Raw genomic sequence first — 56,067 nt, 5'->3', positions numbered from 1 at the left:
CAGCGTGATGGCCCAGAAGAAGTCGTTGTAGATCCAGGTCGTCAGGAGCGTGGCGAGCGCGGCGAGCGCCGGGCGGCACAGCGGCACGGTGAGCCGCCAGAAGCGGGTCCACAGGCCCGCCCCGTCCACGAGGGCCGCCTCGTACATCTCGCCGGGCACCGACTTCATGTAGTTGCTCAGCACGAAGACGCAGAAGCCCAGCTGGAAGGCCACGTTGATGACGACGAGGCCGAACGCCGAGTTGTACATGAGGCCGCTGTCCGCGAGGAAGTGGGGCAGCGGGATCTTCAGGTACATCCGGAACAGCGGCGTGATGATCACCTGCTGCGGCAACAGGTTCCCCGCCGTGAACACGATGAGCAGCGCCACGTTGATCTTCACGTTGACACGGGTGAGCACGAAGGCGGCGCCCGAGGCGAGGAGCAGCACGATGACGACGGCGGGGACCGTGATCAGTACCGAGTTCCAGAAGAAGCGGCCCATGTTCGCCTGGGTCCAGGCGTCGGAGAAGTTGCCCAGGGTCAGGCTGTGCGGCAGGGACACGTAACCGTGCTTGCGCGTGTCCGAGTACGGGCGGATCGCGACGTAGAGCGCGAAGAGGATCGGCAGCAGCCACAGCACGGACGCGCAGACGAGGAAGACCTGCGAGAGGACCTGGCCCCTGGGGCGCGGCCTGCGGTCGCCGCCGTCCCGCACGGCGGGCGCGGTCGGCGTCTGCGTACTCACGGTGTTTCCTCCTTGCGGAAGGACTGGCGAAGGAAGAGACAGATCGGTACGAGGGAGATCAGCAGGAGGACGACGCCGAGCGCGGAGCCGAAACCGACCCGCTGGGTCTCGCCGACGATGTTCGACGTCACGAGGACCGAGAGGAGTTCCAGGCCGTTGATGCCCTTGTTCGTGATGTAGACGAGGTCGAAGGCACGCAGGGACTCGATGACCGTGATCACCATGACGACGATGTTGATCGGCCGCATCGCGGGGAACACGACCCGCCAGAAGGTCTGCCAGGCGTTGGCCCCGTCGATGCGGGCGGCCTCGCGCAGGCTGGGATCGACCGCTTTCAGGCCGGCCAGGTACAGGACCATCACGTAGCCCGCCTGGCGCCATGTGGCCTCCAGGAGGACGGCCCACAGGTTGAGGTGCGGGTTGCCGAGCCAGTCGATGGCGTTGCTGTCACCCGACCGCCCGATGAGCGTGTTGATCACACCGTAGTTCTGCGAGAACACGAACTCCCAGATGATGCCGATGAGCGCGAGCGAGAGCATGACGGGCAGGAACAGGATGCTCTGGTACATGCGGCTGCCCGCGATGCCCCGGTCGATCACGACGGCGAACAGCATCCCGAGGGGTGTCGCGATCACGACGAAGACCGCGAGCCAGATCAGGTTGTGCTGGACGGCGGGCCAGAACTCGGGGTAATTGGTCGCCGCCTGGTGGTAGTTCTGAAACCCCGTGACACAGCCGTTGTTGAGGACCGTCGGCAGCGCGGGGTCGCACGCCTTCGTGTGCAGATCGCCCACGCCGTTCCAGCGGAAGAAGGACAGCGCGATGGTCCCGAGGGCGGGGAACCACACGAAGGCGAGGCTGAGCAGGAGCGGAATGCCGAGCAGCAGCCCTGCCACGACGCGGTCGCGGGTGCTCAGGTGCCTCAGGCGCCGCCGCCTGCGCCGGGCGGCCGGGGCGCCGGGCGCGGAGGCCGCCCGGCGCGTACGCGTGACCGTGCTCATCCCGTGTAGATCGCCTTCGCCTGCGACTCGGCGCTCTTCTGAAGCGCCGCTATGTTGCCGTTGCCCGGGTCGTCGATGAACTTCTGGATGACGGAGATCATCGCGGTCGCCATCGCCGGGTCCGCGTCCCGGTCCATGAACTGGCCGACCGCCTTGCACTTGGCGATCTCCTCGACGGACTTCTTCTGGATGGCGTTGTACGAGGGCACCTTGAGGCCGTTCGCGAGACCGACGTCCCACTGGTCGCTCTTGAGGTACTCGGCCTCCGCCTCACCCGTCCCGATGTACTCCAGGACGGCCTTCGCCGCCGCCGGGTTCTTCGCCTTCTTGCTGAGCATGAAGCCGTCCGCGGGGGCGTCCATGAACTGCTGGCCCCACTTCGCGTTGATCGCGGGGAAGGGGAAGAAGTCCAGGTCGTCCAGGTCCTCCTTGTCGCTGACCCACTGGGCGGCGACCTGGTTGGTGCCCTGGAACATCATCCCGGCCTTGCGGCCCTCCAGGGCCTTGGCCGCGTCCTGCCAGATCCGCCCGTTGGCGCCGCTCTGCACGTACGGCAGCATCTCGGCCCAGTGCTGGAAGACCGTGTGCACGCCCTGATCCGTCCACGGGATCTCGTGCTTCATCAGCTTGCTGTGGTAGTCGTGCCCGTTGATGCGCATGTTGAGGATGTCGAAGGTGCCGAGTGCCGGCCAGCCGTCCTTGTCCCCGAAGGCGACCGGGATGAGCCCGTCCCGCTTCATCTTCTTGCACAGCGCCAGGTAGGCGTCCCACGTGGTGGGCACGGAGTAGCCGTTCTTCTTGAACAGGCTCTTCCGGTAGAAGACGACCCACGGGTACTGGTAGATCGGCACCAAGTACTGGTGACCGTCGAGCCCGGTCGAGAGCTGCTTGGCGACGGGGCTGAAGTTGCCGCCGATCTTCTCCCACACGTCGTCGAGCTGGGCGGCGAGACCCTGGGCCGCGAAGTACTGCATGCGGTACCCGGCGAACCACGTGAAGAGATCGTCCGGAGTGCCTTGCAGGTAACTGGTGATGTTCTGCTGGAAGGAGTTGTGGTCGACGGTGTTGATCTTGACCTTCACCTTGGTCGACGTCGTCGCCGACGCCGTCAGCGCGGCGAACGCCTTCTTCGTCGCCGGGTCGGAGTAGTTCGACCCGAAGGTGACCGTACTGCCCGCCACGGGGCCCGACGACTGCTTCCCGCCGCCGGAATCGTCGTCGTCCCCACAGGCCGCCAGAAGCCCTCCCGCGGCCACTGTCAGCCCTGTGGCACCCACACCCTTGAGCAGACCTCTGCGGGAGTGGGCGAAACCCGTGACGCCGTTGGACGGGTCGACAGGCGACATGGTGCCTCCATCGCGTAAGTGATTGTGCAGGGCGGCGAGTTGGGAGCGGCGAAGCGAAGCCCGCTCGGCCGACTTTTCCAACATAAGCCACCAATTAACAACGCAATCGATCGTCTGCGTAGTTCTAACGTCGACCTTGTGCGCGCGTCTATGTTTCGGGGCACAAACAACTTTGGACGGTGGTACAGTCCGCCGGGCCGCCCGGGGGGCGGCCGCGCGGTCGCCGGTGTGCGCCCCAACGCCCCCCGGCGCACACCTTGTTGAGGAGGCCGCCGCCATCGAAGCCGAGACGCCCGCCGAGACGCCCGCCGAGACGCCCGCCGAGACGCCCGCCGAGACGCACACGGAGACGCCCGCCGAGACGCACACGGAGACGCACACCGAGACGCACACGGAGACGTCCGCCGGGATACGCGCCGAGACGCCCGCAGGGACGCGCGCCGGGAGGGGGGCCGAGACCCGTGCGGGGGCAGCCGCCGGAGGGGCCGCCGTCCGGCCCGGGCGCGGGCTGCCCGGCCCCGCAGACCTCGATCCCCCGGCCCGCGCCGCGGTGGCCGCCGCCGTCGACCGCTTGCGGGGGCTCAGGGAGGTCTTCGCCGACCGCGTGCTCGTGCTGCTGCGCCGCCACGTCCCCGGTTACGCGGTGCTCACGTCCGAGGAAATCCGTTCCTCCGCACGCCGGTTCATGGATGTCGTCCTCGCGGAACTGTCCGTGCCGCGGTCGCCCGAAGCGGCGCTGCGCGCGGTACTCGCCGACCTCGCGGGCGAGCGCGCGGCGCGCGGGATGCCGCCCGACGTGCTCGCCCGCGGGTACCAGTGGGGCACCAGGGCGATGCTCGTCCTGGTGGACGAGGTCGGGGCCGCCGCGGGCGTCCCGCCCGCGCTGCTGATCGCCGCGCACGACAGTGCCTGGGAATTCACCCACGAGGCGGCCGCGATCTTCACGCGTGTCCAGCGTGATCTGACCCTGGAACGCGCTCAGTTCGACGCCGAGCGCCGCGAGGCCTTCGCCGCGGGCCTGCTCGGCGGGACCCTCGCCGCCGAACGCATCGGCCACGAGGCGCGCCTCTTCGGGCTCGTGCCCCAGGCGCGCCACGTCGCCCTCGCCGCGCGGGCCACCGCCGCGAGCGACGTCGATGCCCTGCGGTCCGCGGTCGCGGCGGCCCTCCGGCTTCCCGCGGAGCGCCTGCTGTTCGCCCAGGTCGGCACGGTCCTCGGCTTCATCGCCCCGAGGGCGCCGGACTCCGTCGCGGGCCACCTGGTGGCGGCGGGGCCGCCGCTCCCGCTCGACCGGCTCGGCACCGGCTTCGGCGAGGCGGTGCTCGCCCTGGAGACGGCGCGGCAGTTCGCCATGTCGGGCCTCGTGCGCCTCTCGGGCCTCGGCCCCCGGCCCCTCGTGCTCTCGGACCCGCACACCGCGGAGAGCCTTTCCGCCAGACACCTGGCGGCGCTGGACGGCGCGGGACGCTCCAGTACCGAGATCGAGCGCACCACGCGGGTCTACCTCGCGTGCGACCAGGACGTACGCGAGGTGGCGCGGCGGCTCGCCGTGCACCCGAACACGGTGCGGTACCGGGTCAGCCGCTTCCAGGAGCTGACGGGCCTCAACCTGCGGCGCACCGAGGACCTGGTGACGTCGTGGTGGCTGCTGAACCGGCGGCGTGCGTGAGGACACGGGCGCGGGTGCGCGGGTGCGCGGGTGGCGGTGCGGACGCGGGGGCGGGGGCGGCGGGCGCCTGTGTGGTGGTGGCGCGGGGGAGCGGGGCGGGCGCTGAGGCCCCGGCATTGCTTCTCGGCTCATCACTGGTCAAAATGGTGAGGTGAACCATGCCTTTCCCTGCGGGACGCTCCCCCTGGACTTCGTCGGTACGCTGCGCGCGCGGCGCAATGCCGCGCCGACGGAGAAGCTCGCGACCCCGGGGCTTCTCGACGACTGGTTCGTCGAGTCGGGGATGTTCGACACGGCTCCCGGGGCCGACGATGCCGACCTCGACACGGCCGTCGAACTGCGCGAGGTGATCTACGACCTCGTCGCCGCGCTGCTCGCCGGCGAGCGGCTGCCCCCCGCCGCCGTCGCCGAGATCAACCGGCACGCGGCGGGGCTGCCGGTGAAGGTCCAGCTCGGGCCCGAAGGCGTGCGCCACTCCGGCTCCGTCTCGCAGGGTCTGGCCGCACTCGCCCGTGAGACCGTCGAGATCGTCGGCGGCGCGGACGGCGCGCTCCTGCGCGAGTGCGCCCGCCCCGAGTGCACGCAGGTCTACCTGGACCGCTCCCGGGGCCACCGCCGTGAGTGGTGCGCCATGCGGACCTGCGGCAACCGGGTCAAGGCCGCCGCCTACCGCGCCCGCCGCCAGGAGGCCGTCCGCGGCTGAGCCCCCAGGCCCCCGCCCGTACCTTCAGATCTCCTTGAACCGTTCGAACGGTTCCCCGCAGGCGCGGCAGCGGTGCAGCGCGCGGCAGGACGTGGCGGAGAAGCGGGACAGCTCCTCGGCGTCGTTCGCCCCGCACTGCGGGCAGCGCACGCCCTCGGCCTCGCCCAGGTGACGCGTGGGGGAGAGGGAGAGGGGGACGGGACCGCCGCGGCGGGGGCCCCGGGCGGGGCCCGGCGGGACGATGCGGTGGGCGGCGAGGGCCGCGCGGCCCTCCTCCGTCATCCAGTCCGTCGTCCACGGCGGGTCGAGGACCGTACGGACCCTGACCGCGCCGAAACCGGCCTCGTTCAGGGCCCGCACCGTCGCCGCGCGCATCTCGGCCATCGCCGGGCACCCCGAGTACGTCGGAGTGAGCGACACGACGAGCGTGCCGTCCTCCTCGTACGCGAGATCGCGCAGTACCCCGAGGTCGTGCAGGCTCAGCATCGGCAGCTCCGGGTCGGGCACCCGCCCGGCCGCCTCCCAGGCGGCCCGCAGGCGGGGGTCGGACACCGGGGCCGCGGCGCTCACCACGTCGCCCCGGGGTGTGCGCGTGCCACCACCTGGAGTTCCGCCAGGAGCGGGACCAGGTGCGCGGTGTGCTCGCCCTTGCGCCCGTCGGCGGTCTCCGCGACGGCCTCGGGGATCTCCAGCGTCGCTGCGCCCAGGACCTGCTCCCAGACCTCGCGCGCCTCGGCCGCCACCTCGGCCGCGTCGACGCCGAGGAAGGCGGCGCTCTCGTCGCGCCGGAACTCCGCGAGCAGCGGCGCGAGCGCCCGCGCCGCCTCCGCCGTCCTGCGGTGCGACTCCTCGGTGCCGTCACCGAGCCTGATCACCCAGTCGGTGGCGAACTGCCGGTGATACGCCAGCTCCTTGACGCCCTTCGCCGCGATGGCCGCGAGGACCGGGTCGGGCGCCGACGTGAGGCGGCGCAGGAGCGCGAGCCGCCACGCCGAGTGCGCGAGGAGCCGCAGCACGGTGTACGCGAAGTCGCCGTTGGGCAGCTCCGTGATCCGCAGGTTGCGGAACTCACCGGCGTCGCGGAAGTACGCGTACGCGTCCTCGTCGCGCCCCGTGCCGTCGAGCAGCCCGGCCCGCGCGTACAGCAGCCGCGTCTGGCCGAGCAGGTCCAGGCCGATGTTGGCGAGAGCCAGCTCGATCTCCAGCTCGGGTGCCGCGGTGACCCACTCGCCGAGCCGCTGCGCGCTCACCAGCGCGTCGTCGCCGAGGGCGAGGCACAGCTGCGCGAGCGCCGCCGTGTCGACCCCGTCGGGGACGGTCGTGTCCACGCCGTGCAGCGGGTCCTCGAACCCGGTGCCGAAGGCCCAGTGACCGTCGCCCTCGGCCGCGTCGGCGGCCAGCGACAGGTGATCGTCGCTCATTGCGACCACTACTCCTTGAAAATCCTCTGGGAAGCGGGGGCACCTCGCGGGGAGACCGCGGGGCACCTCGGGCGGCTGACGCCTCGGGCGGCAGGCACCTCAGATGTGCGGGACGTCCGCGGGGATGTCGTAGAACGTCGGGTGCCGGTAGACCTTGTCGCCGCTCGGCGCGAAGAAGGGGTCCTTCTCGTCGGGCGCCGACGCCGCGATGTCCTCGCTGCGCACCGCCCAGATCGAGACGCCCTCGTTGCGCCGCGTGTACAGGTCACGCGCGTTCGTCAGCGCCATCCGGTCGTCGGCCGCGTGCAGCGAGCCGACGTGCACGTGGTTCAGGCCCCGCTTGCCCCGTACGAAGATCTCGTACAGCGGCCAGGAGTCCTTCGGCGCGAGGGCGCCTGCCGGGTCCTTCTCGTGCGTCCCGCTCATGCCGCGACCTCCGTCTTCCCGCGGTCGCCCGCGTGCCTTGCCGCGTGTGCCGCGGCCGCCTCGCGCACCCAGGCGCCCTGCTCGTGCGCGGACCTGCGCCGCGCGACCCGCTCCGCGTTGCACGGGCCGTTGCCCGCGATGACCTGCTTCAGCTCCTCGAAGTCCGGGGTGCCGAAGTCGTGCTTGCCCCGCTCCTCGTTCCAGCGCAGCTCCGGGTCGGGGAGCGTGACGCCGAGGTGCTCCGCCTGCGGCACCGTCATGTCGACGAAACGCTGGCGCAGTTCGTCGTTGGAGTGCCGCTTGATGCGCCAGGCCATCGACTTCGCCGAGTGCGGCGAGTCGCCGTCGGGCGGCCCGAACATCATGAGCGAGGGCCACCACCAGCGGTCCACGGCCTCCTGCACCATGCGGCGCTGCGCCTCGGTGCCGCGCATCATCGTCATGAGCAGTTCGTAGCCCTGCCGCTGGTGGAAGGACTCCTCCTTGCACACGCGGATCATCGCGCGGGCGTACGGGCCGTAGCTGCACCGGCACAGCGGCACCTGGTTGCAGATCGCGGCGCCGTCCACGAACCAGCCGATGACACCGACGTCGGCGAAGGTCGGGGTCGGGTAGTTGAAGATCGAGGAGTACTTCTGACGACCCTCGATCAGCATCTCGGTCAGCTCGGCGCGGTCGGCGCCCAGCGTCTCGGCGGCGCTGTAGAGGTAGAGGCCGTGGCCCGCCTCGTCCTGCACCTTCGCGAAGAGGATCGACTTGCGGCGCAGCGAAGGCGCCTTCGTGATCCACTCGCCCTCCGGCTGCATCCCGATGATCTCGGAGTGCGCGTGCTGCGCGATCTGGCGCACGAGGGTCTTGCGGTACGCCTCCGGCATCCAGTCGCGCGGCTCCACGCGCTGGTCGCGCGCGATCGTCGCGTCGAAGTGGGCGCTCAGCGCTTCCTCGTCCCCGAGCGGTGCCGTGGTGGTCTCAGTCATCGTCCGCCCCTCCTTCCGATAGCTGTCGTCCGTGTCGCGGTTGTCGTCCGTGTCGCGGCCCGCGAGGCCGCGGCGTTCAGTCGTTCCACGTGTAGAAGCCCTGCCCGGTCGAGCGCCCCAGCTCGCCGCGCGCGACCTTCTCGCGCAGCAGCGCGGGCGGCGCGAACCGCTCGCCGAGCGTGCTGTGCAGGTACTCGGCGATCGCGAGCCGCACGTCGAGCCCGACGAGGTCGGTCAGGCGCAGCGGGCCCATCGGGTGCTTGTAGCCGAGCGTCATGGCGTCGTCGATGGCCTGCGGCGCGGCGACCCCCTCCTCGACCATGCGGATCGCCTCCAGGCCGAGCGCGACGCCGAGGCGGCTGCTCGCGAACCCCGGCGAGTCCTTGACGACGACGTCCTTCTTGCCGAGCCCGGCGGTCCAGCCGAGCGCGAGGTCGACGACGGCCCGCTCGGTCGCCTCGGGGACGACCAGCTCGACGAGCGCCGACGCGGGGACCGGGTTGAAGAAGTGCATCCCGAGGAAACGCCCGGGACGGGTGAGCGAGGCCGACAGCTCGGTGACGGACAGCGAGCTGGTGTTGGTGGCGAGGACCGTGTCCGCGCCGACGACCTGCTCGGCCGCCGCGAGGAGCTTCGCCTTGAGAGCCGCGTTCTCCGGTACGGCCTCGACGACGACGTCCGCGTCGGCAGGGAGCCCGCTCACGTCGCCCACGAAGGCGAGCCGCCCGAGGATCTCCTCGGGCGTGGCCGGCAGCAGCCCGCGCTTCGCGGCCCGCTCCAGGGAGCCGCCGATGCGCTCGCGCACCTTCGCTGCCGCCGCCTCGTCCTGCTCGACGACCGTCACGGCCGCGCCCGCCGTGGCGAAGGACTGCGCGATGCCCGCGCCCATCCGCCCGCCGCCGATGACCCCGGCCTGCTTCGGCACTGCCGCGCTCATGCCCGGCCCTCCGTCCGCTCGCTGTCGGTCCCCGGCACGCCGGAGCCCTTGTTCCCGTTCTTCCCGCCGCTCGCTCCCCGGTCCCGCCTGCGGTCCAGGAATCTCGTCATGCGGTCCCTCTTGTCCTGCCCCTCGAACAGCACGGCCTGCGCGAGGTCGTCGGCGACCGGGTGCGCCCCGGGCGCGTCCACGACGAGCTTCGTCAGGCGCAGCGCCGTCGCGGACGACCTCGCCATCCGGTCGAGCACCGCGTGCGCCTCGTCGAGCAGCTTCTCCGCCGGTACGACGTCCATGACGAGCCCGCACGCGAGCGCCGCCCGCGCGTCCAGGGTGCGCCCGGCGAGCAGCACCTGCTTGGCGACGGACTCGCCGACCAGCTCGGGCAGCCGCCAGGCCGCGCCCGCCGCCGCGAGGATGCCGAGGCCCGGCTCCGGGTTCCCGAAGGCGGCCTCCGGGCCCGCGATCCTGAGGTCGCAGGCGTAGCTCAGCTCGGCGCCGCCGCCGAGCGCCCAGCCGTCCACGGCGGCGAGCGTCGGCATCGGCAGCCTGCGCACCCGCTCGAAGAGCCGGCTGTTGACGCCCTGGAGTGCCTGGTCCCTGCCCCGTTCGAGCAGTTCGGCGATATCGGCGCCACCCGCGAAGGAGCCACCGGCCCCGGTCAGCAGGAGCATCCGGGGATGCTCCTCCAGCCACGCGCACACCGTGTGCAGCTCGCGGATCATGAGCCCGCTGATGGCGTTGCGCGCCTCGGGCCGGTTCAGCGTCACGAGCGCGCGGTCCTCGCGCACCTCGACGGAGAGGGTCGCGAAGGAACGCGCGGCGAGGTCGTCGTACGGGTCGCCGTGAAGACTCCGCACGCCGTTCGAAATTTCCGCGCCGTTCGCACTTTCCATGCCGCTCACACCCGCTCCACGAGCATCGCGACGCCCTGGCCCACACCCACGCACAGCGTCGCGAGGCCCTTCGCCGCGTCCTCGCGCTCCATGCGCCCCAGGAGGGTCAGCAGGATGCGCGAGCCCGAGCAGCCGAGCGGGTGGCCGAGCGCGATCGCGCCGCCGTCCGCGTTGACGAGCGCGTCGTCGAGCCCGAGCCGGTTGATGACGCCGATCGCCTGCGCGGCGAACGCCTCGTTCAGCTCGACGGCCCCGAGGTCACCGGCCGACCAGCCCGCCCGGTCGAGCGCCTTGCGCGTCGCGGGCACCGGGCCGAGGCCCATGAGGTGCGGTTCGACCCCGGCGGACGCCGAGCCGGCGATACGCGCGCGCGGCGTGAGCCCGTACCGCTCCACGGCCGCCGCGCTCGCCACGACGAGCGCCGACGCGCCATCGGAGAGCGGCGAGGAGGAGCCCGCGGTCACGATGCCGGCGGCGCGGAAGACGGTACGGAGCTTGCCGAGCTTCTCCATCGACGAGCCCGGGCGCGGGCCCTCGTCGCGCGTGACCTCGCCGTCCTTGACGGGCACGGCGACGATCTCGCGGTCGAAGTGCCCGGCCTCCTGGGCCGCGACGGCCCGCTGGTGGCTGCGCAGCGCGAAGGCGTCGGACTGCTCGCGGGTCGTCCCGTCGATGGCCGCGACCTCTTCGGCCGTCTCGCCCATGCTGAGCGTCGTGCGGATCTCGCCCGGGCCCGCCGCGCGGTCGGCGGCGGTGAAGCGCGGATTGGTGAAGCGCCAGCCGAGCGAGGTGTCGAAGACCTCGCCGGGCTTCGCCCACGGCGTCCCCGGCTTCGCCATGACCCACGGGGCGCGAGTCATCGACTCGACGCCGCCCGCGACGGCGACCTCGGCCTCGCCCGCGCGGATCGCCTGCGCGGCCGCCGCGACCGCGGTGAGCCCGGAGGCGCACAGCCGGTTGACGGTGTAGCCGGGCACGGTGTGCGGCAGGCCCGCGAGGAGCACCGCCATGCGGGCCACGTCGCGGTTGTCCTCACCCGCCTGGTTGGCGGCGCCGAGGATCACCTCGTCGATCGCGTCCGCAGGCACCCCGGCCCGCCGTACCGCCTCGCCGACGACGAGCGCGGCGAGGTCGTCGGGACGGACCGAGGCGAGCGCGCCGCCGTAGCGGCCCTGCGGGGTACGGGCCCCGTCGATCAGGTAGACGTCCTCAGGCATGCGTGGCCTCCTCGGTCGCGACCGCGGGGCGGCGGGACTGGAGCACGGCGAACCGCCCGGTGACGAAGGCCCAGTCGCTGAGGGTCGCGGACGCGGCGGGGTTTGCCTGCGAGCCGTGGTAGTCGCTGAACGCGGCCGTCTGGTTGACGAAGACCTGCCCGGTGAAGTTCTCGGCGAGGTGGACACCCGCGTCGAGCGCGGCCTCGCGGGTCGCCTCCAGGACCTCTTCGTCGGTCGAGTGGACGCTCGCGGTGAGCGCGCCGTGCGCCGAGATCGTCTCGCGCAGCAGCGCGATGCCCTGCGCGGTCGAGTCCGTCGCGATGACGAAGGAGATCGGCCCGAACCACTCGCTGCGGTACGTCCCGGCGTCCCGCTCCGCGTCGAGCACCGTCACGAGTGGCGTGCGCAGCACGGCCTCGGGGTACTCCGGGTGGGTCAGCGGCTCGCCGCCGAACTGCGTGCCCCCGAGGGCACGCGCCTTCTCGATCCGCTCGCGCACGGCGTCCCCGGTGAGCGCGCCGAGCGTCCCCGCGGCCCGCTGCGGGTCGCCGAGCAGCTTCCCGAGCGCCTCGGCGAGGTCGGCGGCGAAGACCTCGGGTGTCTTGACGCCCTGGTCGGTCGCGAAGCCCTCGCGGGGCACGTACAGGTTCTGCGGGGTCGTGCACATCTGGCCGCTGTACAGCGACAGCGAGAACGCCAGGTTGCGCAGCAGGCCCTTGTAGTCGGCGGTCGAGTCGAGCACGACCGTGTTGAGCCCGGCCTTCTCGGTGTGCACGGCCGCCTGGCGGGCGTTCTGCTCCAGCCAGTCGCCGAAGCCCGTGGACCCCGTGAAGTCGACGATCCGTACGTCGGGGTCGGTCGCGAGCGTCGCGGCGACGCGGTCCTCGGGGGCCTCGGCGGCGAGCAGCACCGTGTCAGGGTCGAACCCGGCCTCGGCGAGCACGTCGCGGGCGACGCGGACGCTCAGCGCGAGCGGCAGCACGGCGGCGGGGTGCGGCTTGACGACGACCGGGTTGCCCGTGACGAGGCTCGCGAAGAAGCCCGGGTAGCCGTTCCACGTCGGGAAGGTGTTGCAGGCGATGAGCAGCGAGACGCCGCGCCCGACGGGCGTGAACGTCTTCTCCAGGGTCAGCGGCTCGCCCTTGCGCATCGGCTTCGCCCACGTCGCGGCGGCCGGTGCCTGCCGCTGCGCGACCCAGGCGTAGGCAACGGCTTCGAGGCCGCGGTCCTGCGCGTTCGCGCCACCGGCCTGGAAGGCCATGACGAAGGGCTGCCCGGTCGTGTGGTGCACCGCGTGCGCCATCTGGAAGCTCGCCGCGTTGAGCCTGGCAAGGATCTCGGCGGCGACCCCGGCCCGGGTGTCCGGGCTCGTACGGCGCCAGGCGCGGCCCGCCGCCTTCGCGGTCGCCACAGCCTCGCGCGGGTCGAGCCTCGGGTACGTGATGCCGAGCCGCGGCCCGTACGGGGAGACCTCGCCGCCCACGGCCCCCGGCTCGCCCGGGTGACCCGGCAGGTCGAAGGGCTGGTCGAGCAGGGCGCGGAAGGCACGCTCGCCGGCCTCGGGGGCCTCCTCGCCGTAGACGGACTTGCTCGGTGACTCGGGGTAGGCCGAGTGGAAACCGCGCGTGGCGATCGCCTCGGCGGCCGCGCGCAGCAGACCCTCGTGACGTGCGAAGAAATCGGTCCTGGCAGTGGCGGGTGAAGACATGGGACCCCTTGACAGGCGAATCGGATGCTGAATTACTGACCCGGTCGAAAGCTAACCGAATGTTCGGTCGGGCAGCAAGGGTGGTGAGCGCCACATGGGACGTGGCAGTGACACAAAGCCGGTCGAAGCGCACAATGCAGGAGCGGCCGAGCCGACCGCTCCCGCCGGGGACGGAACGAGCCCGGCGCACGCCATGTGGGCGAGGGACAGGGCTTCTCAGGGACTCGGAATGGAGCTGCTCTCCTCGGGGGACGGCACCGCCAGGCTCCGGATGAGGGTCACGGGCGACATGGTCAACGGCCACGGCTTCGCCCACGGCGGCTTTCTCTTCACTCTCGCCGACACGGCCTTCGCCGTCGCCTGCAACTCCTACGGTCCCGTGACCGTCGGTGCGGGCGCCGACGTCGACTTCGTGGCACCGGCGTTCGAAGGCGACGTCCTCGTCGCCGAGGCGCGAGAACGCACCCGGTTCGGCCGCAGCGGTCTGTACGACGTGCGCATCGAGCGCGACGACCCCCAGCACACCGTCGTCCTGGAGTTCCGCGGTCGCAGCCGCGTGATCCGAGGCGTGGAGGAACGAGCATGACAACCACTGAGGCCGGAACGACGGAGTCCTGGCCCGAAGAGCGGCGGCAGACCACCCCGGGCACCCGCCCGGCGCGTTTCGGGGAGCCCCTGCCCGACGAGCTGCGCGACCCGGCCGAGAAGCTCGGCCGCGAGGAGATCCGCGCCCTCCAGCTGGAACGGCTGCGCGCCACCCTCGCGCACGCCTACACGAACGTGCCGCTGTACCGCCGCAAGTTCGACGAGGCGGGGGTGCGCCCCGAGGACCTGCGCACCCTGGAGGACATCGCGCGCTTCCCGTACACGACGAAGGCGGACCTGCGCGAGACGTACCCCTTCGGGATGTTCGCCGTGCCGCGCGAGAAGGTCCGCAGGCTCCACGCGTCGAGCGGCACCACGGGGCGCCCCACCGTCGTCGGCTACACCGACAACGACCTCAGCAACTGGGCCGACCTCGTCGCGCGCTCGCTGCGCGCCGCGGGGGCCCGACCCGGGGACCGCGTCCACGTCAGCTACGGCTACGGGCTCTTCACCGGCGGCCTGGGGGCGCACTACGGCGTCGAGCGGGCCGGCTGCACGGTCATCCCCGCGTCGGGCGGCCAGACCGCCCGTCAGGTCCAGCTCATCCAGGACTTCGAGCCCGACCTCATCATGGTCACGCCCTCCTACATGCTCACGCTGCTCGACGAGTTCGAGCGCCAGGGCGTCGACCCGCGCTCCACGAAGCTGCGCGCGGGCGTCTTCGGGGCCGAGCCGTGGACCGAGGAGATGCGCCGCGAGATCGAGGACCGCATGGGCATCGACGCGGTCGACATCTACGGGCTCTCCGAGGTGATGGGGCCGGGCGTCGCGAGCGAGTGCGTCGAGGCGAAGGACGGCCTGCACATCTGGGAGGACCAGTTCCTGCCCGAGGTCGTCGACCCGATCACCGACGAGGTGCTGCCCGACGGCACCTCGGGCGAGCTGGTCTTCACCTCGCTCACCAAGGAAGCCCTTCCGATCATCCGCTACCGCACCCGCGACCTCACCCGCCTCCTGCCCGGCACCGCCAGGCCCGGTATGCGGCGCATGGAGAAGGTCACCGGGCGCTGCGACGACATGATCATCCTGCGCGGTGTGAACCTCTTCCCGAGCCAGATCGAGGAGATCCTGCTCCGCGTCCCCGCGCTCGCCCCGCACTTCCAGATCCACCTGGGCCGCCGCGGCCGCATGGACCACCTCACGGTCCGCGTCGAGGCACGCCAGGACTCGGGTCCCGAGGCCCGCGAGGCGGCAGCCGCCGTCGTCCTCAAGCAGATCAAGGACACGATCGGCGTCAGCGTCGGCATCGAGGTGGTCGACCCGGACACCCTGGAGCGCTCGGTCGGCAAGATCAAGCGGATCATGGACGAGCGCAAGAAGTAGGCGGGAGCCCCGCCCCGCTTCTCCGGTTCCCCCGCCCCTCCGGCGTCCGAGGGGCGGGTGGGGTGCCGGGGTGGAGCCGGGGGAGGCCCGCCCCGGCGCCTCCCGAGGTGTGACGTACGCCTCACCCGTACAACCCTCAGGGCGCTCACGTGTCTGACTCCCGGACACCTGTGCACGACCAAGGGGGAGGCCCGCGCATGCGCATTGCGTTCCTGATCCACAACGCCTACGGGATCGGCGCGACCATCCGCGGCACCGCCCACCTCTCCGCCGCCCTCGCCGAGCGCCACGACGTCGAGGTCATGAGCGTGCACCGCGTCGCCGACACGCCCGCGCTCCCCTTCGACCCCCGCGTACGGCTCAGCTCCCTCATCGACATGCGCGAGGGCACCCCCGGCTACGAGGGCGACCACGTCCTCAACACCGGCACTCACCGCATGTTCCCCGACCCCGCCGTCGAGACCGGCCGCCTGCGCTACCGCACCCTGCACGACCTGCGGCTCACCGAGTGGCTCGCCTGGACCGACGCCGACGCGGTCATCGCCACCCGCCCCCTGCTCAACGGCTACCTCGCCCGCCACGGCAGCGACCGCTACCTGCGCATCGGCCAGGAACACCTCACCCTCGACTCGCACGAGCCGGGGCTGCGCGCCGACCAGAACAGCTGCCTGCCCCACCTCGACGCCTTCGTCACCCTCACCGAGGCCGACGCGGCCGCCTACCGTGCCGCGGTCCCCGAGGCGGCGGAGCGCGTCCACGCCGTCCCGCCCGGCAGCCCCGACCTCGGCCTGACCCCCTCGACGCGCACCTCGCGCACGATCGTCGCCGCCGGACGCCTTGTCCCCGGCAAGCGCTACGACAGGCTCGTCGACGCCTTCGCCAAGCTGCTCCCCGAGCACCCCGGCTGGACCCTGCGCATCTACGGGCGCGGCCCCGAGCACGCCGCGCTGCGCCGCCGCGTCGACCGCCTCGGCCTCTACGACCACGTCCTGCTCATGGGGGCCGTCACGCCGATGGAGACGGAGTGGGCCAAGGCGGCCATCGCCGCGGTCAGCTCCGACATCGAGCCCTACGGCCACGGCATTCTCGAAGCGATGCGCGCCGGCGTGCCCGTCGTCGCCACCGACGCCCCGCACGGCCCCGCGCAGCTCGTCGACCACGGCGTCACAGGACTGCTCGTCCCCCTCGCGGGCGGCACCGACGCCTTCGCCGCCGCGCTCGGCCGCCTCATGGCCGACCAGGAGACCCGCGACCGCTTCGGCCGCACCGCGCGCGTCCACGCCGCCGCGCACCCGGTCGACGCCGCGGCGAAGGCCTACGAGCGCATCCTCGACGACATCCGCGCGCGCAAGGACCGCGACCGCGCCGAACTCGACGCGCTCACCCCCCGCCCCCGCAAGGCCGCCCGCGCCGCCGCCCGCCTCACCCCGCCCCACCGCGCCGTGACCCCGCGCCGTGCCCGCTCCCCGCGCAGGGCCCCGCGTCCCCGCACCGTCGCCCGGGCACTCGTGACTCCGGCGGGCGCGATCGAGATACGCCCCACGGCGCCCTTCCCCGGCCCGTACGAACTCCTCCTCGCGCTGCGCGACGACCCCGCGGCGCGCGAAGTGCGCCTCCCGGTCCCCGAGCCGGGCCCGGCCGTCGTCGACCGCGCCACGCACCGCCTCGACGAGGGCCGCTGGGACACGTACCTCCTCGCGGGCGGCACCCGCCGCAGACTGCGCGCCGGGCTCGTCGAGCAGGGCGCGCTGCCCGGGCTGCCGCCGCTGGAGGACGGAACGGGCTTCGCCCACTGGATTCCGTACCGCACGAAGGACGGCTATCTCGCGGTACGGGCCTGGCGGCGTCCCGCGCACGCCGAGATACTCGCCCTGGAGACCGGCGAGTCCGGGCTCCTCGTCACCGCGCAGCTCCACGGCATCGTCCGCTCCCTGCCGCGCGGCGCGATGGTACGGGTCAAGGCCCGCGAGGAGGGCAGCGAGAGCTTCCTGCTCGCGGCGCGCGACCAGGGCCGCGGCCGCTTCGGCTTCCGGCTCCCCTACGTCATGCCGCTCGCCGGGCACGCGGCCCCGCAGGACGTGTGGGACTTCGCGCTGCTCCCCGAACCCGGCGTCGCCCCCGTCCCCGTGGGCCGCGTACTCGGCGACCTCGTCGACCGCAAGAGGACCGCCGTGCTGCCGTACACCGCCCTGGAGCACCCGGCGGGCGGCACCACCCGCGTGCGGCCCTTCGTGAACGTACGGGGCGACCTCTCGCTCCTCATGCGGGACACGGGGGAAAGGGCCGCGAGGCAACCCGCCGAATGAGTCGGCGCCGAGGACGTCGTGCCTGGTCACAGCGGGCGGAGGAGGGAAGACGCCGCGCCCCCGTGGACAGCCGGGGGGCAGTCGGTGAGACGGTGGGAGCAGTCGGCACCGCACCGTATCCCCGTACCGCACGAAGGGACACCATGACCGCGTACAAGGTCGTCAACCCCGCCACCGGGCAGACCGAGAGCGAATTCCCCGAGGCCACCGACGTCCAGATCCAGGACGCCCTGGACCGCTCCGCCGGGGCCTACCGCACCTGGCGCGCGAGCGATGTCCAGGACCGCGTCGCCGTCCTGGAGCGGGTCGCCGCCCTCTACGCCGAGCGCAAGGACGCACTCGCCTCGCTCATCACGCGCGAGATGGGCAAGCCCGTCGCACAGGCGCGCGGCGAGATCGACCTCACCATCTCCATCTACCGCTACTACGCCGAGAACGGCCCCGGCTTCCTCGCCGACGAGGAACTCGACGTCGTCGCGGGCGGCAGCGCCGTGGTGCGCAAGGAGGGCATGGGCCCGCTCCTCGGGATCATGCCGTGGAACTTCCCGTACTACCAGGTCGCCCGCTTCGCCGCGCCGAACCTCATGCTCGGCAACACGATCCTGCTCAAGCACGCCCCGCAGTGCCCCGAGTCCGCGCTCGCGATGGAGAGGATCTTCCAGGACGCGGGCCTGCCCGACGGCGCCTACCTCAACCTCTTCGCGAGCAACGAGCAGGTCTCGACGATCATCGCCGACCCGCGCGTGCAGGGCGTCTCGCTCACCGGGTCCGAGCGCGCGGGCGCGGCGGTCGCCGAGCAGGCGGGCCGGCACCTCAAGAAGGTCGTCCTGGAGCTGGGCGGCTCCGACCCCTTCCTCGTCCTCGAACCCGCCGACCTCGACCGCACCGTCAAGAACGCCTTCTTCGGCAGGTACGGCAACGCGGGCCAGGCGTGCAACGCCGCCAAGCGCATCATCGTCCTCGCCGACCAGTACGAGGAGTTCACGCGCAAGTTCACCGAGACCGTGAAGGGCGTGACCCCCGGCGACCCCACCGAGGAGTCGACCTTCATGGGCCCGCTCTCCTCGCGCCAGGCCGTCGCGAACCTCGCCGCGCAGATCGAGGACGCCGTCGCGAACGGCGCGACCCTCCTCGCGGGCGGCAAGCCGCTCGACCGCGAGGGCGCCTGGTTCGAGCCGACCGTCCTCACGAACGTCGGCCCCGGCATGCGCGCCTTCCAGGAGGAGCTGTTCGGCCCGGCCGCCGTCATCTACAAGGTCGACACCGAGGAGGAGGCCGTCGCGCTCGCCAACAACACGCCCTACGGCCTCGGCGCCGCCATCGCCACCGACGACCCCGAGCGCGCGCTGCGCGTCGCCGCGCAGCTCGACACCGGCATGGTCTACATCAACGAGGCGGGCGGCTCGGCGGCCGAGCTGCCCTTCGGCGGCGTGAAGCGCTCCGGCGTCGGGCGCGAGCTGGGCAAGTACGGCATGGAGGAGTTCGCCAACAAGAAGCTCGTGCGCGTGCGGCGCTGAGCACCGGCGTCCCCGGTACTCCGGTCGCACGTCCCGGAGTGCGTGCCTCGGGAAGCGGGGGTAGGGACGAGGGAGCGGCAGTGATCCGCCGCCCTTCGTCCCCGCCCGTGAGGATGCCGCCCCATGCCGAGTCCTTCGCCCGCCCCGCCGCCCTCCGACCCCGGCGCGGACGAGGACGACGCCGGGGCCGCGCTCCTCGACGGGCTGACGATCGACGACAGCCGCCCCGAGCGCCCCCTCCTGCGCGACAGCTCGGGCGCGCCCGTCGACACGTGGCGCGAGAACTACCCGTACCACCACAAGGTGGGACGCCGCGAGTACGAGAAGCGCAAGCGCGTCCTCCAGATCGAGATGCTGAAGATGCAGCGCTGGGTCAAGGACACCGGGCAGCGCCTCGTCGTGCTGTGCGAGGGCCGCGACGCGGCGGGCAAGGGCGGCACGATCCAGCGCTTCATGGAGCGGCTCAACCCGCGTGGCGCGCGCGTCGTCGCGCTGGAGAAGCCGACCGAGCGCGAGGCGGGGCAGTGGTACTTCCAGCGGTACGTGAGCCAGCTGCCCTCCGCGGGCGAGATCGTCTTCTTCGACCGTTCCTGGTACAACCGCGCGGGCGTCGAGCGCGTCATGGGCTTCTGCACGCCCGCCGAGTACTACCACTTCCTGCGCCAGACCCCGGTCTTCGAGCGGATGCTCACGGACGACGGCGTCCTGCTCGTGAAGTTCTGGTTCTCCGTCTCGCGCGCCGAGCAGCGCACACGCTTCGCCATCCGGCAGATCGACCCCGTACGGCAGTGGAAGCTCTCGCCGATCGACCTCGCCTCGCTCGACCTGTGGGACGCGTACACGGAGGCGAAGGTCGACATGTTCCGCGCCACGGACACCGACGCGGCGCCGTGGACGGTCGTCAAGAACAACGACAAGCGGCGCGGGCGTCTGGAGGCGATGCGCAGCCTGCTCGCGCGGCTCGACTATCCCGCGAAGAACCCCACCGCCGTCGGCATCCCCGATCCGCTCATCGTCGGCCCGGCCGACACCCTGCTGGAACCGGGCGAGGAGAGCGCGAGCCTGTCCCCGACGCCGCTCGCCGGGAGCAGGCACGGGCGGGGGCTGCACCCGCAGGACGGGGTACGGGGACCGGGCGGCGAGTGAGGGGTGGTCGGGGCACCCGGCGGCGACTGGCATGATCGAGGGATGTCAGATCGCATCATCGCCGCCTGCGACGGCGCCTCCAAGGGCAACCCCGGCCGGGCCGCCTGGGCGTGGGTCGCCGCCGACGCCGAGGGGACACCGGAGCGCTGGGAGGCGGGCCCGCTCGGCACCGCCACCAACAACGTCGCCGAACTCACCGCGCTGCTCCAGCTCCTGGAGGCCACGGACCCGCTCCGCCCGCTGGAGGTCCGTATGGACTCCCAGTACGCCATGAAGGCCGTCACGGAGTGGCTGCCGGGCTGGAAGCGGCGTGGCTGGAAGACGGCGGGCGGCAAGCCGGTCGCCAACCAGGAGCTGGTCGAGGCCATCGACGCGCTGCTCCAGGGCCGCGAGGTCGCGTTCCGCTACGTACCCGCCCACCAGGTCGGCGGCGACCCGCTCAACGCGATCGCCGACCAGGCGGCGAGCGAGTGCGCGATCAGCCAGGAGGCCGCAGGGACCGCGTACGGGGCCCCCGCGCCCCCCGTCCCGAGCGCCTCGCGCACCGAGCCCGCGCGCACGAGCGGCGCGACCCGCGCGAAGACCGGTGCCAGGACGGGCGGGAAGTCCGGCGGCAAGGCCCCCACACTGAAGGCCAAGTACCCGGGCCGTTGCGGCGCCTGCGGGCAGTCCTACGCGGCGGGCGAGGACATCACGAAGGTGGGCAAGGGCTGGGGACACGTGGGGTGCAAGGGGGAGTGACGGCGCGGCCGACGACGGGCTAGCCGAGGACGCGGCCGACGACGGGCTAGCCGAGGACGCGGCCGACGACGGCGCGGCCGACGACGGGCTAGCCGAGGACGGGGTGGCCGAGGACGGGGCACGGGCCTGTCAACACGCCCCTGCCCCGTTTCCCGGTGTTCCCGGTGTTTGCCGGGCTTGCCGGATCAGACAGCGGCCCAGCCGTTGTCGACCGGCAGGAGGGCGCCGTTGATGTTGCTCGCGGCATCCGATGCCAGGAAGAGGATCGCCGCCGCCTGCTCGTCGGCCTGCGAGGGCTTGCCCACGTTCGCCATGTACTTGCCGATCGTCGCCGGGCCCCGCGCGCCGTCCGCCACGTTCACCGAGATGTTCGTGGCCGTGCCGCCGGGGGCTATCGCGTTGGTGCGCAGGCCCTGCTCCCGGTACATGACGGCGAGGGACTTCATGAGGCCCACGACGCCGTGCTTGGACGTCGTGTAGGCCGCGCCCGCCGCACTGCCGCGCAGCCCGGCCTCCGACGCGGTGAAGACGATCGCGCCGTGCTCCGTCTTCAGCAGGTGCGGGAGCGCGGCGCGCGTCAGCAGGAACGGCGCGGTGAGGTTGATACGGAGCACGCGCTCCCACTCCGCGTCGTCGGTCTCGCCCGCCGCCGACATGCGGTCCATGATCCCGGCGTTGTTCACGAGCACGTCGATCCCGCCGAAGCGCTCGACCGCCTGTGCCACGACCTCGTCGACCACCGCCTGCTCGCTCAGGTCCCCGACGACGGCGAAGGCGCTGCCACCGCCCCGCTCGATCTCGGCGGCGACGGACTTCGCGCGCTCGGCGTCGAGGTCGGCGACGACGACCCGCGCGCCCTCGGCGGCGAACTTCAGCGCCGCCGCGCGCCCGATACCGGAACCGGCGCCGGTGATGACGACGCGGCGACCCGAAAGACCTGTGGTGCTCATTGCGACTCCCTGTGCAGAGGCGGTACGGCCGCCGCGGAATGAGGTGTTCCGCATCCGGCGCTGCCGAGCGTACCTCTTTATGTCGCTTGATGACATAAAGGCGTCGAGCGACAAAAAGTCGCTCCCGGGGGACAATGGACTCCGACGCGCAGGCGAGGACGAGGAGCGGAAGGAGCGGAATGGCGGATACAGGGGCGGGCGCGGAGACGGGCACGCGGCCGGGCGCGGACGCGGGCAGGGGCGCGGCGGCTCGCACAGGGCGGCCCCCGCTGACCGAGCGGCGCAAGGCGGCGACGCGGCGGGAGATCGCGCTGGAGGCCGTACGCCTCTTCAGCGCCCAGGGCGTCGCGGCGACCTCGGGCGACGACATCGCCCGCGCCGCCGGCATCTCGACCCGTACCCTCTGGCGCTACTTCCCCTCCAAGGAACACTGCGTGAAGCCGCTTCTCGCGCTCGGCCTGGAGCGGGCCATCGCCCAGCTGCGCGACTGGCCTGCCGACCGGCCGCTCACGGAGGCGATGGCCGAGCAGGGCCCCGGCGGCGGGGCCGAGGAGGCCGGGCTCACGAAGACGCTCATCGCGATGGCCGTCGAGGAACCAGCGCTGCACGCCGTGTGGCTGGAGATGCACTACGAGGCGGAGGAGGCCTTCGCCGCGTTCGTCGCGGCCAGGACCGGGCGGCCCGCCGACGACCTCGCCGTCCGCGTCCAGGCGGTCATCATGAACGGCGCGATGCGCGTCGGCGCCGAGCACTGGGCCCGCAGCCGCGACGACCGCAGGACCCATGAGGAAGCCCTCCGCGCGGCGCTGCGCTCCGCGCTGGAGGGGCTGAGCTGCTGAGCGGGCCCCGGAGCGGACCCCGGGACCCCGGCGCGGGGCGCCCCGCCCGCGGGACGCCCCCGGCCGCGGGGCGCCTTCGCGGTGCGTGCGCCCCGGCCGCGAGGGCGCCCGGCTACGCGAACGCCGGTACGGGTGCGCTCCGGGGCGCGGGCGCGGTCAGGGACTTCGCGCCCGGCGGAACCGGTACGGCGGCGAAGAGGGCGTCCTGTTCCCGCTGGAGTTCGCGCTTGCGCGCGGGGCTCGTGGAGGGGAGGCGCTGCTCCTCGTAGAGCGTGTGCGTCGCCTCCTGGGCGTGCTTGCTCGCCGCGGTGTGGAACTGGACCTCGAAGAGCTGACCCGAACGCGACGCGCGCCAACCGGTGTTGAGCCCCTTGTAGCCGTTCGCGCGACCCCACGTGTTGGACCACTTGGTGCTCTCGTTGCGCCAGTCGGCGAGAGCGCCGGAAGCCCGGGTGACGCCGGAGGCGTAGGAGTCGTCGTCCCACTGGAGGGTGTAGCGCACGGCGTCGGTGATGCCGTCGAGGACCGCGTCCACGTCGTTGCCCGGCTCCTCGGCGAGCTTCCCCGCCACCTTCCGCTTCAGCGAGTCGGGGCTCTTGAGCCGCTTGTCGAAGCCGACGACTTCCGCGCCCGTCATGGCCGCGGCGGCGCGGACCTGCACGCTGATCGTGCGCTCCGCCCGCTGGGCGCCCGCCAGGTAGGCGTCGACCGTGTTGTTCTGCTCACTCGTCAGCGTGAGGCCGCCCTCGCCCTTCCAGCCGCCGGACTGTTCGTCAGCGGCGAGTGCGGTGGTGGCGGGGCCGAGCGAGACGACGGCGGCGACCGCCGTGCAGACGGCCGTACGGAGGGTGGAGGGGAGGATCTGGGTGGTCATGCGGCGATTACCGGTCCTTCTCGTGCGGAAAGGTGCGTGAGGCACCCGGTCAACGCCGTGCCGACCCCGCGGGTGGCGGGGCGGCCGCCGCCACCACCCGGACGGACGGACCCTCCGCCCCTGGGGCTCTGTCAGTGCCTCCCGTTAGCGTCGAAGGCATGACCGAACGATTCGCCCCGCCCCGTGGTCAGGCGGCGGCCGAGCCCGTGGTCCACGTGCGGCACGCGACCGACCTGGACCTCGACGGGCTGCTCGCCTCGATGACCGCGCTCTTCGCCGAGGACGCCGGGCCCCGCGACGCCGCCGCCGATCCCGCCTGGTTCAGGGAGCACGGACGCGCCGCGCTCGCCGCCGGGCTCGACGACCCGGCGCGGCTCCTGCTCGTCGCGGAGTGCGCGGGCAAGGTGCTCGGCCACCTCACCGCGATGCTGCGCCCGCCCGAACCGCTGCTCCCTGTCCGCACGGTGACGCTCGCGAGCCTGTACGTCCGCCCCGCGATGCGCGGCGCCGGCACGGGCTCGCGCCTCCTCGCCGACTGCCTCGACTGGGCCCGCGCCCAGGGCGCCTTCCGTACCGAGGTCTCCGCCTACGCGAGCAACAGGGCGGCGCTGCGCTTCTACCACCGTCACGGCTTCACCGACCACGAGGTGACCCTCACGGCCCCGGGCGGGGCGCTCCGCGACGGCTGAGGCCCCGTCGCGTTCAGGCGGCGGGCGGGCGGGCCTCCGAGGAGGCGGGCTTCCGGGGCTCCGTGGCCGCCCAGGCCGCCTCGATCATCCGGAAGACCTCATCCACCGTGCCTTCGGGATCGGCGGATTCGCGCGCCAGCGCGAAGGCGTCGATCACGAACCGCGCGAGCGCCCGGCACGCCGTCTCGCCGCGCGCCGAAACGGAATCGGCGGCCACGGCCGCCGCCAGGGCCTCGGCGTGGCGCAGCCGCATCGACTCCTCGTACTTCCGCAGCGCGGGTGAGGCGTCGATCATGCGCCACACCGGGGCCGCGCCCTCCGCCGTGCAGTGCCGCACCAGGGCGTGGATCTCACGGCGCAGTGGTGGCAGGAGCGGCGCTTCGGGCGCCCGGTCGGTGACCGCGCGGACGAGGCGTTGCTCGAAGTCCTCGTCCCGCTCGAAGACCAGGGCCTCCTTCGAGGCGAAATGCGAGAAGAGCGTGGTGACGGCCACGTCGGCGTCGGCGGCCACCTCGCGGATGCCCACCGCCTCGTACCCGCGTGCCAGGAAGAGCCGCATGGCGGTGTCCGCGATCTTCTGGCGGGTCGCTGCCTTCTTGCGTTCACGGCGTCCGGTCGGCACGGTCATGGCCGCACACTAGCAGGTGCAAAACCGAAACAGTTCCAAAACGCTAACCGTTAGTGTTACGTTCTCGGCATGAGGAAAGTGAGCTACGCGGAATTCGGCGGCCCCGAGGTGCTGCGCCTGGTGGACGCCGAGGAGCCGCACGCGGGTCCGGGACAGATACGTATCGCGGTACGGGCCGCGGGGGTGAACCCGGTCGACTGGAGACTCCGCGAGGGGCAGGTCCTGGGCGCGCACCCGGTCCGGCTGCCCGCCGGGGTCGGGCTGGACGCCGCCGGTGTGGTGGACGAGGTCGGCGCGGGGGTGCGGGGCGTGGCGCGGGGCGACCGCGTGTTCGGGGAAGGGCTCGCCACGTACGCCGAGTTCGCCGTCCTGACGGCCTGGGCGCCGATGCCCGACGGGCTGTCGTTCGCTGAGGCGGCCGGGTACCCCTCCGTGGTGGAGACCGCGCTGCGCGTCGTCCGCGAGGTCGGCGTGCGGCCCGGCCAGACGCTCCTCGTGAGCGGGGCGTCCGGCGGCGTCGGCTCCGCGGTGCTCCAGATCGCGCGGGCGCGCGGCATCACCGTGATCGGCACCGCGGGGGCGGCGAACCAGGAGTACCTGCGCGGTCTGGGTGCCCTCGCCACGACGTACGGGGAAGGCTGGACCGCGCGCGTCCGGCGGCTCGGCCGGGTCGACGCGGCGCTCGACCTCGCGGGCTCGGGGGTGATCGGCGAACTCGTCGCACTGACCGGGGACCCGCGCAAGGTGGTCTCCATCGCCGACCTCGACGCGCCGAAGCACGGCGTCCGGTTCTCCGGTACGGCCGGGAGCGTGCCGGACGCGCTCGCCGAGGCCGCCGCACTGATCGCGCGGGGCAGGCTCCGTATCCCGGTCGAGAAGTCCTACGCGCTCACCGAGGCGGCGACGGCCCACAGCGACAGCCAGGCCGGGCACGCGAGGGGACGCCGCGTCATCCTGGTCTGAGCGGTGCGGACGCCCCCGGCGCCCCCGCCCCCGGGCCCCCCGGCGCCCCCGGCGCCGTCTGGCTCAGGCCACCGGCGGCGCCGGCAGCCGTACCGTGTGCGTGTGGCCGTCCGGCCAGGTGATCTCGGCGACAGCCGTGCCGTCCGGCTCCCAGGCGGCGCGCACGGCGGGCAGGGACAGCGGGGTGCCCCTGCCGAGGTGGACGGCGGCGGCGTAGACGGTGCCAGGGGCCGCCTCCGTCCCCGATGTCAGCAGGGGAGTGGCCGAGTCGAGGGCCAGCGGGCTGCACCCCGTCGCCGAGCGCACCGAGCCGAGTGGCAGCCCGCCCAGGTCGGTCACGGCCGAGACGAGCCCCTCGGGCGAGGTCACCGAGGCGTGGCCGGGGGTGCCCGACGTCGCGTCGGCGAAGGTGCCTGTGCCCCCCTCGGCCCGCGGCCCCGAACCGCTTTCGGTCCGTGCCCCCGCGGCCGCGTCGGGCTCCCGCACCGGCTCCGTCCCCACCGGCAGCGCGAAGCCGCCGAACCGCACCCGCACCGCCCGGTCCTCGTCGGGAGCGGCCGCGTCCACGCGTGCCACGCGCACCTCGACGGAGCCCCGTACCGCCGAACCGACCGTGAGCCACGGCCCCGTGCGGAAGTCCGCCGGAGGGCCGCCGAAGGGGTCCCAGCTCGCGCCCGCCGCGTCCACCGGCCAGTGCGCGCGCGAGCGCGAGACGCCCGTACCGTCCGCGACCGAGAGCCGCTCCAGCGGCCTGCGGTGCGCGGCGCGGCCCGCCGCGTCGACAAGCGTCGCGCTCGCCTCCCAGGCGCCCGCGCGCGCGTCCGCCGGGTATTCGGGCATCGCGTGCGTGGAGTAGCCGAGCCGCGCGTAGTGCGGGTCGTCGGGCCACAGGCGCGCCGGGTCGCTGTGGTCGCCACCGTGGTTGACGACCCGTACGACCCCGTCGGCGGCGGTGCCCGACACGAGCCACCCGGGCCCGTCCAGCGTGCGCGTGAAGTCGCCGCGCTCCACGGCGAGCGGCTCGGGGTCCGCCGTCCACGCCGGGTGCGAGGCCGGAAGGAGCAGCCCCGCGAAGCCCTTGCTCGCCCAGTACGGCGAGGCCGGGCCCGAGTACACCTGGAGCAGCCCGCGGAAGGGACGGTGCCAGCCCAGGCTCAGGAGTCCGTCCCCCGTGAGTGCCCCGTTCTCCGTGAAGTACGACAGCGTGCGTGCCGCGAGACCCCGTGTCTCGCCGGGCGACAGCGGACTCGCGTCGAAGAGCGTGCCCGTCCACAGCGGCGCGAGCGCCGCCCAGCGGTACGTGAGCGAGCGGCCCTGGAAGAGGGGAGCCCCGTTGCCGCCCACGAGGTGCCGCCAGTCGGCGAGGAAGAGCCGCAGCCGCTCCCGGTAGCGCTCGGCGAGCCCCTCGGGCGCCTGTTCGCCGAGGATGCGCGTGCACCACAGCGGGTACAGGTGCATCGCCCAGCCGTTGTAGTGGTCGTGGTTGCGGTGCGCCCCGCCGGTCAGCCCGTCCGAGTACCAGCCCCCGCCCTGGTACCACTCCTCCGTCGTCGCGAGCGTCCGGTCCAGGTCCTCCTGGCGCCACTGCCCGCCCACCGTGCGCGCGAACGCCTCGGTGACGCCCTGGAACCAGATCCAGTTGTTCTGCGGCATGTCCGTGCCGACCATGAGGCCGAGCCAGTCGAGGAGCTGGGCGCGGGTGCGATCGCTCAGACGGTCCCAGATCCAGGGGCGGGTCTCGTGCAGCGCGAGCGCGATCGAAGCGGCCTCGACCTTGGCCTGGTTGGCCTCGGCGAAGGTGGGCCAGCGCTCGGGGCTCGCCGGGTCGACCCCGGCGGCGATGCCGCGCGCGTACCACTCGGCGAAGCCGTACGGGTCGTGGCCCTCCTCGCCGCGCAACCGGAAGGCGGCGAGGAGGAAGGTGCGCGCGAAACCTTCGAGTCCGTCGCTCCACGCGCCGCTCGCACTCGCGGGTCCCGGCAGCCGGATCAGCGCGTGGCGCTCGCTCGCGTACGGGCGCACCGCGCGCAGCATGTCGTCGGCGAGCCGCCCCCAGCGCGCGCGTCCCGTCCAGGCGGCGGGGTCGGTGGGGGCGGCGGCTCCGGCGGGTCCTGGCGTGCTCGGCTGCGGCATGACTCGTACTCCTGGGGAAGAGGGGACGGCGTCGTGGGTCCCCGGGCACGCTACCCGCCCGGAGAGCACGTGGAAAGCGGTTTCTAAACTCCTGTGCGTGGGCTGTGATTGCATTAGTCAAGGCAATTGACAAACCGGGCGCGCCCTCCGTACGTTCGTGTGGCCGAGCGGAGCACCCGCGCCGGTGGCGGCGTCGCCGGCGCGACGACTCCGTGAACCACCCCGTGCCCGCGAAGCCCTTCCCCCGGGCCCGCGCGGTGCGACCGACCGGCCCCCACCCGCCTCGATCCGGCCGTGCGGGGCCGTGAGCACCGATGGGAGCGTGCAAGACCATGACGAACCCCAGCCGAAGGGCGCTCGTCGTCCGCGGCGGGTGGGAGGGACACTCACCCGTCGAGATCACCGACCTCTTCCTGCCCTTCCTCAAGGACGCCGGATTCACGGTCGACACCTCGGACACCCTCGACGTCTACACCGACGCCGAACGCCTCGCGGCCACCGACCTGATCGTCCACTGCTGGACGATGGGCGAGGTGACTCCCGGTCAGAGCGAGGGACTGGTCGCCGCGGTCCGCGCGGGCACCGGCTTCGCCGGCTGGCACGGCGGCATCGTGGACTCCTTCCGCGGCGATCTCGGCTACCAGCGCCTGACCGGCGGCCAGTTCCTCATGCACCCCGAGGGGTACCACGACCACCGCGTCCACATCGTTCCCGGGCATGAACTGGTCGAGGGCATCGAGGACTTCGACGTCCACACGGAGCAGTACTGGGTCGCCACCGACCCCGCGATCGAGGTGCACGCCACGACGGTCTTCCCGGCGGGCGACGAGCACGGCCGGGAGGTCGTGATGCCGGCCGTGTGGAGCCGCCACTACGGAGCCGGGCGCGTCTTCGTCAACACGATCGGCCACAAGCCCGACGACTTCGACGTGCCGGGGGCGCGCGTCCTGACCGAGAGGGGACTGCTGTGGGCGAGCCGCTGAGGATCGGCATCGTCGGCGCGGGGGCCATCAGCGGCGCCTACCTCGACTCCCTGGACCGGCTCACGCGCCCGCTGCGGGTCACCGCCGTCGCCGACCTGGACCTGACGCGCGCGAAGGCCGCGGCCGGGCGGGCGGGGGACGCCGTCGCGCTCGGCTCGGTCGGTGAACTCCTCGCCCGTGAGGACGTCGACGCCGTGCTCAACCTGACGATCCCCGCCGTGCACGCCGAGGTCGCGCGCGCCGCGCTCGCGGCGGGCAAGCACGTCTACGGCGAGAAGCCGCTCGCCGCGACGCGCGAGGAGGCCGCGGCGGTGCTCGCCGCGGCCGCCGAAGCGGGGCTCAGGGTCGGCTGCGCCCCCGACACCGTGCTCGGCACGGGAACGCAGACCGCGCGCAAGGCCGTCGAGGACGGCCGCATCGGCACGCCGGTCGCCGCGACCGCCTTCATGACGACGGCCGGGCACGAGGCGTGGCACCCGGACCCGGAGTTCTACTACCGTCCCGGGGGCGGCCCGCTGCTCGACATGGGCCCGTACTACCTCTCCGCGCTCGTCCACCTCCTCGGCCCGGTCGCCAAGGTCACGGGCGCGGTCGCCGCACCGCGCGCCGAGCGCGTCATCGGCAGCGGCCCGCGCGCGGGCACCCGCTTCCCCGTCGAGGTGGACACGCACGTGACCGGGGTCCTGCACCACGCGAGCGGCGCGCTCAGCACGCTCGTGATGAGCTTCGACGTCCCGGCGGCGCGGCTGCCGCGCATCGAGGTGTACGGGACCGAGGGCTCCCTCTCGGTGCCCGACCCCAACGGCTTCGACGGGCCCGTCGAGCTGAACAGGGGCGAGGGCTGGGAGGAACTGCCGGTCAGCGCGGGGTTCCCGGGCGCCGGACGCGGCGTCGGCCTCGCCGACCTGGCCGACTCGCTCCGTACGGGGCAGCGCCACCGTGCCTCGGCGGACCTCGCGCACCACGTGCTCGACACGATGCTGACGCTGCTCGACTCGGCGCACGAGGGCGTCACACGGGACGTGGCCAGCACGTGCGAGGTGCCGAGGCTCGTCACGACGGGGCGCGCCTGAGCGACCGCGGGACCTGCGGCCCCGTCGCGGCGGAATTCCGTGGCGGGGCCGTTCCGCGCTCTGCTACCCCTGGGGAATGGACGCACTCGAAGATTCCCTGCGGGAACTGCTCGCGGCGCGCGCCTGCGAGCGGCTGATCCTGGACCTCGTCCACCGGCTCGACCTGGAGCGACCGGCCTCCGTCGCCGAGTTGTTCACGCCTGACGGGGTGTGGGAGTGGGCGGCGGGCGGCCGCCGGGTCACCGGGCGCGCGGAGCTGGCCGCCTACTTCGGCGGCCGCCCGGCCGACCGGCTCTCGCGCCGCCTCGCCACCAACATCCGCGTCACGGTCGACTCGCCCGACACGGCCCGCGCCACGAGCTACTTCGTCACCTACCGCGTCGACGGGAACGACCAGGCGACCCTGGTCCCGCCCCCGCCCCCGGCGAACGCGGGCCACTACGAGGACACCTTCCGCCGTGTCGGGGGGACCTGGCTTCTCGCGCACCGCCGCCTCCACCTCGCCTTCGGCGGGCCGACGCCCCGGCACGGCGGCTGAGGGCGTGAGGGGAGCGGAGGGGCGGTACGCGGTCACGGCGACACCCGTCGCGGGGACCGCGTACCGCCCCGTCCTCCGTACGTTCTCGGCCCGTCAGGGCATGGCGTGCACGTGCGGTCCGACCGCGTCGCTCCAGGCGTTGCCCGCCGTCGCGTCCCAGTTCGTGGACCAGGTCATCGCGCCGCGCAGGCCCGGGTACGTCGTGGCGGGCTTGAAGGAGCCGCAGTTGGTGCCCCGCGCGAGGCAGTCGAGCGCGTTGTTGACGACGCCCGGCGCCACGTAGCCGCTGCCCGCGCCGCGCGTCGACGCCGGGAGGCCGAGGCCGACCTGCGAGGGGGCGAGACCGCCCTGGAGCTGGATGCAGGCGAGCGCGGTGAGGAAGTCCACCGAGCCCTGGCTGTAGACCTTGCCGTCGCAGCCGAGCATCGAGCCGCTGTTGTAGTACTGCATGTTGACGACCGTGAGGATGTCCTTCACGTTGAGTGCCGTCTTGAAGTACTCGGCGGACGTGGACTGCATGTCGATGGTCTGCGGGGCCATCGTGAGGACGAGCGAGCTGCCCGCCTTCGCGGAGAGGGAACGCAGGGCCTGCGACATGTAGGTGGAGTTGACGCCGTTCTCCAGGTCGATGTCGACGCCGTCGAAGCCGTAGGTCCGCATGAGGGAGTACACCGAGTCGGCGAAGTTCGTCGCCGAGGTGGTGTCGGAGACCGATACGGTGCCGTTCTGGCCGCCGACCGAGATGATCACCTTCTTGCCGGCCGCCTGCTTGGCCTTGATGTCGGCCTTGAACTGCTCGACGGTGTAGCCCTTCAGGCCCGCCGTGTCGAGCGTGAAGGACACCGCGCCGGGCGTGGTGGTGGCGTCCGCGAAGGCGACGGCGATGATGTCGTACTGCGCCGGGACCTGCGCGAGGGTCTGGACGGTCGCGCCGTTGTCGAAGTTCTGCCAGTAGCCGGTCACGGCGTGCTTCGGGACGGAGCCGCCGCCCCCGGGGTTGCCGCCCGAGGTGGTGGTCACCGAGATCGCCGCCGACTTCGGGGACTCGCCCGCCGCGTTGACGGCCGTGACCTGGAAGCTGTACGTCGTGGCCGAGGCGAGCCCCGTGACGGTCGCCGAGGTGCCGGTCACGGACTGCACCGTGACGCCGTCGCGGTAGACGTGGTAGCTCGTGGCGTCCGGCACGGGGTTCCAGCTCAGCGGTACCGACATCGCCGAGGCGGCGCCCGCCGTCAGCCCTCCGGGTGCGGCGGGCACGCTCGGCGTGGTGCCCCCGCCGCCGCCCCCGTCCGGGCCGAGCACGGAGACGTCGTCGGCGTAGTAGGCGGGCTGCCCGTACCAGCCGTGCAGGTAGACCTGGACCGATGTGGTGCTCGCGCCGGTCGTGAAGGTGGTCGTCAGGGGCGACCAGCCGGAGGCGCCGGGCGTCCACGTGGACACGTCCGTCGTGCCGGTGCCGCTCGCGCCGAGGTACACGTACGAGCCCTGCACGTACGCGCTGAGCGTGTAGGTGGAGTTCGGCTTCACCTTGACGGTCTGTGCGCACTGGCCCGTGTCGGACGCCGACGGGCTCGCCTTCAGCGCCGCGCTGCCCGCGTGGACCGGCGAACCCACCGCCTCACCACTGCCGTTGCTACAGGTCCAGCCCGAGAGCCCGGACTCGAAGCCGGGGTTCTGCGCGTTGTTGACGTCCGCTGCCTGGGCGGTCCCCGCGACGAGTCCGCTCAGGAGGAGAGCGGTCGCCGAGACGAGGGCACCGGCACCGAAGAGGCGCCGCGCGCGGGAGCGGAGAGTGCGGGGGGCGGGACGGGTGCGGCCGGGTCTGGGTCCGCCGGTCGCCGAAGAGGGGGCGCGTTCCACAACTACCTCCGGAAGGGGGTGACTTGGAGGAGAACAGGGCACTGCGGGCACTGCGGGTGCGGAACGGTGGCCACCGTCTGACGGGAGGATGGTCCAGACCAATCGGGTTGTCAAGGCCTCTGGTGGCGGGAGAGCCGCCGGGGTGTCGGCGAGGAGAGGGCGGGCGCAAGCGGCGGGGGCGGCGCCCCGGGCCCGTACGACCCGGAACGCCGCCCCCGCCTCGCGTGCGAGACGTCCTCCCGTCACGCCACCGGCTGTGTCGGCCGCGCCTCGGTCAGCGGGATCTCACCCCTCAGGAGCTTGCCGCCGTCACCCGTCAGGCGCAGGTAGTAGTCCGATGAGCAGGCCGTGCCGTCCTCGTCGAGCGCCTTGATCCCGGACCCGGCGGGCACGTCGGCGGCGCTCGCCGCGGTCTTCGCGATCTGGTTCGCCTCGTTGTACTCGTCGAACATCGAGACGTAGATGCCCTGCACCCCGACGCGCTTCATGTTGTAGAACTGCCGCCACATGAAGTCCCCGTGGGCGCGCTGCCCGTCCTGGAGGTCCCCGGGCAGCACGCACGGCTGGTAGTCGATGCCGTGCGCGTCGCACTCGGCCTGGTCGGGGGTGTTGACGTTCGCGTAGAAGTTGTCCGCGTCGGCGACCGAGCCGATCCGGCCCACCATCCACGGCGAGATCATGTCGAAGGCGTGGTACACCTCCGAGAACCCGGGACGGGAGTCCTCGTCCTCGGTGCGCCAGTGTGTCGGCACCCCGCCGATCACGTAACACCCCTGCCCCTTGAACCAGTTCACGACATCGAGGCACTCCTCGGCGCCGAAGGGGCGCGCGTCGTCACTGAAGCCGAAACCCCACACGCACACGACCGGCTTCCCGTTCTGGTGCGCGTACGCGGACGAGGAGGTGTGCGCGCTCATCTTCTCGGTCCAGTCCTGCTTGACCTGCTCGCGCATCCCGTCCCAGTTGGTGACGTCGTACATGATGTAGAACTTGCGGCTGTTGGCCTCGGCGGCCTGCCGCACCTTCTGCGCCATGCCGTCGCGCGTGGGGCCCTCGGAGCCGAAGGGGTTGAAACGCTGGAGCGCGGCGGTGTCGATGCCGTACTCGCGCATCCACCGGAAGTGCGTGTCCACGGTCTGCTGGTCCCAGGAGGAGAACAGCGCGGCCTCGCCGCCGCCGTTCAGGTCCGGCATCGCGGTCGGGTACGTGTGCGTGTACTCCGAGACGTCCGGCCACGACTTCGCGCTGTTCGCGCCCGGTGCCGGGGCCTTGCTCATGTCGGGGCTCCAGTGCCACCACCCGTTGATGGGGGCGCCGTCGCCGGGCGCGGCGAACCAGCCCTGATAGCCGACGGTGACCTTGCCGACGACGTCACCTGCGGGGGAAGCGGCGGGCCCTGCCTCCGGCGCGGGAGCCGCGCCTGCCTGGCTCGCGGCGAATCCGGTCCCCGCGGCGGCCGCGACGGCGGCGCCGGTCAGGAGGAAGGAACGGCGGGAGATGCTCATGCGGGTGTGCCTCTCGGTCTGCCTCATCGGCGCGGCACACCACAGGGCGATGCCGCGCACGGAACGGTCACGCCTGCTGGGGTGGGGGGAGGTGAGGACGGCGGCAGTCCGTCCCTCCGTCAACAGGCGCCGCACGCAAGCTAATCGACCGCACGGGGCCACGACAAGACTCCGGGGACAACGATGTCAGGGCAGGGTGCGCCGCCTTCGCCCGATGGGAGCGCTCTCCGGAATTCCCTGTCGGCGCGCGCCGCCGTGTCGTAGGTTCGCGCGAGGGCGGGCGGCAGGCGCGCCGCCCGGAGAGGAACGACGCGTGTCCCCGTCCGTACGGCCCTACCGCCCCGGCGACCACGAGGCGCTCGCCGACATCTGCGTGCGCACCGCACACCTCGGCGGCGACGCCCGCCCGCACTACCGCGACCCCTCGGTGCTCCCGGTCCTCTTCGCACACCCCTACGCGGCCTTCGCGCCGGAGCTGTGCTTCGTGCTCGACGACGGCGGGCGCGCCGTGGGGTACGTGCTCGGGACGGCCCGCACCGACCGGTTCGTCGACCGCTTCCGTACGGAGTGGCTGCCGCGCCACGCCGTGCGCTACCCGCTCCCTGCCGGGCCCGCGGCCGACAACGACGAGGTCATGGCGGGCCTCCTCCACGACCCCGAACGGATGCGCGTCCCGGCCCTGAAGGACTACCCCGCCCACCTCCACATCGACCTGCTCCCTCCCTTCCGGCGCCGGGGTCACGGACGCCGGTTGATGAGCGCCCACCTCTCGGCCCTCGCCGTCCAGGGCGCCGCCCGCGTCCACCTCGGCATGGTCACCGCCAACACCCGGGCCCGCGCCTTCTACGAGCGCCTGGGCTTCCACGAGATCCCCGTGCCGGACGCGGGGGAGCTGACGTATCTGGGGCGGGAGACGGCCGCTCCGCTCGCCTGACCTCACCCGCCCGGCCGAGGCGTCGGGGGGATCGCCGGTCCGGGGACACATGGGGCATGGAGGGGATACCGGCGGCGTCCGATGATGAGGCGGTGCGACGCGCCGCGCGAGGCGCGCGTCCCCCCCCTCAGAAAGGTGACACATGCCCCCGACCGAGAAGCCCTCCGTGGAGGTCCCCCCGCTGGCAGGCAGGACGGCCCTGGTGACCGGGGCCAGTGACGGGCTCGGCCTCGGGCTCGCCCGGCGCCTGGCCCTGGCGGGCGCCGAGGTGATCATGCCGGTGCGCGACCAGGACAAAGGAGCCCGCGCCGCCCGGCGGATCAGGGAGGACGCCCCCGGGGCGAAGGTCGATGTGCGCGCCCTCGACCTGGCCTCACTGGACTCGGTCGGACGCCTCGCCGGGGGTTTGCTGGCCGAGGGCAGGCCGATCCACATCATGATCAACAACGCCGGGGTCATGACGCCCCCCGACCGGCGGACCACCGCCGACGGCTTCGAGCTGCAATTCGGCACGAACCACCTCGGGCACTTCGCACTGGTGGGACACCTGCTCCCGCTCCTGCGGGCGGCAGGGGCGCGGGTCACCAGCATGAGCAGCCTCGGCGCCCGCTCCGGCACGCTGTCCTGGGACGACTTGCAGTACGAGCGACGCTACGACGCCATGAAGGCGTACAACCAGTCCAAACTCGCCCTGATGCTCTTCGCCCTGGAACTCGACCGCCGCAGCCGCGCGGCGGGCTGGGGCCTGAGCAGCAACGTCGCCCACCCGGGGCTGACCCTGACCAACTTGCAGTCCTCCGGCTGGAACATGGGTCGCGGCAGGGAGAGTCTCCGCACCCGCGCCTTCCGGGGCGCCGCGCGGGCTCTGCCCTTCCTCGTGCAGCGGGTCGAGACCGGTGTCCTGCCCGCGCTGTACGCCGCGACCGACCCGAAGGCGCGGGGCGGGGTGTTCTACGGCCCCGGCGGCATCGGCCACCTCACCGGCGGACCCGTCGAGCAGGAGGTCTACCCCTCCGCGCGCGGCGAGGACGACGCCCGCCGCGTCTGGGAGGTGTCCGAGCGCCTGTCCGGCGTGTCCGTCCCCGGCACGCCCTGAGCCCCCCGTTCCGCGCGCGGGTCGGGGGCCGCCGCCGCGGGCCCGGAGGGCGTCACCCCGTCACCCCGCCCTCGCTCACGTCATCCGCCGCAACCCCGCCAGCACGTCCCGCAGCAGCCGCACCTCGGGCGGCACGCTCTCGTTCACCGTCAGGAGGCCCTGGACCACGAGGTCCGAGGCGAGGACGCGGGTGAGGCCGACCGGGATGCCGAGCGTGGCCGCGGCCTCGGCGAGGGCCGTGGGGCGGGCGCACAGGTCGAGGAGGGTGCGTTCCTCCGGGTTGAGGTGGAGGGGACGGGGGGCCTGGCGCGTCGTCAGGAGGGCTTCGAGCGCGATCCCGTACGCGGCCCGCGCGCGCCCGCGGGTGATGACGTACGGGCGCAGCGCCGCCGGGGCGCTCACGCGGTGCCCGTCGGGTGCGGGACGAGGTCCGGGGTGCGCTCCGCCCGGCCGAGCGCTCCCCGGGGGACGGCGTCGAAGGGTTCGTCGGCGGGCTCGCCGTCCGTGAGCGCGGCGACAGGGACGAGGACCACGGCGCGCAGGCCCCCGTACGGGGACGGCCCGAGGTCGACCTGGAAGCCGTGCCGCCGCGCGTACTGCCCGACGACGGCGAGGCCCGTCTGCGGCACCTCGCCGACCTCGCGCAGCCCGAGCGGCCTGCGGCCCGAGGCGATCTCGCGCGCGGTGCTCAGCCGGTCGGGCGCGAGACCGAGGCCGCCGTCGTGCACCTCGATGACCGCGCCCTTCTGCACCGCCCGCACCGTGACGGGGACCGTCGTGCGCGGTGGCGAGTACTCCGTGGCGTTGGCGAGCAGTTCGGCGACGAGGTGGATGAGGGGCTCGGCGAGCGCGGCCCGCACGGCGGGGGAGGGATCACCCGTCACCTCGACGCGCCGGTAGGCGACGATACGGCCCGACGCGGCGCGCGCGACGTCCACGAGGTTCAGCGGCTGCCGCCACTCCTGCCCCGGCCATTCCCCGCACAGCACCTTCAGGCTCTGCGCGTGCCGCGCCTGCTGCGTCGCCGCGTGGTCGGCGAGCATCGTCGTCTCCAGCAGTTCGGCGTCGTCCGGGTACCTGTCACCGAGTCCCGTGACCGCCGACTGGATGCGGTGCGCCGAACTCTGCACCCGCCCCGCCAGCTCCACCAGGACGAGCCTGCGCGTCTCCTCCAGGTACTCGCACTCCTCGGCCACCTCGCGCAGCACCCGCTCGAAGAGGTCCGATACGACCTGCGTCAGCTCGGCGCTCTGCGGCCGCTGCGCGGGCACCGTCCTGCCGCGTACCGCCGCGGGCAGCCGCTCCTTCACGAAGTGCTCAAGCTCCAGGCGCATCAGCTCCGACTGCTCCGTCAGGTACGCCTGCCAGTCGGCGTCCCTGCGCTCGGACTGGGCCGCGCGGCGGGCCAGCTCCAGCGCGAGCAGCTCGCTGTCGGCGACGGCCGTGCGGTGCTGGCGGCGCAGCGCCTCCAGGCCGCACAGCGCGAGCACCATCAGTGTGCCGAGCAGGACGGCGGTCGCGAGCCGCTGGGCGGCGAGCAGCGAGACCGCGCCGCCGTAACCGCACAGCAGCGTGAGCAGCGTCGCCGGCCACAGCACACCGGCGGCGCGACCGGAAGCGGGCGCCGGGACGGGGCCGGGAGGAGAGACGGGGGGACGGGGCATCGAGCACCTTCGGGGGACGTACGGGAGGGGGTGGGTGCGGGGGCGCCGCGGGGGACCGCGGCACCGGCGGGGCGCGGGGACGTACGGCCGGACGGGCCGTCAACGGACCGGAGTCCGCGCCCCTTTCGGTGGCGGGACCCCGCGCCGACCGGGTGAGCATATCGCCCGAACGGCGGTATCCCGGGTAATCCGGGCGCCTGCCGGGCGCGGCGGACGGAAAAGCTCTGGTGCCTCATGCGCCTAGCCGTGCTCCGCCATCGCCCCGGTTACGCACAGTGGCCCCCGTATTCCGTCGATCGGATGACACGCGCCCCGTGTCTCCCCCGGCCGGGTGGTGCCCCTCCCCCCGAAAGGGCCATGCCCCGCCGACCCCGCGCCCGGCGTGGCGCCTGGCATCGGGCCCGCCCGATCGGGTACGGGGCGGAGTGCCACCCGCTACCGAGCGCACGCGCGACGCGGCCCCCTGCCCCTCCGCGAGCCCTCGCGCCGGGCCGGGCCCCCGGGCGCCGGGCGCCCGGGGTGAGGGTGCGCGCGTGGCGCCGCGCGGCGGACGGGAAGGCCGGACGGGTCCGGACGGGTCCTACGGCAGGATCGAGTCCACGTACCCGCCGTCCACCCGCAGCGCGCCGCCCGTCGTCGCCGAGGCGAGCGGGGAGCTGAGATAGACCACCATGTGGGCGATCTCCTCCGGCTCGATGAGGCGCTGGAGCAGTGACTGCGGCCGGTGCTCGCGCATGAAGGCGCGCTGGGCCTCGTCCCAGGGCAGCGAGCGGTCGACGAGTTCGTAGACGAAGTCCTCGACGCCGCCCGTGTGCGTCGGCCCCGCGATCACCGAGTTGACCGTGACGCCGCTGCCCGCCGCCTCCTTCGCGAAGCCGCGCGTCACCGCGAGGAGCGCCGTCTTCGTCATGCCGTAGTGGATCATCTCGGCGGGGATCACGACCGCCGAGTCGCTCGCGAGGTTCTGCACGCGGCCCCAGCCGCGCTCGATCATGCCCGGCAGGTAGGCGCGGATGAGGCGGACCGCGCTGAGCACGTTGACCTCGAAGTAGCGGCGCCACTCCGCGTCGTCGATCTCCAGCGCGGGACGCGCGCCGAAGATGCCGAGGTTGTTGACGAGGATGTCGACGCGCGGCAGCCGGTCGACGACCTGCGCGAGGCCCTCGTCGCTCGCGAGGTCGCCGGGCGCGGCCACGATCTCCGCGTCGGGGAAGCGCTCGCGCAGGGAGGCCGCCGCCGCTTCCGTACGGGGCGCGTCGCGGCCGTTGACGGCGACGCGGGCGCCCGCCTCGGCGAGCCCGGCGGCGATCGCGGCGCCGATGCCCTGGGTCGATCCGGAGACGAGGGCGGTCCTGCCCTCAAGGGTGACGTGCATGGGGGGCTCCAATCGCGAAGAGGTGACGCGGTGTCGTGCGGTGCGTCTGCCCGTTTCCGCATCCTCGATCGCCACGGGCGCTTCTTTCGCGCGGCGTGCCGGACGAGCCCCGAAGGTGTGCCCGATATATCACTGTCGGGTGTTCTGTCCCTCGTCGTTCTCCCGCCCCGCCGCATGACCGCCCTGCTCCTCGCCCACTTCGCGCTCGCTGCCTGCGCCCCCGCGCTCGTGCGGTGGCTCGGGCGGCGCGCCTTCGCCGTCCTCGCGCTGCCCCCCGCCGCCGCCGCGTGCTGGGCCTTCGCCTCGTGGGCGGACGTCTCGCACGGGCGCGAGAGCGCCACGGTGTGGCGGTGGCTGCCCGCGTACGGCGTGGACTACGCGCTGCGGCTCGACGCGCTGGGCGAGCTGATGGTGCTGCTCGCAGGGGGAGTCGGGGCACTCGTCCTGCTGTACTGCGTGTGGTACTTCGACGACGAGACCCCCCAGCTCGGCAGGTTCGGCGGCGCCCTGCTCGCCTTCGCCGGCTCGATGCTCGGCCTCGTCCTGGCGGACGACCTGATCCTGCTCTACATCTTCTGGGAACTGACCACCGTCTTCTCCTTCCTGCTCATCGGGCACGGCAGCACCGTCAAGCAGAACAGGCGCTCCGCGCTCCAGGCGCTCACCGTCACGACCTTCGGCGGGCTCGCGATGCTCGTCGGCTTCGTCATCCTCGGCACCGTCACCGGTACGTACCGGATCTCCGCGCTCGTCGCGCACCCCCCGCCCGCCTCGGGCACCGTCGCCACCGCCCTCGTCCTGATCCTGTGCGGCGCGCTGTCGAAGTCGGCGATCTGGCCCTTCAGCCTGTGGCTGCCCAACGCGATGGCGGCGCCCACGCCCGTCAGCGCCTACCTGCACGCCGCGGCGATGGTCAAGGGCGGCGTCTACCTCATCGCCCGGCTCGCCCCCGGCTTCGCGCACATCGAGCCCTGGCGCCCGCTGCTGCTCGTCCTCGGCACCGCGACGATGCTCCTCGGCGGCTGGCGCGCCCTGCGCCTGCACGACCTCAAGCTCGTCCTCGCCTACGGCACGGTCAGTCAGCTCGGCTTCCTCACCGTGCTCGCCGGGGCAGGCGCGTACGACACCGGGCTCGCCGCCGGTGTGATGATCCTCGCGCACGCCCTCTTCAAGGCCCCGCTCTTCCTCGTCACCGGCGTCGTCGACCACGCGAGTGGCACGCGCGACCTGCGCTCCCTGTCCGGGCTCGGCCGCCGCCTGCCCGTCCTCGCCGCGATCGCCGTCGTCGCCGGGCTCTCGATGGCCGCGGTACCGCCGCTGCTCGGCTTCGCCGCCAAGGAGGCCGCGTTCCAGGCGCTCCTGGACGGCGACGCCGCCGACCGCTGGGCCCTGGCGGGCTGCGTCATCGGCTCGGCCCTCACGACGGGCTACACCCTGCGCTACCTGTGGGGCGCGTTCGCGCGCAAGCCCGGCACCCCCGACACCGTGCCGCACGCCGTCGCCCCCGGCTTCCTCGTGCCGCCCGCCGTGCTCGCCGCCTCCTGCCTCTTCCTCGGCCCCGCGGTCTCCGGCACGGAAGACCTGTTCGCCACGTACGCGGCCGCCTTCCCCACGCCCGCGCACCCGTACCACCTCGCGCTGTGGCACGGTGTCGGCACCGCGCTCGCGCTCTCCGCCGCCGGGTGGGCGGCGGGCATCGCGCTGTTCGTCGTCCGCGACCGCGTCGACAGGCTCGGGCGCGCGGTGGCCTGGCGCTCCGCCGACCTCGTCTTCGGGCGCTCCCTCCTCGCCCTCGAACGCCTCGCGCTCCAGTGCACGGGCTTCGTGCAGCGCGGCTCGCTCTCCGCCTACATCGCGACCGTCTTCGCCGTCGTCCTCGCCGGGCAGATCGCCGTCCTCACCGTCGACGAACCCTGGAGCGGCGCCCCGGCACCCCGCCTGTGGGACACCCCGGCGCAGGCCGCCGTCGCCGTCTTGACCTGTGTCGTCGCCCTGTTGTGCCTCGGTGTGCGGCGCCGCATGAAGGCCGTCGTGCTCGTCGGCCTGAGCGGGTACGGGACGGGGCTGCTCTTCGTCGTGCAGGGCGCCCCCGACCTGGCGCTCACCCAGTTCTGCGTCGAGACCGTCTCGATGGTCGTCTTCGTCCTCGTCCTGCGCCGGATGCCCGTCCACTTCGAGGAGAACTACTCGCGCTGGCGCCGCGTCGTCCGCACTCCCGTCGCGCTCCTCGGGGCCACCGCCATCGGCTGCGTCGTGTGGATCATGGCCGGGGTGCGCACCGCCTCGCCCGCCGGGAGCGCGATGGTCGAGGAGACCGCGCACCACGGCCTCAAGGACGTCGTCGCGACGATCCTCGTCGACCTGCGCGCCTGGGACACGATGGGCGAGTCCGCCGTCCTCGCGGCCGCCGCGATCGGCGTCACGAGCCTCATCTACCTGCACCGGCGCACCGAGAGCGACGAACTCCTCCCGGCCACACCCCCGGGGGAGTCGCCGACCCCCGTGCACACGAGCGGGGCGAGCCCCGGCGAGCGGCGGCCCACGGGCGCCACCCGCTGGACCGCCTGGACCCTCCCGCACAGCGACCTCGCGGGACTCCCCGAGGGCGACGAGACGGCGCCTGAGCGTACATGGCTCGCGGCCGGCAAGACCCTCGCGCCCGAACACCGCTCCGTCATCTTCGAGGTCGTCGCCAGGCTCGTCTACCACCCGATCCTCGTGCTCTCGGTCTACCTGCTCTTCTGCGCCGAGAACATGCCGGGCGGCGGCTTCGTCGCGGGACTCGTCGCCGGGGTCGCCTTCATCATCCGCTACCTGGCGGGAGGCCGCTTCGAGCTGGCCGCCGCCGCGCCCTTCGGCCCCGGACTCCTCACCGGGCTCGGCCTGTTCGTCTCCACCGGCGTCGCGCTCGGCGGACTCGCCGAGGGGACCGTGCTCCACGGCTGGAGCTGGCACGGCGACTGGGCCGTCTTCGGCAAGGTCCACTTCTCCACCGCGGTCCTCTTCGACTGCGGCGTCTACCTCCTCGTCCTCGGTGTCGTCCTCGACCTCGTCCGCGCGCTCGGCGCCAAGATCGACCGCCAGATCGAGCGCCTGGCCGCCCTGCGCGCGGCCCAGCAGCAGGGGAGCGGCCGGTGACCCTGAGCCTCGCCGTCCTCGTCTCCGCCGTCGTGCTCTGCGCCGTCGGCGGCGTCCTCGTCCTCACCCGCTCCCTGACCCGCATCCTGCTCGGCACCGTCGTCCTCGGCAACGGCGTCAACCTCCTCGTCCTCGCCTCGACCGGGTCCGCTGCCGACCCCCCGCTCCTCTACCCGCGCATCATCCGCAACCGCGTCACCGACCCGCTCCCGCAGGCCGTCGCCCTCACCGCCATCGTCATCGCCCTCGCCACCACCGCCTTCCTCCTCGCCCTCGCCTACCGCACCCACCAGGTCACCGGCTCGGACGAAGTGCGCGACGACACCGAGGACCGCCTCGTCGCCCTGCGCGCCGAAGTGCTCGACGAACGCAGCGCCCTGCGCGCCCGCTACCGGGAGATCCGCGCCACGCGCGGCCACTCGCCACGGGCCCGCGCCCGCTACCGCGCCGAACGCAAGGAACTCCGCGCCCGCCTGCGCGCCGACCGCGCCTACCAGGCCCGCGCCCGCGACGCCTCGGGCGACCTGTGGAACGACATCCTCGGCGCGGACCCCGAGGACTACGCGGACGCGCGGGAAGGGCGCCCCGACGGGGAAGCCGGCTCCCGTAGCGCCGAAGCCCTCCGCCCTGAAGCCCCCCGCCCCGCCGAAGCCCCCCGCCGATCCGGCGAACCCGGCACTCCCGGGGACTCCTCCGCCGACGGGACGCCCCGCCCCCGCGACGACCCAGGTCCCGCCAACGACCCAGGACAGGAGGGCGAAGAGCCCAGGTGAACTCCCTCGTCCCGCTCCCCGTCGTCCTCCCGCTCCTCGTCACCGGGCTCAAGCTCGCCATCGGGGCCCGGCTGCACCGCTTCCAGCGGCTCATCAGCGTCGCCGTGCTCACCGCCGTACTGGTCCTGTCGGTCATCCTCATGGTCGAGGCCGACCGCACGGGACCGCTCGTCGTGCACCTCGGCGACTTCGCGCCACCGCTCGGCATCACGCTCGTCGCCGACCGGCTCGCCGGGCTCATGCTCACCGTCTCCTCGGCCGTGACCCTGCTCGTCCTGCTCTACTCGCTCGGGCAGGGCATGGCCGACCGGGACGACGAGAGCCCGCTCGGCGTCTTCCACCCCGCCTACCTCGTCCTCGTGGCCGGGGTCTCCTGCACCTTCCTCGCGGGGGACCTCGTCAATCTCTACGTCGGCTTCGAGATCATGCTCGTCGCGAGCTACGTGCTGCTCACGATCGGCGGCACCGAGCCGCGGGTACGCGCGGGCGCCACGTACGTGATCATCTCGCTGTTCTCTTCGATGCTCTTCCTCGTCGCGATCGCGATGACGTACGCGGCCTGCGGCACCGTCAACTTCGGCCAGCTCGCCGTCCGCCTCCAGGACATCCCGCTCGGCGCGCGCACGCTGCTCGAAGCGATGCTCCTGACGGTCTTCTCGATCAAGGCCGCCGTCTTCCCGCTCGCCGCCTGGCTGCCCGACTCGTACCCGACGACGCCCGCGCCCGTCACCGCCGTCTTCGCCGGGCTGCTCACCAAGGTCGGCGTGTACGCGATGCTGCGCACCGAGACGCTGCTCTTCCCCGGGCACCGCCTCGGCGACCTCCTGCTGCTCGCCGCGCTCGCCTCGATGGTCATCGGCATCCTCGGCGCCGTCGCGCAGACCGACCTCAAGCGCGTCCTGTCCTTCACGCTCATCAGCCACATCGGCTACATGGTCTTCGGCATCGGCCTCGCGAGCCGCGCGGGGCTCGGCGGCGCGATCGTCTACGTCGCGCACCACATCACCGTGCAGACGACCCTCTTCCTCGTCGCGGGACTCATCGAGCGGCGCGGCGGCACCACCGAGCTGACCCGTCTCGGTGGCCTCGCCCGCAGCACCCCGCTCCTCGCCGTGCTCTTCTTCGTCCCCGCGATGAACCTCGCCGGCATCCCGCCGCTCTCCGGCTTCATCGGCAAGCTCGAACTGCTGCGGGCGGGCGCCGGGTCCGGCGGCGGCTGGGCGTGGACGCTCGTCGCGGGGTCCGTCACCACGAGCCTGCTCACGCTCTACGTCATGGCGAAGGTGTGGAACCTCGCCTTCTGGCGTGCCGCCCCGCCGGGACAACTCGCCGAGGGCGCGGTCCTGGAGGAGAGCGAGAACGACGAGGAGGGCGACGACGAGTCGACCCGCCCCGAGCCCGCCGGGCGCGCGGCGCCCGCGACCCTCTCGGGGCGCGCCGTCACCAAGACCACGAGCAGGCTGCCGCTCACGATGACCCTCGCCACCGGGGCGGCCGTCGCGCTCGGCCTGGCGTACACGGTGCTCGGCGGCCCGCTCACCTCCTTCACCGACCGCTCCGCCGGTGAACTCCTCGCCCGTACCCCCTACATCGAGGCGGTGCTGCACCGATGAGCATCCTCTTCCGGGGCAACAGACGCTCCCCGTACAGCTGGGCCTTCGGCGGCGGCACGAGCAGGCGGGTACTCGACCTGCCGCTCATCGCCTGGCTCACCGTCATCTGGGTCCTGTTGTGGGGCACGCCCTCCTGGGGCAACCTCGTCAACGGGATCGTCGTCGGCGTCGTCGTGTGCCTCCTCTTCCCGCTGCCCGCCGTCGACCTCGGGCTGCGCCTGCGGCCGTTCGGCATCGTCCATCTCGTGCTCTACCTGCTGTGGGACATGACCATCTCCAGCATCCGGGTCACGCGCATGGTCCTCACCCCGGGCCCGTACCCGGCCGCCGTCGTCGCCGTGCCGCTGCGCTGCCGCAGCGACCTCATGCTCACCGCGACGGCCCTCGCCGTCTCGGCGGTGCCGGGGGGCTCCGTCGTGGAGGTCAGACAGGCGACGGCGACGCTCTTCCTGCACGTGCTCGACGCCGACGACCCCCAGCAGATCGGCCGCGCGCGCCGCTCCGTGTGGCGCACCGAACGGCTCACCGCGCGGGCCTTCGGCACCGCCGAGGACGTGCGGCTGGTCGCGGCCCGGCCCCCCGAGGAGGAAGCGTGAGCGCGCTCGACACCCTGGAGCAGGACCTCATCCTCGCGGCAGGGGCCACGGTCGCGCTCGCGGGCGCGCTGCTCCTCGTACGGATCTGGCGCGGCCCTTCGATGCTCGACCGGGCCGTCGCGCTCGACGTCGTCGCCGCGCTCATCACGGCGGGGATCGGCGTCAAGGCGGCCTGGGACCGCGATCCCTTCTACTTCCCCGTCATGCTCGTCCTCGCCTTCCTCGGCTTCACGGGATCGGTCGGCATCGCCCGCTTCATCGCCGTACGCGACCGGCCGCGAGCCGTGTCCCCCAAGGGAGACCGCCGATGAGCGCCTGGGACCGCACCGCCGACATCGCCGGGGCCGTGCTCCTCTTCCTCGGCTGCCTCCAGTGCCTCCTGGGCGTCCTCGGCATGCTCCTGCTGCCCGACGTCCTCGCGCGCAGCCACTCGGCGACGAAGCCGCAGACCCTCGGCCTGCTCCTCGTCGTCGTCGGCGTCGCCCTGCGCCAGCGCAACGGCATCGACAACGGCACCCTCGCCCTCGTCGTCTTCTTCCAGTTCCTCACCGCCCCCGTCGCCTCCCACCTCGTCGCCCGCTCCGCCTACCGCACCCGCCAGCTCGCGGCGCACAACCTCATCCGCGACGACCTCGACCCGCAGCTGAGCCCCGAGGACGGGGACGAGGGCGGGGACCCGGGGGCGAAGGGGGACGCGCGGACACCGTAGGCCGTGCTTCCCCGGTCGCACGCGTCCTCCCCGCCCGTGCCCGCCTCACCCCGCCGCCGCGAGGTCGCGCGCGAGGCGGACCGCGCCCGCCACGGGTTCGCCCGGGTAGACCGTGAGGGGCAGGTCGAGACGGGCCCGCAGGCCCGCGGCGAGGCGCGCCGCGAGGCGGGGCCGCGAGGCGAGCACCGTGCCTCCGCCGATGACCCGGGCGAGCGCGGCACCGCGGCCGCGCAACTCCTCGACGAGGGTGACGAGCGCGTCGGCGCCGTGTGTCAGGGCGGAGCGTGCGGCGGGTGAACCGGCGTCGGCGGCGTCGAAGACGGTCGGCGCCCATCCGGCCCACTCGTGCGGCGGGAGCCGTTGCATGGCGTCCACCACGTCCCGCAGCGCGCCGCCGCCCGAGTGCCGGAGCAGGAGCGGGAGCAGCGGGTCGTCGGGGCGCCCCGCGCGGTCGTCCGCGCGGGTCAGCAGCCGTACCGCCTCGCGCACGGTGCCCCACGCCGAGCCCGGGTCGCCGAGCAGCCAGCCCCAGCCCCCCGCGTACAGCGAGGTGCCGTCCGTGCGGCGTCCCACCGCGATGGAGCCGGTACCCACGACGAGCCCGGCCGCCGGGCCCTCGCCGGGCACGGCCGCCTCCAGGAGGAAGGCGTCGTTGACGACGGTCACCGCCACCCCGGTCCGCGCGGCGACGGCCTCGCGCAGCGCGCCGCACTCCTCGTCCGAGTCGCAGCCGTGGGCGCCCACCGCGACGGCGAGCGGGGGACGCCCCGTCACCGCCGCCAGCCGCGCCGCGAGTTGCGCGGCCTTGCCCTCGGCGTCGAGTGCGGTCCACTCACCGGCGGGCTGCCGGTGGTCGGCGAGGGTACGTCCTTGGGGCGTGGCGAACCTGAGGCGGGTCCTGGTCCCGCCCGCGTCCACGCCGACGATGTAGTCAGTGTCCACGTCTTCCCGGTGCTTCTTCGCGCGTTGGTGGTCGTGAGCCCCGCGTCCGCCGCTGGTGCGGCGGCCGCTCCTCAGCCGCGTACGGCGGCGTAGAAGGCGAGACACGTGGCGAGGGTCTGACGGGCCGTACGGACGGTGGAGCGCGGGGCCGTCCCCTCGTGGACGGCGGCGAGGAGCACGTCGAGTGTGTCGAAGGTGTCGTCGGGCAGCCGCGAGAAGGACCACTCGCCGCCCTTCGGCGCGAAACCGAGGGTGCCGGTCGCGGTGGAGTGCTGGACGGCGCCCTCGGAGCCGACGACGAGTGCCCGCGTGGACGAGGTGCCGGGCGGGGCGATCCAGGTGTCCTCGACCGTGACGACCGCGCCGCTCTCCAGCGTGAATACCGCGTGGCCGTAGTCCTCGACGGGCAGTCCCGGGTGGGCGAGGTTCCCCACCGTGCCCGTCACGTGCGCGACGGGGGAGCCGAAGAGGGCCTGGACGCGGTCGATCTGGTAGACGGCGTGGTCGATCCACGCGCCACCCGCGGTACGTGCCGGATCGGCCCACCAGCCGGGTCCCTCCGTCGAACCGGGCCAGGCGGTGGGCAGCCCGCTGTCCATCGCGAAGGTGCCCGAGCGCGGCTCGCCGAGGCGCCCGGATGCGAGCAGTTCGCGCAGGCGCAGGGCGAGCGGCGAGGTGTGGCGCGACTCGCTCGGCACGAAGACGATCCCGGCCCGCTCGACCTCGGCGACGACGCGGTCCGCGTCGGCGAGCGTCATGGCGAGCGGCTTGACGGAGACGATGTGCTTGCCCGCGCGCGCGGCGGCGACGCACAGCTCCGGGTTCTGGTCGACGCTCGTGAAGCACGCGATGGCGTCCACCTCCGGATCGGAGAGGACGGTGGCCGGGTCCGTGGAAGTACGGGCACAGCCCGTCAGGTGCGCGACGTGGGCGGTACGGGCGGGGTCGCGGTCCACGAGGGCGACGAGGCGCGTGGCGGGGTCGGCGGCGACGCGGCGGGCGAAGGGGATCGCCGCGTACCAGTGGTCGAAGCCGATGACGGCGATGCGCAGCGGGGCGGGGGCTTCTTCGGACACGGAGGTGCTCCTCGGGTCGGGTGAGGCCGGACGGGCCGGACGTCGGGCCGGGGGGAAGGGGCGGCGCGGCGGGGGAGAGGAAGGACGGGGGAGGAAGGACGAGGGGAGGGGGGAAGGGGCGGGCCGATGCCGCTCAGAAGCTCGTCGTCAGGTCCACGAAGCGCCGCTCCCGCGCCGAGGTCTCGACGGCGATCATGATCTCCAGCGCGTGGCGGGCGTGTTCGGCGCTCAGGACCGGCTTCGCGCCGTCGAGTACGACGTCGGCGAGGTGGCCGACGAGGAGGGCGCGCCCGTAGCGGCCCCGCCGGGTGTTGGTGGCGAGCGGCTGCGTCGGCTCGACCCAGCCGTCCACGCCGGGCGCGATGTCCGTGCGGTACAGCTCCAGGTCCGGACCGTCCGGGCGGAAGAGGCTCACGACGCCCTTCCGGCCGAAGATCTCCACCTTCGGGGCGCGCGAGGCGTGCACGTTGAAGGTGCCGTCGACGACCGCGTACGCGCAATCGCCGAAGTCCAGCATGAAGAGGCAGTTGTCGGGTGCGGTGACCGGCATCTCCAGGCCCTCGAAGGGGCCGCCGCGCACCGTCCTCGTCGGCTCGGTGATCCCGGCGAAGGCGACCACGCGGCGGGCGGGGCCGAGGAGTCCGGTGATCTCGTGGATGCCGTAGACGCCCATGTCCAGGAGCGGCCCCGAGCCCTCGCGGTAGAACCAGCTCGGGTCCGACGGCCAGCCGGCGGGGCCTCCCCCCGGTCCCGCGTGCGAGCTGCGCACGCGGGCGAAGGCCACCTTCCCGATCGCCCCGGCGCGCAGCAGCTCGCCGGCCCGCTCGTACGGCTCGTAGAGGAGGTCGGGCGGCGCGACGACGATGCTGAGGCCGCGCGCGGCGGCGAGGGCGATGAGCGCGTCCGCCTCCTCGACCGTGGCGGCGAGCGGCTTCTCGACGGCGAGGTGCTTGCCGTGTTCGAGGATCGTGCGCGAGGTGGCCGCGTGGGCCGGGATCGGGGTCAGGTTGACGACGGCGTCGAGTTCCGCCTCGGCGAGCATCGCCTCCAGGGAGCCGTACGCCCCGGGTATCCCGAAGCGGTCCGCGGTCGCGCGGGCCCGTGCGTGGTCCACGTCGGCGAGCGCGGTCACCTCGATCCGGTCCCCGTACTCGCGCACGTTCGGCAGTACACCGTAGGGCGCGACGGCGATTCCGCCGCCGCCGAGGACGCCCACGCGCAGCACATCGGCCATGAAGCCCACCTCCATAACGTGAAACTTTCTTGCGAGATGCTAGGTCGCCCGGACCGGTGAGCGCCAGAGGTGTCGCGAGAACGGTGAAGTACGTCCTGGAAAGCCGGGTTTGACCGTCACTTCATAACGAACGGGTCACGCCTGCGTAGAGGGATTTCTCTTAAGAAAGTTTCTGGTACGTTCCTCGCACCGGAAACCCCCTGGAAAGGAAACGGTGGCTATGGCCGTCAGAGGAACACCGTCGTGGCTGGGCGACCAGAACGCCGCCACCGCTCTTCGGCTGCTCCTCGACCACGGCCCCCTCAGCCGCAACGGGGTCGGCGAGCGCAGTGGACTGTCCCGGCCCACCGCCACGCAGATGATCGCGCGCCTGGAGGACAAGGGGCTCATCGAGGTCGTCGGCGAGGAGTCGATCGGCCGCGGGCCGCGCGCCGCGCTGTACGGCGTGCGCAACGACCTCGCCTACGGGGTCGCCATCAACGTGGACCAGGAAGGCGTGCGTTCCACCGTCGTGGACCTCGCCGGCACCCGGCACCCCGTCGCCCACAAGGCGGCGGCCGGGATGCCCGCGCACCGGGGTGCCGCCCGCGACGTGGCGCAGGCCGTGCTCGACGCCTGCGAGGCGGCGGCCGTGGACCTCACAGCGATCCGGCACATCCGCGTCGGCGTACCCAGCAGCGTGGACCCGCGCCACGACGAACTCAGCTCGGTGGCCGCCCTGCCCGGGTGGTCCCGCAAGAGCATCCGCAGGCAGCTGGAGGGCGCACTCGGCTGTGAGGTCGAGGTCGACAACGACGTCAACCTCGCGGCGATCGCCGAGCGCGCGACGGGCCCGTACTCACCGGCGGGCACCTTCGCCCTCCTGTGGGTCGGCTACGGCATCGGTCTCGCCGTGGACGTCGCGGGCACCGTCCTGCGCGGCGCGTCCGGCGGCGCGGGCGAGATCGGCAACCTGCCGGTCCCGCGCGGTGTCCCCGGCGCCGACACCGAGGCCAGGGACCTCGAAGGCTTCCTCGGCGCGCGCGCCCTCGACCGCATCGGCCGGGAGACCGGCTGGGCCGAGGACGGCTTCGCCCGCGTCCTCGCGGGGGAGGCACTGCCCGAGCGGGTCTGCGAGGTGTACGCGCCCCGCCTCGCGCAGAGCGTGATCCCCGTCCTCGGGGTCGTGGACCCGGAGGTCGTCGTCCTCGGTGGGCCCGTCGGGCGCGCGGGAGGTGACCGGCTGGTCGGGCTGACCACCCGCTACCTGCGCGAGCACACCCGCTGGGACCCCGACGTACGGCTCACCGCCGTCGTGGGGGACGCCGTCCTCGACGGCGCGCGCACCGCGCTCGGCACCCGGCTGCGCGAGGCCCTCCTCGCCCGCGCCACCGGCTCCCTCCCGGCCGCCGACCACGCGCGCGTCCTCGCCGAACGCCTCCGCGACATCGACTGACCCCGCCCACCCCGTGCCCCCACCCCCGTACACCCCCCACCGCCTCACCCCCTCCCAGGAGCACGCCCGGCGACACCCAGCACCTCGTTCAGCAGGAAGGCACCGCGATGCACCCGGCCTTTCGCCACCCCATGTTCCGTCCCCGCCCCGCGCGGCCCCCGGCCGCCCAGGGCCCGCGCCCCCGGCGCCGCCGCACCGGCGCCGCGCTCCTCGCGGGGGCGCTGCTGCTCACCGGCTGCGCCGCCGGCACCGACGGCCCCGTCCCCGCGCGGGCCCCCGCCCACCCCTCGGGTCCCGTCCAGCTCTGGCACCACTACACCGGCCGGGAGGCGGCCGTCATCCAGTCGGTCGTGGACGACTTCGAGAAGAAGTACCCGGACGTGCGCGTCACCGTCCACAGCGGCCAGCAGGACACCAAGATCACCCAGGTCGTCTCCTCAGGCGGCGACGTGGACGCCATGATCACCAACGTCAACACCACCCTCGGCACGGCCTGCAAGACGATGGAGGACCTCGCCCCCTGGATGCGGCGCGACGGCGTCTCCGCCCACGACTTCCAGGGCATCTTCGCCGAGGCCACCGCCTTCGACGGCCGCCGCTGCTCCCTTCCCACCACCTCCGACGTCTACGGCCTCTACTTCAACAAGGAGCTTCTCGCGCGAGCCGGCTACACCACCCCGCCCCGCACCCTCCAGGAACTGGAGAAGATGGCGCTCAAGCTCACCACCTACACGGCGGACGGCTCGATCAAGACCCTCGGCTTCAACCCCCTGGTCGGCTTCCAGCAGAACACCGCGGCGACCCTCGGGCACGCCGCGGGCGTCCGGTGGATGAAGGACGGCGACGCCTCGGTGGGCTCCACCCCCGAGTGGCGGCAACTCATCTCCTGGCAGCAGAAGTTCGTACGGAAGATCGGCTACGGAAAACTCAAGACCTTCACCGCGGGACTCGGCGACGAGTGGTCCGCCGACAACGCCTTCCAGACCGGCCGCATCGCCATGACGCTCGACGGCGAGTGGCGCGTCGCCTTCATCGCCGAACAGGCGAAGAAGCTGCGCTACGGCACCGCGCCCTTCCCGGTCCTCGCCGGGAGCGGCCAGCGCTACGGCGGCGGCTTCGTCTCGGCGGCCGACATCGGCGTCAACAAGCGTTCCTCCCACAAGGAGGCCGCCTGGACGCTCGTCAAGTACCTCACCACCGACACCGCGGCCGCCGTGAAACTCGCCAACGGCATCAAGAACATCCCGACCCTCAAGAGCGCCGCCGCCTCCCCCGCCCTGGACGCGCCCGCCCCCTACCGCACCTTCATCGACGCCTCGGCGGACCCCGCGAGCGACACGAGCCCGGTCACCGAGATCGGCTCCACCCTCACCGCGACCGTCGACGACTTCTGGACCGGCTACCAGCAGGGCTCGGGAGCGGGACTCGCCCCCGGCCTCCGGAAGGTCGACAAGGACATCGACAACGCACTCGGCCTGCGACGAGCGAAGTGACCCATGAGTGATTCCCCGATACCCCTCAACCGGCCCCCCGGCCGGGCCGGCCGCCTGGGCAGAACGAGCGCCGCCCCCGCTCCCGACACGGCCCACCGGACCTCGCGCCGCCGCCGCACGCTGCGCGCCCGCCTCACCTTCTGGTCCATGACGGGCCCGGCCCTCATCGGCCTGGTGGTGTTCTTCCTCTACCCGCTGTGCGCCAACGTCTTCTACTCCTTCACCAACTACGACCTGGCGAGCCCCCCGAAGTGGATCGGCCTGCGCAACTACGAATACCTCTTCACGCAGGACCCCCGTGTCGGCAAGGCCGCCCTCAACACGCTCTGGTTCGTGGTGATCCTCGTCCCCGTGCGGATGGCCTGCTCGCTCGGGATCGCCCTCCTGCTCACCCGCCGTAAGCATGCCTCGGGGCTGTGGCGCACGCTCTTCTACATCCCCGCGCTCGTGCCGCCCGTCGCCTCCGTCGTCGGCTTCGTCTTCCTCTTCAACCCCGGCGCCGGACCCGTCAACGCGCTGCTGCGCACCTTCGGCGTCAAAGGGCCGCTCTGGTTCAACGACCCGGCCCTCTCCAAGCCGTCCCTGCTCCTGCTGGGCGTCTGGATGATGGGCGACATCATGGTGATCTTCCTCGCCGCCCTCCTCGACGTCCCCAAGGACCAGTACGAGGCGGCCGAACTCGACGGCGCCGGCGCCGCGCACAAGTTCCGCTACGTCACTCTGCCGAACATCTCGCCGGTCGTGCTCTTCTCCGCCGTCACCGGCGTCATCGCGGCCCTCCAGTACTTCACCGAGGCCGCCGTCGCCTCCAGCGTCGCCAACGGCAAGACCGGCATCGACGCGGGCGCCGACCAACTCCTCGGCTATCCCAACGACTCGCTGCTGACCTTCACCCAGTGGATGTACGTCCAAGGCTTCAGCAGCTTCCAGCTCGGTTACGCCGCCGCTATGGCCGTCGTGCTCTTCGCCGTCGCCGCCGCCGTCATGGCGGTCCTGCTGCGACGGGCCGGCCTCTTCCGCCAGAAGGGGGCCTGAGACCCATGACCACCCAGCCCTCGACCACCCCCCGCCCCACCACGGCCGCCCCCGCCCAGGCGGCTCCGCCCGCCGGGCCCGGAGGCGCGCCCGGCCGCCCCGGCGGCACCAAGCGCGCCCTCGGCTGGATCGCCGAGCACGCCCTGCTCGTGGCCCTCGCGGTCGTCTTCCTCGTCCCCGTCGTCTTCGTCGTCCTGACCTCCTTCATGGGCAGCCACCAGACCCTCACCGGCGCCCTGTGGCCGCACCCCTTCCAGTGGTCGAACTACCTGACCGCCTTCCGCACCGCGCCGCTCGGCCGCTGGTTCGCCAACTCCCTGCTCTACGCGGGCGTTTCCACGATCCTCATGCTGATCTCCTCGGTGCCGATGGCGTACGTGCTCGCCAAGGTGCGCTTCAAGGGCGCGAGCATCCTCTTCTTCGCCGTCATCATCGCGATGCTCCTGCCCCCGCAGGTCACCCAGGTGCCCGTCTACGTCATGTGGGCGCAGTTCCGCGTCGTGGGCACCTTCTGGCCGCTCATCCTCCCGCACCTCTTCGGCAACGCCTTCTCGATCTTCCTGCTCCGGCAGTTCTTCCTCTCCATCCCGAACGAGTACCTCGACGCCGCCCGCATGGACGGCAACGGCGAGTGGGGCGTCCTCACCCGGGTCATGGTGCCGATGGCCAAGCCCGGCATCGCGGCGGCCTCCATCTTCATGTTCTTCCAGTGCTGGAACGACTACTACGGCCCGCTCCTGTACACCTCCGAGAACCCCGACCACTGGACCATCGCCTACGGCCTCGCCTCCTTCCACGGCGCCCACAGCACCGACTGGGGAGTGATCATGGCCGTCACGACGCTCGCCACCCTCCCCGTGGTCCTCGTCTTCTTCTTCGCCCAGCGCACCTTCGTCGAGGGCATCACCCTCACCGGTGTCAAGGGCTGACCCCGCGCCGCCCCTCCCGTACGGACGGCACGCGCACCACCACCGATCCAAGGACACACCCGTGAACGCACCACGCGAAGCACCGCTCGGCATCGGCATCATCGGCAGCGGCTTCATCGCCCACTTCCACGTCCGCTCCTGGCAGTCCATCCGCGGCTCCGACATCGTCGCCACCCAGTCCCGTTCCCTGGACCGCGCCCGTGAACTCGCCTCCTACGCGGAGGAGGCGCGCGTCGGCACGGACGTCACCGCCTACGACGACATCGCCGCGCTCGTACGGGACGAGCGCGTGGACGCGGTCTGGGTCCTCACCCCGAACCACACCCGCGTCGAGGTGGTCCGCGCCGTGTGCGAGGAGGTGCGCTCCGGACGCGCGAGCCTGCGCGGCATCGCCGTCGAGAAGCCCCTCGGCCGCAACCTCGCCGAGGCGCGCGAGGTCGCCGCCCTCGTCCACGAGGCGGGACTGCGCCACGCGTACCTGGAGAACCAGGTCTACGCCCCCCGGCTCACCCGTACCCGCGAACTCATGTGGGCGCGCGGCGCGAGCCGTTCGGGCACGCCCTACCTCGCCCGCTGCACCGAGGAGCACTCGGGGCCGCACTCGGCCTGGTTCTGGGACAGCGAGGCGCAGGGCGGCGGCGTCCTCAACGACCTCATGTGCCACTCACTCGAAGCCGGCCGCTTCCTGCTCACCCCGCCGGGACGCGACCCCTCCGCGTGGCTCACCCCGGTCTCCGTCACCGCCACGATCGCCTCGCTGCGCTGGGGCCGCGAGCGGTACGCGGCCCGCCTGGAGGAGACCCACCCCGGCGTGCAGGACTACCGCACCACCCCCTCCGAGGACTACGCGAACGCGACGTACACCTTCGTCAACGGGGACGGCGAGCCCGTCATCGTCGAGGCGATGACCTCCTGGGGCTACGTCGGTGCCGGGATGCGGCTCTCCTTCGAACTCCTCGGCCCCGAGTACTCGATGAGCGCCAACTCCCTCTCCGGCGACGCGACGGTCTTCTTCTCCCGCGACCTGGAGCAGCGGGAGGGCGAGGACCTGCTGGAGAAGCAGAACGCGGAGCAGGGCCTCATGCCCGTGATCGCCGACGAGCCCGCCGCCTACGGCTACGTCGCCGAGAACACGCACATCACACGGGTCTTCGCCGACGGCGGCCAGCCCGCCGAATCGCTGGACAGCGGCGTCGCGGTCACCGAACTCCTCATGGCCGCCTACTACGCCGCCGAGACCGGCACCGTCGTCCACTTCCCCGTGGACCTCTCCGACTACGTGCCCGCCGTCGCCCGCAAGGCGTGGCACCCGCGCACCGCGCCCGCGACGAAGGAGGCGACCGCGTGAGCGCCGCTCCGGTCTACGGATACACCTTCGCCGAGGGCCGCGCGGCCGAACTGCCCGCGCTGCGCGAGGTCGTCGCGCACTTCCCCGAGGTGCTCGCCGAGTGGCGTCCCGCCTGGCGGCGCGTCCTGCTCGCGGGGATCGGCGCGAGCGGCGCCGCCCTCGCCTCGCCGCTCTACGCGCTGCGCGAGGCGGGCCTCGACGCCGCGCGCACCGACTGCTCCGACCAGCCGAGCGTCCTCGGCGGACCCGATATGGTCCTCGCACTCTCGCAGAGCGGCCGCAGCAGGGAGAGCACCGACCTCGTCGCGCGTTTCCGCGCGGCGGGCGTCGCGACGGCCGCCCTCACCAACGCGGCGGCCAGTCCCCTCCGGGACGCGGCGGGGACCACGTACTCGCTCGGCGACTACCCCGACAGCCGTGTCTCCACGGTCGGTTTCGTCGTCACGTACGCCGCGCTCGGGATGCTCACCGACCAGCTCACGCGCGGACGCCCGCACCCGGGCTGGGCGCACGTGGCCGAGGCGGTCGACGAGACGCTCGCCGCGGCGGCCGGGGCGCTCGCCGACTTCGCCGCCGGGCCGCTCGTGGGCGGTTCGCTGGACGTCGTCGCCTCGGCGCCGCAGCTCACCACGGCCGAGGCGGTCGCCCTGCTCTTCCGCGAAGGACCGCTCGTGCCCGCGACGGCCTGCGGGACGCGTACGTATCTGCACGGGCCGATGGACGTCGCCTCCGCGGGGACGAGCCACGTCGTGATCGGCGCGGAGCGCGAGGCGGCGCTCGCGCGGCAGCTCACGCAGAAGCCGACCGGCGTCCTCACCGTCATGGAACGCTCCGTCACCCCGCCGCCCGGCGTGCGGGCGGTGCGCCTGCCGGAGGGCTTCACGCCGACACAGCGCGCGCTCATCGAGGTGTGCGTCCTCCAGGACCTCGTGGCGCGGGT

General features: G+C 73.1%; 51 protein-coding genes (2 of these 51 running past the window's edge). 28 read left to right on the top strand and 23 right to left on the bottom strand.

Translation table 11 applies throughout. From position 1 onward, the window contains the following. The 3 genes in view from ACQYWQ_RS01220 to ACQYWQ_RS01210 are tightly spaced (each overlapping or abutting the next) and all read right to left on the bottom strand, a layout consistent with a single transcriptional unit that may run on beyond the window. Positions 1–726 carry the 5' portion of a carbohydrate ABC transporter permease gene (locus ACQYWQ_RS01220; protein ID WP_431031977.1) on the bottom strand. Its footprint begins 183 nt before the window's first position, so 726 of the gene's 909 nt are visible here — the first part of the coding sequence; it begins with the start codon at positions 724–726; its stop codon lies beyond the left edge, outside the window. Next, positions 723–1,727 (bottom strand): carbohydrate ABC transporter permease, encoded by a 1,005-nt coding sequence (locus ACQYWQ_RS01215; RefSeq protein WP_431031976.1) that lies wholly within the window; start codon positions 1,725–1,727, stop codon positions 723–725. Before ACQYWQ_RS01215 ends, ACQYWQ_RS01220 begins: the two co-directional genes overlap by 4 nt. Next, positions 1,724–2,983, bottom strand: a complete 1,260-nt coding sequence (locus tag ACQYWQ_RS01210; protein ID WP_431039027.1) for an ABC transporter substrate-binding protein — start codon at positions 2,981–2,983, stop codon at positions 1,724–1,726. Before ACQYWQ_RS01210 ends, ACQYWQ_RS01215 begins: the two co-directional genes overlap by 4 nt. Positions 2,984–3,299: 316 nt before the next feature. Here ACQYWQ_RS01210 and ACQYWQ_RS01205 point away from each other — a divergent pair, with 316 nt between their 5' ends. Both ACQYWQ_RS01205 and ACQYWQ_RS01200 read left to right on the top strand, forming a co-directional pair. Beyond that, positions 3,300–4,742 (top strand): PucR family transcriptional regulator, encoded by a 1,443-nt coding sequence (locus ACQYWQ_RS01205; protein WP_431031975.1) that lies wholly within the window; start codon positions 3,300–3,302, stop codon positions 4,740–4,742. A 151-nt stretch (positions 4,743–4,893) separates the two neighbouring features. Then, on the top strand, positions 4,894–5,445 hold the full coding sequence (locus ACQYWQ_RS01200) for a CGNR zinc finger domain-containing protein (RefSeq protein ID WP_431031974.1): 552 nt from the start codon (positions 4,894–4,896) through the stop codon (positions 5,443–5,445). Positions 5,446–5,469: 24 nt separating this feature from the next. Here the strand turns inward: ACQYWQ_RS01200 and paaD are convergent, their stop codons facing one another. From paaD to paaN, 8 genes are all read right to left on the bottom strand, one after another. Next, a complete protein-coding gene (gene paaD, locus ACQYWQ_RS01195) occupies positions 5,470–5,997 on the bottom strand; it encodes a 1,2-phenylacetyl-CoA epoxidase subunit PaaD (protein WP_431031973.1) in 528 nt (175 codons plus the stop codon). A gap of 14 nt (positions 5,998–6,011) precedes the next feature. Beyond that, positions 6,012–6,866: a 1,2-phenylacetyl-CoA epoxidase subunit PaaC gene (paaC, locus tag ACQYWQ_RS01190; protein WP_431031972.1), complete on the bottom strand. Its 855-nt coding sequence runs from the start codon at positions 6,864–6,866 to the stop codon at positions 6,012–6,014. 99 nt (positions 6,867–6,965) lie between these two features. Continuing rightward, on the bottom strand, positions 6,966–7,292 hold the full coding sequence (gene paaB, locus ACQYWQ_RS01185; protein WP_431031971.1) for a 1,2-phenylacetyl-CoA epoxidase subunit PaaB: 327 nt from the start codon (positions 7,290–7,292) through the stop codon (positions 6,966–6,968). Further along, on the bottom strand, positions 7,289–8,269 hold the full coding sequence (gene paaA / locus ACQYWQ_RS01180) for a 1,2-phenylacetyl-CoA epoxidase subunit PaaA (protein ID WP_431031970.1): 981 nt from the start codon (positions 8,267–8,269) through the stop codon (positions 7,289–7,291). The genes paaB and paaA overlap by 4 nt, the downstream gene beginning before the upstream one ends. 76 nt (positions 8,270–8,345) lie before the next feature. Further along, the gene (locus ACQYWQ_RS01175) at positions 8,346–9,206 is read right to left on the bottom strand and encodes a 3-hydroxyacyl-CoA dehydrogenase family protein (RefSeq protein ID WP_431031969.1); all 861 of its coding nucleotides are present in this window, start codon (positions 9,204–9,206) and stop codon (positions 8,346–8,348) included. Then, positions 9,203–10,063, bottom strand: a complete 861-nt coding sequence (locus ACQYWQ_RS01170) for an enoyl-CoA hydratase/isomerase family protein (RefSeq protein ID WP_431031968.1) — start codon at positions 10,061–10,063, stop codon at positions 9,203–9,205. Before ACQYWQ_RS01170 ends, ACQYWQ_RS01175 begins: the two co-directional genes overlap by 4 nt. A 41-nt stretch (positions 10,064–10,104) precedes the next feature. Then, complete coding sequence (locus ACQYWQ_RS01165; RefSeq protein WP_431031967.1) at positions 10,105–11,316, bottom strand: thiolase family protein; 1,212 nt, start codon at positions 11,314–11,316, stop codon at positions 10,105–10,107. After that, complete coding sequence (gene paaN / locus ACQYWQ_RS01160) at positions 11,309–13,024, bottom strand: phenylacetic acid degradation protein PaaN (RefSeq protein WP_431031966.1); 1,716 nt, start codon at positions 13,022–13,024, stop codon at positions 11,309–11,311. The genes ACQYWQ_RS01165 and paaN overlap by 8 nt, the downstream gene beginning before the upstream one ends. Before the next feature lie 229 nt (positions 13,025–13,253). On the opposite strand from paaN, the gene paaI reads away from it, so the two are divergent. From paaI to ACQYWQ_RS01130, 6 genes are all read left to right on the top strand, one after another. Then, complete coding sequence (gene paaI, locus ACQYWQ_RS01155) at positions 13,254–13,610, top strand: hydroxyphenylacetyl-CoA thioesterase PaaI (RefSeq protein ID WP_431031965.1); 357 nt, start codon at positions 13,254–13,256, stop codon at positions 13,608–13,610. Beyond that, positions 13,607–14,992: a phenylacetate--CoA ligase PaaK gene (gene paaK, locus ACQYWQ_RS01150; RefSeq protein ID WP_431031964.1), complete on the top strand. Its 1,386-nt coding sequence runs from the start codon at positions 13,607–13,609 to the stop codon at positions 14,990–14,992. Before paaI ends, paaK begins: the two co-directional genes overlap by 4 nt. Before the next feature lie 197 nt (positions 14,993–15,189). Continuing rightward, positions 15,190–17,298, top strand: coding sequence for a glycosyltransferase (locus ACQYWQ_RS01145; RefSeq protein ID WP_431031963.1), 2,109 nt, complete (start codon positions 15,190–15,192; stop codon positions 17,296–17,298). 143 nt (positions 17,299–17,441) lie between these two features. Then, positions 17,442–18,815 carry an NAD-dependent succinate-semialdehyde dehydrogenase gene (locus ACQYWQ_RS01140; RefSeq protein ID WP_431031962.1) on the top strand — a complete coding sequence of 458 codons (1,374 nt, stop codon included), beginning with the start codon at positions 17,442–17,444 and terminating at the stop codon, positions 18,813–18,815. 123 nt (positions 18,816–18,938) lie between these two features. After that, complete coding sequence (gene ppk2, locus ACQYWQ_RS01135; RefSeq protein WP_431031961.1) at positions 18,939–19,961, top strand: polyphosphate kinase 2; 1,023 nt, start codon at positions 18,939–18,941, stop codon at positions 19,959–19,961. 42 nt (positions 19,962–20,003) lie between these two features. Next, positions 20,004–20,702 carry a ribonuclease H family protein gene (locus ACQYWQ_RS01130; RefSeq protein WP_431031960.1) on the top strand — a complete coding sequence of 233 codons (699 nt, stop codon included), beginning with the start codon at positions 20,004–20,006 and terminating at the stop codon, positions 20,700–20,702. A gap of 185 nt (positions 20,703–20,887) precedes the next feature. On the opposite strand, the gene ACQYWQ_RS01125 is transcribed toward ACQYWQ_RS01130, so the two are convergent. Next, complete coding sequence (locus ACQYWQ_RS01125; protein WP_431031959.1) at positions 20,888–21,652, bottom strand: SDR family NAD(P)-dependent oxidoreductase; 765 nt, start codon at positions 21,650–21,652, stop codon at positions 20,888–20,890. Positions 21,653–21,831: 179 nt separating this feature from the next. On the opposite strand from ACQYWQ_RS01125, the gene ACQYWQ_RS01120 reads away from it, so the two are divergent. Further along, entirely contained in the window at positions 21,832–22,491 is a 660-nt protein-coding gene (locus ACQYWQ_RS01120; RefSeq protein ID WP_431031958.1) for a TetR/AcrR family transcriptional regulator, read from the top strand. A 112-nt stretch (positions 22,492–22,603) separates the two neighbouring features. Here ACQYWQ_RS01120 and ACQYWQ_RS01115 read toward each other — a convergent pair whose 3' ends face one another. Continuing rightward, positions 22,604–23,365 carry an ATP nucleotide 3'-pyrophosphokinase gene (locus ACQYWQ_RS01115; protein WP_431031957.1) on the bottom strand — a complete coding sequence of 254 codons (762 nt, stop codon included), beginning with the start codon at positions 23,363–23,365 and terminating at the stop codon, positions 22,604–22,606. Positions 23,366–23,523: 158 nt separating this feature from the next. Here ACQYWQ_RS01115 and ACQYWQ_RS01110 point away from each other — a divergent pair, with 158 nt between their 5' ends. After that, positions 23,524–24,054 (top strand): GNAT family N-acetyltransferase, encoded by a 531-nt coding sequence (locus ACQYWQ_RS01110; RefSeq protein WP_431031956.1) that lies wholly within the window; start codon positions 23,524–23,526, stop codon positions 24,052–24,054. 13 nt (positions 24,055–24,067) lie between these two features. Here the strand turns inward: ACQYWQ_RS01110 and ACQYWQ_RS01105 are convergent, their stop codons facing one another. After that, entirely contained in the window at positions 24,068–24,682 is a 615-nt protein-coding gene (locus tag ACQYWQ_RS01105) for a TetR/AcrR family transcriptional regulator (RefSeq protein ID WP_431031955.1), read from the bottom strand. 69 nt (positions 24,683–24,751) lie between these two features. On the opposite strand from ACQYWQ_RS01105, the gene ACQYWQ_RS01100 reads away from it, so the two are divergent. After that, positions 24,752–25,645, top strand: a complete 894-nt coding sequence (locus ACQYWQ_RS01100) for an NADP-dependent oxidoreductase (RefSeq protein ID WP_431031954.1) — start codon at positions 24,752–24,754, stop codon at positions 25,643–25,645. Positions 25,646–25,708: 63 nt separating this feature from the next. Here ACQYWQ_RS01100 and ACQYWQ_RS01095 read toward each other — a convergent pair whose 3' ends face one another. After that, entirely contained in the window at positions 25,709–27,778 is a 2,070-nt protein-coding gene (locus ACQYWQ_RS01095; protein WP_431031953.1) for a DUF2264 domain-containing protein, read from the bottom strand. 314 nt (positions 27,779–28,092) lie between these two features. Between ACQYWQ_RS01095 and ACQYWQ_RS01090 the strand changes: the two genes are divergently transcribed. From ACQYWQ_RS01090 to ACQYWQ_RS01080, 3 genes are all read left to right on the top strand, one after another. Beyond that, the gene (locus ACQYWQ_RS01090) at positions 28,093–28,761 is read left to right on the top strand and encodes a ThuA domain-containing protein (RefSeq protein ID WP_431031952.1); all 669 of its coding nucleotides are present in this window, start codon (positions 28,093–28,095) and stop codon (positions 28,759–28,761) included. Then, complete coding sequence (locus ACQYWQ_RS01085) at positions 28,746–29,834, top strand: Gfo/Idh/MocA family protein (RefSeq protein ID WP_431031951.1); 1,089 nt, start codon at positions 28,746–28,748, stop codon at positions 29,832–29,834. The genes ACQYWQ_RS01090 and ACQYWQ_RS01085 overlap by 16 nt, the downstream gene beginning before the upstream one ends. Positions 29,835–29,910: 76 nt before the next feature. Then, the gene (locus ACQYWQ_RS01080) at positions 29,911–30,372 is read left to right on the top strand and encodes a nuclear transport factor 2 family protein (protein WP_431031950.1); all 462 of its coding nucleotides are present in this window, start codon (positions 29,911–29,913) and stop codon (positions 30,370–30,372) included. 93 nt (positions 30,373–30,465) lie between these two features. On the opposite strand, the gene ACQYWQ_RS01075 is transcribed toward ACQYWQ_RS01080, so the two are convergent. Both ACQYWQ_RS01075 and ACQYWQ_RS01070 read right to left on the bottom strand, forming a co-directional pair. Then, the gene (locus ACQYWQ_RS01075; protein ID WP_431031949.1) at positions 30,466–32,232 is read right to left on the bottom strand and encodes a chitinase; all 1,767 of its coding nucleotides are present in this window, start codon (positions 32,230–32,232) and stop codon (positions 30,466–30,468) included. Positions 32,233–32,474: 242 nt separating this feature from the next. Beyond that, on the bottom strand, positions 32,475–33,737 hold the full coding sequence (locus tag ACQYWQ_RS01070) for a glycoside hydrolase family 71/99-like protein (protein WP_431031948.1): 1,263 nt from the start codon (positions 33,735–33,737) through the stop codon (positions 32,475–32,477). Positions 33,738–34,050: 313 nt separating this feature from the next. Between ACQYWQ_RS01070 and ACQYWQ_RS01065 the strand changes: the two genes are divergently transcribed. Further along, positions 34,051–34,671 (top strand): GNAT family N-acetyltransferase, encoded by a 621-nt coding sequence (locus tag ACQYWQ_RS01065; protein ID WP_431031947.1) that lies wholly within the window; start codon positions 34,051–34,053, stop codon positions 34,669–34,671. A 142-nt stretch (positions 34,672–34,813) separates the two neighbouring features. Beyond that, on the top strand, positions 34,814–35,767 hold the full coding sequence (locus ACQYWQ_RS01060; protein ID WP_431031946.1) for an SDR family oxidoreductase: 954 nt from the start codon (positions 34,814–34,816) through the stop codon (positions 35,765–35,767). Between the two features lie 75 nt (positions 35,768–35,842). On the opposite strand, the gene ACQYWQ_RS01055 is transcribed toward ACQYWQ_RS01060, so the two are convergent. The 3 genes from ACQYWQ_RS01055 to ACQYWQ_RS01045 form a co-directional block, all read right to left on the bottom strand. After that, positions 35,843–36,169 (bottom strand): DUF742 domain-containing protein, encoded by a 327-nt coding sequence (locus tag ACQYWQ_RS01055; RefSeq protein ID WP_431031945.1) that lies wholly within the window; start codon positions 36,167–36,169, stop codon positions 35,843–35,845. Beyond that, positions 36,166–37,431 (bottom strand): ATP-binding protein, encoded by a 1,266-nt coding sequence (locus ACQYWQ_RS01050; RefSeq protein ID WP_431031944.1) that lies wholly within the window; start codon positions 37,429–37,431, stop codon positions 36,166–36,168. Before ACQYWQ_RS01050 ends, ACQYWQ_RS01055 begins: the two co-directional genes overlap by 4 nt. Before the next feature lie 580 nt (positions 37,432–38,011). Beyond that, positions 38,012–38,806 carry an SDR family NAD(P)-dependent oxidoreductase gene (locus tag ACQYWQ_RS01045; protein WP_431031943.1) on the bottom strand — a complete coding sequence of 265 codons (795 nt, stop codon included), beginning with the start codon at positions 38,804–38,806 and terminating at the stop codon, positions 38,012–38,014. A gap of 174 nt (positions 38,807–38,980) precedes the next feature. Between ACQYWQ_RS01045 and ACQYWQ_RS01040 the strand changes: the two genes are divergently transcribed. Genes ACQYWQ_RS01040 through mnhG form a run of 6 tightly spaced genes read left to right on the top strand, consistent with a single transcriptional unit; the run spans position 38,981 to position 45,635 of the window. Next, positions 38,981–41,944 (top strand): Na+/H+ antiporter subunit A, encoded by a 2,964-nt coding sequence (locus ACQYWQ_RS01040; RefSeq protein ID WP_431039026.1) that lies wholly within the window; start codon positions 38,981–38,983, stop codon positions 41,942–41,944. Further along, entirely contained in the window at positions 41,941–42,717 is a 777-nt protein-coding gene (locus tag ACQYWQ_RS01035; protein WP_431031942.1) for a Na(+)/H(+) antiporter subunit C, read from the top strand. Before ACQYWQ_RS01040 ends, ACQYWQ_RS01035 begins: the two co-directional genes overlap by 4 nt. After that, on the top strand, positions 42,714–44,330 hold the full coding sequence (locus tag ACQYWQ_RS01030) for a Na+/H+ antiporter subunit D (RefSeq protein ID WP_431031941.1): 1,617 nt from the start codon (positions 42,714–42,716) through the stop codon (positions 44,328–44,330). Before ACQYWQ_RS01035 ends, ACQYWQ_RS01030 begins: the two co-directional genes overlap by 4 nt. Then, the gene (locus tag ACQYWQ_RS01025; RefSeq protein WP_431031940.1) at positions 44,327–44,926 is read left to right on the top strand and encodes a Na+/H+ antiporter subunit E; all 600 of its coding nucleotides are present in this window, start codon (positions 44,327–44,329) and stop codon (positions 44,924–44,926) included. Before ACQYWQ_RS01030 ends, ACQYWQ_RS01025 begins: the two co-directional genes overlap by 4 nt. Next, positions 44,923–45,237 (top strand): monovalent cation/H+ antiporter complex subunit F, encoded by a 315-nt coding sequence (locus ACQYWQ_RS01020; RefSeq protein WP_431031939.1) that lies wholly within the window; start codon positions 44,923–44,925, stop codon positions 45,235–45,237. Before ACQYWQ_RS01025 ends, ACQYWQ_RS01020 begins: the two co-directional genes overlap by 4 nt. Next, positions 45,234–45,635, top strand: a complete 402-nt coding sequence (gene mnhG, locus ACQYWQ_RS01015; RefSeq protein WP_431031938.1) for a monovalent cation/H(+) antiporter subunit G — start codon at positions 45,234–45,236, stop codon at positions 45,633–45,635. Before ACQYWQ_RS01020 ends, mnhG begins: the two co-directional genes overlap by 4 nt. A 45-nt stretch (positions 45,636–45,680) precedes the next feature. Here mnhG and ACQYWQ_RS01010 read toward each other — a convergent pair whose 3' ends face one another. From ACQYWQ_RS01010 to ACQYWQ_RS01000, 3 genes are all read right to left on the bottom strand, one after another. Then, positions 45,681–46,577 carry an N-acetylglucosamine kinase gene (locus tag ACQYWQ_RS01010; RefSeq protein ID WP_431031937.1) on the bottom strand — a complete coding sequence of 299 codons (897 nt, stop codon included), beginning with the start codon at positions 46,575–46,577 and terminating at the stop codon, positions 45,681–45,683. A gap of 71 nt (positions 46,578–46,648) precedes the next feature. Next, entirely contained in the window at positions 46,649–47,653 is a 1,005-nt protein-coding gene (locus ACQYWQ_RS01005) for a Gfo/Idh/MocA family protein (protein WP_431031936.1), read from the bottom strand. Positions 47,654–47,786: 133 nt separating this feature from the next. Then, positions 47,787–48,887, bottom strand: a complete 1,101-nt coding sequence (locus ACQYWQ_RS01000) for a Gfo/Idh/MocA family protein (RefSeq protein WP_431031935.1) — start codon at positions 48,885–48,887, stop codon at positions 47,787–47,789. Positions 48,888–49,107: 220 nt separating this feature from the next. Here ACQYWQ_RS01000 and ACQYWQ_RS00995 point away from each other — a divergent pair, with 220 nt between their 5' ends. From ACQYWQ_RS00995 to ACQYWQ_RS00970, 6 genes are all read left to right on the top strand, one after another. Next, complete coding sequence (locus ACQYWQ_RS00995) at positions 49,108–50,322, top strand: ROK family transcriptional regulator (protein ID WP_431031934.1); 1,215 nt, start codon at positions 49,108–49,110, stop codon at positions 50,320–50,322. 131 nt (positions 50,323–50,453) lie between these two features. After that, positions 50,454–51,815 carry an extracellular solute-binding protein gene (locus tag ACQYWQ_RS00990; RefSeq protein ID WP_431031933.1) on the top strand — a complete coding sequence of 454 codons (1,362 nt, stop codon included), beginning with the start codon at positions 50,454–50,456 and terminating at the stop codon, positions 51,813–51,815. Between the two features lie 147 nt (positions 51,816–51,962). Further along, the gene (locus ACQYWQ_RS00985; protein ID WP_431039025.1) at positions 51,963–52,850 is read left to right on the top strand and encodes a carbohydrate ABC transporter permease; all 888 of its coding nucleotides are present in this window, start codon (positions 51,963–51,965) and stop codon (positions 52,848–52,850) included. A gap of 5 nt (positions 52,851–52,855) precedes the next feature. Further along, on the top strand, positions 52,856–53,779 hold the full coding sequence (locus ACQYWQ_RS00980) for a carbohydrate ABC transporter permease (RefSeq protein WP_431031932.1): 924 nt from the start codon (positions 52,856–52,858) through the stop codon (positions 53,777–53,779). 61 nt (positions 53,780–53,840) lie between these two features. Continuing rightward, positions 53,841–55,127 (top strand): Gfo/Idh/MocA family protein, encoded by a 1,287-nt coding sequence (locus tag ACQYWQ_RS00975; RefSeq protein ID WP_431031931.1) that lies wholly within the window; start codon positions 53,841–53,843, stop codon positions 55,125–55,127. Beyond that, positions 55,124–56,067, top strand: partial view of an SIS domain-containing protein gene (locus tag ACQYWQ_RS00970; protein ID WP_431031930.1) — the 5' portion only. The gene runs 82 nt beyond the window's last position; only the first 944 of its 1,026 coding nucleotides appear in the window; the start codon lies at positions 55,124–55,126; its stop codon lies beyond the right edge, outside the window. Before ACQYWQ_RS00975 ends, ACQYWQ_RS00970 begins: the two co-directional genes overlap by 4 nt.

The organism is Streptomyces sp. P6-2-1, assembly GCF_050613165.1.
Classification (GTDB): Bacteria; Actinomycetota; Actinomycetes; order Streptomycetales; family Streptomycetaceae; genus Streptomyces.
Note: the sequence above shows the minus strand (reverse complement) of the source record. Positions and strands in the feature narration are given on the sequence as shown.

Excerpts from the sequence above, each read along its gene's own strand:
- ACQYWQ_RS01215 (WP_431031976.1), bottom strand. The coding sequence starts at position 1,727 with ATGAGCACGGTCACGCGTACGCGCCGGGCGGCCTCCGCGCCCGGCGCC.
- paaC (WP_431031972.1), bottom strand. The coding sequence starts at position 6,866 with ATGAGCGACGATCACCTGTCGCTGGCCGCCGACGCGGCCGAGGGCGAC.
- paaB (WP_431031971.1), bottom strand. The coding sequence starts at position 7,292 with ATGAGCGGGACGCACGAGAAGGACCCGGCAGGCGCCCTCGCGCCGAAG.
- paaA (WP_431031970.1), bottom strand. The coding sequence starts at position 8,269 with ATGACTGAGACCACCACGGCACCGCTCGGGGACGAGGAAGCGCTGAGC.
- ACQYWQ_RS01175 (WP_431031969.1), bottom strand. The coding sequence starts at position 9,206 with ATGAGCGCGGCAGTGCCGAAGCAGGCCGGGGTCATCGGCGGCGGGCGG.
- ACQYWQ_RS01165 (WP_431031967.1), bottom strand. The coding sequence starts at position 11,316 with ATGCCTGAGGACGTCTACCTGATCGACGGGGCCCGTACCCCGCAGGGC.
- paaN (WP_431031966.1), bottom strand. The coding sequence starts at position 13,024 with ATGTCTTCACCCGCCACTGCCAGGACCGATTTCTTCGCACGTCACGAG.
- paaI (WP_431031965.1), top strand. The coding sequence starts at position 13,254 with ATGGAGCTGCTCTCCTCGGGGGACGGCACCGCCAGGCTCCGGATGAGG.
- paaK (WP_431031964.1), top strand. The coding sequence starts at position 13,607 with ATGACAACCACTGAGGCCGGAACGACGGAGTCCTGGCCCGAAGAGCGG.
- ACQYWQ_RS01145 (WP_431031963.1), top strand. The coding sequence starts at position 15,190 with ATGCGCATTGCGTTCCTGATCCACAACGCCTACGGGATCGGCGCGACC.
- ACQYWQ_RS01140 (WP_431031962.1), top strand. The coding sequence starts at position 17,442 with ATGACCGCGTACAAGGTCGTCAACCCCGCCACCGGGCAGACCGAGAGC.
- ppk2 (WP_431031961.1), top strand. The coding sequence starts at position 18,939 with ATGCCGAGTCCTTCGCCCGCCCCGCCGCCCTCCGACCCCGGCGCGGAC.
- ACQYWQ_RS01130 (WP_431031960.1), top strand. The coding sequence starts at position 20,004 with ATGTCAGATCGCATCATCGCCGCCTGCGACGGCGCCTCCAAGGGCAAC.
- ACQYWQ_RS01125 (WP_431031959.1), bottom strand. The coding sequence starts at position 21,652 with ATGAGCACCACAGGTCTTTCGGGTCGCCGCGTCGTCATCACCGGCGCC.
- ACQYWQ_RS01120 (WP_431031958.1), top strand. The coding sequence starts at position 21,832 with ATGGCGGATACAGGGGCGGGCGCGGAGACGGGCACGCGGCCGGGCGCG.
- ACQYWQ_RS01115 (WP_431031957.1), bottom strand. The coding sequence starts at position 23,365 with ATGACCACCCAGATCCTCCCCTCCACCCTCCGTACGGCCGTCTGCACG.
- ACQYWQ_RS01110 (WP_431031956.1), top strand. The coding sequence starts at position 23,524 with ATGACCGAACGATTCGCCCCGCCCCGTGGTCAGGCGGCGGCCGAGCCC.
- ACQYWQ_RS01105 (WP_431031955.1), bottom strand. The coding sequence starts at position 24,682 with ATGACCGTGCCGACCGGACGCCGTGAACGCAAGAAGGCAGCGACCCGC.
- ACQYWQ_RS01100 (WP_431031954.1), top strand. The coding sequence starts at position 24,752 with ATGAGGAAAGTGAGCTACGCGGAATTCGGCGGCCCCGAGGTGCTGCGC.
- ACQYWQ_RS01095 (WP_431031953.1), bottom strand. The coding sequence starts at position 27,778 with ATGCCGCAGCCGAGCACGCCAGGACCCGCCGGAGCCGCCGCCCCCACC.
- ACQYWQ_RS01090 (WP_431031952.1), top strand. The coding sequence starts at position 28,093 with ATGGGAGCGTGCAAGACCATGACGAACCCCAGCCGAAGGGCGCTCGTC.
- ACQYWQ_RS01080 (WP_431031950.1), top strand. The coding sequence starts at position 29,911 with ATGGACGCACTCGAAGATTCCCTGCGGGAACTGCTCGCGGCGCGCGCC.
- ACQYWQ_RS01070 (WP_431031948.1), bottom strand. The coding sequence starts at position 33,737 with ATGAGCATCTCCCGCCGTTCCTTCCTCCTGACCGGCGCCGCCGTCGCG.
- ACQYWQ_RS01060 (WP_431031946.1), top strand. The coding sequence starts at position 34,814 with ATGCCCCCGACCGAGAAGCCCTCCGTGGAGGTCCCCCCGCTGGCAGGC.
- ACQYWQ_RS01050 (WP_431031944.1), bottom strand. The coding sequence starts at position 37,431 with ATGCCCCGTCCCCCCGTCTCTCCTCCCGGCCCCGTCCCGGCGCCCGCT.
- ACQYWQ_RS01045 (WP_431031943.1), bottom strand. The coding sequence starts at position 38,806 with ATGCACGTCACCCTTGAGGGCAGGACCGCCCTCGTCTCCGGATCGACC.
- ACQYWQ_RS01040 (WP_431039026.1), top strand. The coding sequence starts at position 38,981 with ATGACCGCCCTGCTCCTCGCCCACTTCGCGCTCGCTGCCTGCGCCCCC.
- ACQYWQ_RS01025 (WP_431031940.1), top strand. The coding sequence starts at position 44,327 with ATGAGCATCCTCTTCCGGGGCAACAGACGCTCCCCGTACAGCTGGGCC.
- mnhG (WP_431031938.1), top strand. The coding sequence starts at position 45,234 with ATGAGCGCCTGGGACCGCACCGCCGACATCGCCGGGGCCGTGCTCCTC.
- ACQYWQ_RS01000 (WP_431031935.1), bottom strand. The coding sequence starts at position 48,887 with ATGGCCGATGTGCTGCGCGTGGGCGTCCTCGGCGGCGGCGGAATCGCC.
- ACQYWQ_RS00995 (WP_431031934.1), top strand. The coding sequence starts at position 49,108 with ATGGCCGTCAGAGGAACACCGTCGTGGCTGGGCGACCAGAACGCCGCC.
- ACQYWQ_RS00990 (WP_431031933.1), top strand. The coding sequence starts at position 50,454 with ATGTTCCGTCCCCGCCCCGCGCGGCCCCCGGCCGCCCAGGGCCCGCGC.
- ACQYWQ_RS00985 (WP_431039025.1), top strand. The coding sequence starts at position 51,963 with ATGACGGGCCCGGCCCTCATCGGCCTGGTGGTGTTCTTCCTCTACCCG.
- ACQYWQ_RS00980 (WP_431031932.1), top strand. The coding sequence starts at position 52,856 with ATGACCACCCAGCCCTCGACCACCCCCCGCCCCACCACGGCCGCCCCC.